The 57,671-nt window shown below is 68.1% G+C and carries 51 protein-coding genes (2 of these 51 running past the window's edge); 26 read left to right on the forward strand and 25 right to left on the reverse strand.

Annotation, left to right across the window (positions count from 1 at the left end):
• On the forward strand, positions 1–598 hold the 3' portion of the coding sequence (locus tag ABD768_RS28505; protein WP_343969782.1) for a TetR/AcrR family transcriptional regulator. It extends 38 nt beyond the left edge of the window; 598 of the gene's 636 nt are visible here — the last part of the coding sequence; its start codon lies off the left edge, out of view; its stop codon occupies positions 596–598.
• 307 nt (positions 599–905) lie between these two features.
• Here ABD768_RS28505 and ABD768_RS28510 read toward each other — a convergent pair whose 3' ends face one another.
• Both ABD768_RS28510 and ABD768_RS28515 read right to left on the reverse strand, forming a co-directional pair.
• Positions 906–1,652 carry an SDR family NAD(P)-dependent oxidoreductase gene (locus tag ABD768_RS28510; RefSeq protein WP_343969779.1) on the reverse strand — a complete coding sequence of 249 codons (747 nt, stop codon included), beginning with the start codon at positions 1,650–1,652 and terminating at the stop codon, positions 906–908.
• A 44-nt stretch (positions 1,653–1,696) separates the two neighbouring features.
• Positions 1,697–2,482 carry an SDR family oxidoreductase gene (locus ABD768_RS28515; protein WP_343969776.1) on the reverse strand — a complete coding sequence of 262 codons (786 nt, stop codon included), beginning with the start codon at positions 2,480–2,482 and terminating at the stop codon, positions 1,697–1,699.
• A gap of 145 nt (positions 2,483–2,627) precedes the next feature.
• Here ABD768_RS28515 and ABD768_RS28520 point away from each other — a divergent pair, with 145 nt between their 5' ends.
• The 5 genes from ABD768_RS28520 to ABD768_RS28540 are packed head-to-tail and all read left to right on the forward strand — an operon-like array spanning position 2,628 to position 8,463.
• Positions 2,628–3,521, forward strand: a complete 894-nt coding sequence (locus tag ABD768_RS28520; RefSeq protein ID WP_344845725.1) for a helix-turn-helix transcriptional regulator — start codon at positions 2,628–2,630, stop codon at positions 3,519–3,521.
• A 4-nt stretch (positions 3,522–3,525) separates the two neighbouring features.
• Entirely contained in the window at positions 3,526–4,818 is a 1,293-nt protein-coding gene (mshA, locus tag ABD768_RS28525; RefSeq protein WP_344845728.1) for a D-inositol-3-phosphate glycosyltransferase, read from the forward strand.
• Entirely contained in the window at positions 4,815–5,303 is a 489-nt protein-coding gene (locus tag ABD768_RS28530; protein ID WP_343969766.1) for a type III secretion system chaperone family protein, read from the forward strand. Before mshA ends, ABD768_RS28530 begins: the two co-directional genes overlap by 4 nt.
• A gap of 9 nt (positions 5,304–5,312) precedes the next feature.
• Positions 5,313–6,059: a phosphoglyceromutase gene (locus ABD768_RS28535; protein WP_343969764.1), complete on the forward strand. Its 747-nt coding sequence runs from the start codon at positions 5,313–5,315 to the stop codon at positions 6,057–6,059.
• Positions 6,060–6,078: 19 nt separating this feature from the next.
• Positions 6,079–8,463, forward strand: coding sequence for a tetratricopeptide repeat protein (locus ABD768_RS28540; protein WP_344845731.1), 2,385 nt, complete (start codon positions 6,079–6,081; stop codon positions 8,461–8,463).
• A 158-nt stretch (positions 8,464–8,621) separates the two neighbouring features.
• Here ABD768_RS28540 and phoU read toward each other — a convergent pair whose 3' ends face one another.
• Complete coding sequence (gene phoU, locus ABD768_RS28545; protein WP_343969760.1) at positions 8,622–9,329, reverse strand: phosphate signaling complex protein PhoU; 708 nt, start codon at positions 9,327–9,329, stop codon at positions 8,622–8,624.
• A 207-nt stretch (positions 9,330–9,536) separates the two neighbouring features.
• Here phoU and ABD768_RS28550 point away from each other — a divergent pair, with 207 nt between their 5' ends.
• From ABD768_RS28550 to ABD768_RS28560, 3 genes are all read left to right on the forward strand, one after another.
• Positions 9,537–10,754: a sensor histidine kinase gene (locus ABD768_RS28550; protein WP_343969757.1), complete on the forward strand. Its 1,218-nt coding sequence runs from the start codon at positions 9,537–9,539 to the stop codon at positions 10,752–10,754.
• Positions 10,751–11,428 (forward strand): winged helix-turn-helix domain-containing protein, encoded by a 678-nt coding sequence (locus ABD768_RS28555; RefSeq protein ID WP_343969754.1) that lies wholly within the window; start codon positions 10,751–10,753, stop codon positions 11,426–11,428. The genes ABD768_RS28550 and ABD768_RS28555 overlap by 4 nt, the downstream gene beginning before the upstream one ends.
• Before the next feature lie 542 nt (positions 11,429–11,970).
• Entirely contained in the window at positions 11,971–12,978 is a 1,008-nt protein-coding gene (locus ABD768_RS28560) for an iron-siderophore ABC transporter substrate-binding protein (protein ID WP_344845735.1), read from the forward strand.
• An 8-nt stretch (positions 12,979–12,986) separates the two neighbouring features.
• On the opposite strand, the gene ABD768_RS28565 is transcribed toward ABD768_RS28560, so the two are convergent.
• Positions 12,987–13,526, reverse strand: a complete 540-nt coding sequence (locus ABD768_RS28565; RefSeq protein ID WP_343969749.1) for a copper chaperone PCu(A)C domain-containing protein — start codon at positions 13,524–13,526, stop codon at positions 12,987–12,989.
• A 255-nt stretch (positions 13,527–13,781) separates the two neighbouring features.
• Between ABD768_RS28565 and ABD768_RS28570 the strand changes: the two genes are divergently transcribed.
• Genes ABD768_RS28570 through ispF form a run of 3 tightly spaced genes read left to right on the forward strand, consistent with a single transcriptional unit; the run spans position 13,782 to position 15,490 of the window.
• Positions 13,782–14,267, forward strand: coding sequence for a CarD family transcriptional regulator (locus ABD768_RS28570; protein ID WP_012918679.1), 486 nt, complete (start codon positions 13,782–13,784; stop codon positions 14,265–14,267).
• Between the two features lie 60 nt (positions 14,268–14,327).
• Entirely contained in the window at positions 14,328–15,023 is a 696-nt protein-coding gene (ispD, locus tag ABD768_RS28575; RefSeq protein ID WP_343969746.1) for a 2-C-methyl-D-erythritol 4-phosphate cytidylyltransferase, read from the forward strand.
• Positions 15,020–15,490 (forward strand): 2-C-methyl-D-erythritol 2,4-cyclodiphosphate synthase, encoded by a 471-nt coding sequence (gene ispF / locus ABD768_RS28580; RefSeq protein ID WP_343969742.1) that lies wholly within the window; start codon positions 15,020–15,022, stop codon positions 15,488–15,490. The genes ispD and ispF overlap by 4 nt, the downstream gene beginning before the upstream one ends.
• Here the strand turns inward: ispF and ABD768_RS28585 are convergent.
• Positions 15,484–16,449: a nitrilase family protein gene (locus ABD768_RS28585; RefSeq protein ID WP_344845738.1), complete on the reverse strand. Its 966-nt coding sequence runs from the start codon at positions 16,447–16,449 to the stop codon at positions 15,484–15,486. The genes ispF and ABD768_RS28585 overlap by 7 nt on opposite strands.
• A gap of 70 nt (positions 16,450–16,519) precedes the next feature.
• Here ABD768_RS28585 and ABD768_RS28590 point away from each other — a divergent pair, with 70 nt between their 5' ends.
• Complete coding sequence (locus ABD768_RS28590) at positions 16,520–17,389, forward strand: LysR family transcriptional regulator (RefSeq protein ID WP_343969736.1); 870 nt, start codon at positions 16,520–16,522, stop codon at positions 17,387–17,389.
• Between the two features lies 1 nt (position 17,390).
• Here ABD768_RS28590 and ABD768_RS28595 read toward each other — a convergent pair whose 3' ends face one another.
• A complete protein-coding gene (locus tag ABD768_RS28595) occupies positions 17,391–17,768 on the reverse strand; it encodes a hypothetical protein (protein WP_344845739.1) in 378 nt (125 codons plus the stop codon).
• A 118-nt stretch (positions 17,769–17,886) separates the two neighbouring features.
• Here ABD768_RS28595 and ABD768_RS28600 point away from each other — a divergent pair, with 118 nt between their 5' ends.
• On the forward strand, positions 17,887–18,549 hold the full coding sequence (locus ABD768_RS28600) for a response regulator transcription factor (RefSeq protein ID WP_344845740.1): 663 nt from the start codon (positions 17,887–17,889) through the stop codon (positions 18,547–18,549).
• 466 nt (positions 18,550–19,015) lie between these two features.
• Positions 19,016–19,789: a sensor histidine kinase gene (locus ABD768_RS43165; RefSeq protein ID WP_425558458.1), complete on the forward strand. Its 774-nt coding sequence runs from the start codon at positions 19,016–19,018 to the stop codon at positions 19,787–19,789.
• Here ABD768_RS43165 and ABD768_RS28610 read toward each other — a convergent pair.
• From ABD768_RS28610 to ABD768_RS28620, 3 genes are all read right to left on the reverse strand, one after another.
• Complete coding sequence (locus ABD768_RS28610; protein WP_343969724.1) at positions 19,752–21,098, reverse strand: M1 family metallopeptidase; 1,347 nt, start codon at positions 21,096–21,098, stop codon at positions 19,752–19,754. The two genes, ABD768_RS43165 and ABD768_RS28610, sit on opposite strands and share 38 nt — an antisense overlap.
• Positions 21,098–25,036 carry a Pls/PosA family non-ribosomal peptide synthetase gene (locus ABD768_RS28615; RefSeq protein WP_344845742.1) on the reverse strand — a complete coding sequence of 1,313 codons (3,939 nt, stop codon included), beginning with the start codon at positions 25,034–25,036 and terminating at the stop codon, positions 21,098–21,100. Before ABD768_RS28615 ends, ABD768_RS28610 begins: the two co-directional genes overlap by 1 nt.
• Before the next feature lie 107 nt (positions 25,037–25,143).
• The gene (locus tag ABD768_RS28620) at positions 25,144–26,220 is read right to left on the reverse strand and encodes a neutral zinc metallopeptidase (protein ID WP_343969718.1); all 1,077 of its coding nucleotides are present in this window, start codon (positions 26,218–26,220) and stop codon (positions 25,144–25,146) included.
• Positions 26,221–26,287: 67 nt separating this feature from the next.
• Between ABD768_RS28620 and ABD768_RS28625 the strand changes: the two genes are divergently transcribed.
• Entirely contained in the window at positions 26,288–27,973 is a 1,686-nt protein-coding gene (locus ABD768_RS28625) for a DUF2207 domain-containing protein (RefSeq protein ID WP_344845743.1), read from the forward strand.
• Positions 27,974–27,994: 21 nt separating this feature from the next.
• On the opposite strand, the gene ABD768_RS28630 is transcribed toward ABD768_RS28625, so the two are convergent.
• The 3 genes from ABD768_RS28630 to ABD768_RS28640 all read right to left on the reverse strand — a co-directional run bounded on the left by ABD768_RS28630 (position 27,995) and on the right by ABD768_RS28640 (position 31,770).
• Positions 27,995–29,392 (reverse strand): neutral zinc metallopeptidase, encoded by a 1,398-nt coding sequence (locus ABD768_RS28630; RefSeq protein WP_344845744.1) that lies wholly within the window; start codon positions 29,390–29,392, stop codon positions 27,995–27,997.
• 9 nt (positions 29,393–29,401) lie between these two features.
• Positions 29,402–30,274, reverse strand: a complete 873-nt coding sequence (locus tag ABD768_RS28635; protein ID WP_344845746.1) for a neutral zinc metallopeptidase — start codon at positions 30,272–30,274, stop codon at positions 29,402–29,404.
• 335 nt (positions 30,275–30,609) lie between these two features.
• Entirely contained in the window at positions 30,610–31,770 is a 1,161-nt protein-coding gene (locus tag ABD768_RS28640) for a neutral zinc metallopeptidase (protein WP_344845749.1), read from the reverse strand.
• Positions 31,771–31,892: 122 nt separating this feature from the next.
• Between ABD768_RS28640 and ABD768_RS28645 the strand changes: the two genes are divergently transcribed.
• A complete protein-coding gene (locus ABD768_RS28645; protein ID WP_344845751.1) occupies positions 31,893–33,566 on the forward strand; it encodes a DUF2207 domain-containing protein in 1,674 nt (557 codons plus the stop codon).
• 63 nt (positions 33,567–33,629) lie between these two features.
• Here ABD768_RS28645 and ABD768_RS28650 read toward each other — a convergent pair whose 3' ends face one another.
• The 3 genes from ABD768_RS28650 to ABD768_RS28660 form a co-directional block, all read right to left on the reverse strand.
• The gene (locus ABD768_RS28650; RefSeq protein ID WP_344845753.1) at positions 33,630–34,916 is read right to left on the reverse strand and encodes a C39 family peptidase; all 1,287 of its coding nucleotides are present in this window, start codon (positions 34,914–34,916) and stop codon (positions 33,630–33,632) included.
• Positions 34,917–35,005: 89 nt separating this feature from the next.
• The gene (locus ABD768_RS28655; protein WP_344845755.1) at positions 35,006–35,560 is read right to left on the reverse strand and encodes a GNAT family N-acetyltransferase; all 555 of its coding nucleotides are present in this window, start codon (positions 35,558–35,560) and stop codon (positions 35,006–35,008) included.
• 32 nt (positions 35,561–35,592) lie between these two features.
• Complete coding sequence (locus ABD768_RS28660; RefSeq protein ID WP_343969696.1) at positions 35,593–36,402, reverse strand: lysozyme; 810 nt, start codon at positions 36,400–36,402, stop codon at positions 35,593–35,595.
• A gap of 179 nt (positions 36,403–36,581) precedes the next feature.
• On the opposite strand from ABD768_RS28660, the gene cysS reads away from it, so the two are divergent.
• Positions 36,582–38,015 carry a cysteine--tRNA ligase gene (cysS, locus tag ABD768_RS28665; protein ID WP_344845757.1) on the forward strand — a complete coding sequence of 478 codons (1,434 nt, stop codon included), beginning with the start codon at positions 36,582–36,584 and terminating at the stop codon, positions 38,013–38,015.
• Between the two features lies 1 nt (position 38,016).
• Entirely contained in the window at positions 38,017–38,973 is a 957-nt protein-coding gene (gene rlmB, locus ABD768_RS28670) for a 23S rRNA (guanosine(2251)-2'-O)-methyltransferase RlmB (protein WP_343969690.1), read from the forward strand.
• A gap of 86 nt (positions 38,974–39,059) precedes the next feature.
• Here rlmB and ABD768_RS28675 read toward each other — a convergent pair whose 3' ends face one another.
• The 6 genes from ABD768_RS28675 to ABD768_RS28700 all read right to left on the reverse strand — a co-directional run bounded on the left by ABD768_RS28675 (position 39,060) and on the right by ABD768_RS28700 (position 45,467).
• Positions 39,060–39,998, reverse strand: a complete 939-nt coding sequence (locus ABD768_RS28675; protein WP_344845760.1) for a type IV toxin-antitoxin system AbiEi family antitoxin domain-containing protein — start codon at positions 39,996–39,998, stop codon at positions 39,060–39,062.
• 157 nt (positions 39,999–40,155) lie between these two features.
• Positions 40,156–41,022 (reverse strand): S1 family peptidase, encoded by an 867-nt coding sequence (locus ABD768_RS28680; protein WP_344845762.1) that lies wholly within the window; start codon positions 41,020–41,022, stop codon positions 40,156–40,158.
• A 217-nt stretch (positions 41,023–41,239) separates the two neighbouring features.
• On the reverse strand, positions 41,240–42,115 hold the full coding sequence (locus ABD768_RS28685; protein ID WP_343969678.1) for a S1 family peptidase: 876 nt from the start codon (positions 42,113–42,115) through the stop codon (positions 41,240–41,242).
• 117 nt (positions 42,116–42,232) lie between these two features.
• Positions 42,233–43,906, reverse strand: a complete 1,674-nt coding sequence (locus tag ABD768_RS28690; protein WP_344845764.1) for a DUF7800 domain-containing protein — start codon at positions 43,904–43,906, stop codon at positions 42,233–42,235.
• A gap of 27 nt (positions 43,907–43,933) precedes the next feature.
• Entirely contained in the window at positions 43,934–44,824 is an 891-nt protein-coding gene (locus ABD768_RS28695; protein ID WP_343969673.1) for a S1 family peptidase, read from the reverse strand.
• A gap of 58 nt (positions 44,825–44,882) precedes the next feature.
• On the reverse strand, positions 44,883–45,467 hold the full coding sequence (locus ABD768_RS28700) for a TetR/AcrR family transcriptional regulator (protein ID WP_344845766.1): 585 nt from the start codon (positions 45,465–45,467) through the stop codon (positions 44,883–44,885).
• A gap of 85 nt (positions 45,468–45,552) precedes the next feature.
• Here ABD768_RS28700 and ABD768_RS28705 point away from each other — a divergent pair, with 85 nt between their 5' ends.
• A complete protein-coding gene (locus tag ABD768_RS28705; RefSeq protein WP_344845769.1) occupies positions 45,553–46,704 on the forward strand; it encodes an acyl-CoA dehydrogenase family protein in 1,152 nt (383 codons plus the stop codon).
• Entirely contained in the window at positions 46,701–47,468 is a 768-nt protein-coding gene (locus ABD768_RS28710; protein WP_344845772.1) for an SDR family NAD(P)-dependent oxidoreductase, read from the forward strand. Before ABD768_RS28705 ends, ABD768_RS28710 begins: the two co-directional genes overlap by 4 nt.
• A gap of 111 nt (positions 47,469–47,579) precedes the next feature.
• On the opposite strand, the gene ABD768_RS28715 is transcribed toward ABD768_RS28710, so the two are convergent.
• From ABD768_RS28715 to ABD768_RS28725, 3 genes are read right to left on the reverse strand one after another with little or no spacing between them, the layout of a single operon-like run.
• On the reverse strand, positions 47,580–48,650 hold the full coding sequence (locus ABD768_RS28715; RefSeq protein ID WP_344845774.1) for a hypothetical protein: 1,071 nt from the start codon (positions 48,648–48,650) through the stop codon (positions 47,580–47,582).
• Positions 48,647–49,150, reverse strand: coding sequence for a SigE family RNA polymerase sigma factor (locus tag ABD768_RS28720; RefSeq protein ID WP_343969660.1), 504 nt, complete (start codon positions 49,148–49,150; stop codon positions 48,647–48,649). Before ABD768_RS28720 ends, ABD768_RS28715 begins: the two co-directional genes overlap by 4 nt.
• A 60-nt stretch (positions 49,151–49,210) precedes the next feature.
• Entirely contained in the window at positions 49,211–50,455 is a 1,245-nt protein-coding gene (locus ABD768_RS28725; protein WP_343969657.1) for a DUF4032 domain-containing protein, read from the reverse strand.
• 87 nt (positions 50,456–50,542) lie between these two features.
• Between ABD768_RS28725 and ABD768_RS28730 the strand changes: the two genes are divergently transcribed.
• The 5 genes from ABD768_RS28730 (at position 50,543) to ABD768_RS28750 (ending at position 56,595) form a co-directional block, all read left to right on the forward strand.
• Positions 50,543–51,547, forward strand: coding sequence for a LacI family DNA-binding transcriptional regulator (locus tag ABD768_RS28730; protein WP_343969654.1), 1,005 nt, complete (start codon positions 50,543–50,545; stop codon positions 51,545–51,547).
• A gap of 195 nt (positions 51,548–51,742) precedes the next feature.
• Entirely contained in the window at positions 51,743–53,125 is a 1,383-nt protein-coding gene (locus tag ABD768_RS28735) for an ABC transporter substrate-binding protein (RefSeq protein ID WP_344845779.1), read from the forward strand.
• Positions 53,125–54,054: a carbohydrate ABC transporter permease gene (locus ABD768_RS28740; RefSeq protein WP_343969648.1), complete on the forward strand. Its 930-nt coding sequence runs from the start codon at positions 53,125–53,127 to the stop codon at positions 54,052–54,054. Before ABD768_RS28735 ends, ABD768_RS28740 begins: the two co-directional genes overlap by 1 nt.
• The gene (locus ABD768_RS28745) at positions 54,051–55,022 is read left to right on the forward strand and encodes a carbohydrate ABC transporter permease (RefSeq protein WP_344845781.1); all 972 of its coding nucleotides are present in this window, start codon (positions 54,051–54,053) and stop codon (positions 55,020–55,022) included. The genes ABD768_RS28740 and ABD768_RS28745 overlap by 4 nt, the downstream gene beginning before the upstream one ends.
• A 28-nt stretch (positions 55,023–55,050) precedes the next feature.
• Complete coding sequence (locus ABD768_RS28750) at positions 55,051–56,595, forward strand: glycoside hydrolase family 13 protein (RefSeq protein ID WP_344845783.1); 1,545 nt, start codon at positions 55,051–55,053, stop codon at positions 56,593–56,595.
• Between the two features lie 66 nt (positions 56,596–56,661).
• On the opposite strand, the gene ABD768_RS28755 is transcribed toward ABD768_RS28750, so the two are convergent.
• Positions 56,662–57,671 carry the final stretch of a heavy metal translocating P-type ATPase gene (locus ABD768_RS28755; protein WP_344845785.1) on the reverse strand. It continues 1,225 nt past the right edge of the window, so the window shows 1,010 of its 2,235 coding nt (coding positions 1,226–2,235); its start codon lies beyond the right edge, outside the window; it ends in the stop codon at positions 56,662–56,664.

Consider the following 57,671-nt stretch of genomic DNA (forward strand, 5'->3'; position numbering starts at 1 on the left):
GAAGTCGCGCGAGCGCATCCTGAGCGCTGCCCTCGAGGTGTTCGCCGAGAAGGGCTACGAGGCGGCGTCGATCTCCGACGTCACGCAGCGTGCCGAGGTGTCACGGGGGCTGGTCACCTACTACTTCGCGACCAAGCAGGAACTCGCTGCCGAGTTGCTCGACCGCTGGCTGGACGGCATCGGCGCGATCCTCACCTTGCAGGGCACCGCGGACGAGAAGCTGGCCGGGATCATCGACGGGACGTTGATGGCGGCCGCGACGACGCTGGAGATCCAGCGGCTGGCGATCACGCTGATGATGCAGCCGTCCACGCACGAGGTCTTCGCCGAGGTGGAGGCGGCCAAGGCGGACCGGGTGGTGGAGATCGAGGACGCGATCCGGTCGATCTTCGCCGACCGCGGTGCCGAGGATCCCGCCGTCGAGGAGATGTTGCTCAGGGCAACATTGGAGGGGGTGACGGTGAAACTGGCGATCTACCCGCAGACCTTCCCGGTGGAAGCCGTCCGGCGCCGCTTGTACGAGTCGTACGCCCTACCGGCACCGGCGGCGCCACTGCCGATCGGCTCGCCGCCGGTCGACCGGCTACGAGCCAAGTAGCGCAAGGCTGGTGCTGGGTGCGGCGGCGTGGTTGCGGGGTTGGCGCAACAAGGACGTCTGTGGTTCGCAGCTGCGCGGATCCCGCGGAGGTGGGAGTCGATGGGGCACCTTGGCAAGGTGGGTCCTGCTTCGGGGTGACGATCGCAAGGTCGGCCGGTTCGCGGGGTGCTGTCGGCCGGACGGGTGGCTGGGATGGGGAAACGGGCCGGATTGGGCCCGGCCACGGGGCGGCTGGCGGCATTTCGTACCGCTGGTGTCAAGCTTCACGCCAGCCGCCCGGGAACCGGCCAGTGGCCGACCCGAGCGGTCACTGCACCCGGTGGACCTTGTGTTGGGCTGCTTGGGCTCGGGGGCGGACTGTGAGGCGGTCGATGTTGACGTGTTTGGGGCGGGTGGCGATGTAGGCGACGATGTCGGCGATGTCGTCGGCGACCAGCGGTTCGGCTACGCCGGCGTAGACGGCGTCGGCCTTGGCCTGGTCGCCCTCGAAGCGGGTCAGGGCGAAGCCTTCGCTCTTGACCATGCCCGGGGCGATCTCGCAGACGCGGACCGGCTGGTCCCACAGTTCCAGGCGGAGGGTGTCGACGACTGCCTTCGCCGCGTGCTTGGCCGCGACGTACCCGCCGCCGCCTTCGTAGGCGACCTGGCCGGCCGTGGAGCCCATCACGATGATCTGGCCCTCGGCGGCGATCAGGGCCGGGAGCAACGACTTGGTGACGGCGGCGACGCCGATCACGTTCACCTCGAACATCTGCCGCCAGGCTTCGAGGTCGGCCTCGGCGACCGGCTCGAAGCCGAAGGCGCCGCCCGCGTTGTTCAGCAGCAGGTCCACCCGGTCGCCGACCGCCGCGGCCAGCGCGGCGACGTCCTCGGCCTTGGTGACGTCACACTGCACCGCGCGGCCGTCGATCTCCTTGGCCAGCGCCTCGATCCGGTCCAGCCGGCGGGCGGCGCAGACCACCTCGAACCCCTCCCGGGCGAGATACCGGGCCGAGGCGGCCCCGATCCCACTGCTGGCTCCGGTGACGACGGCGACAGGACGGCTGGAAGTCATGTCCCCAGTCTTCCACCAGCGCGGATCGGGGCCGGAGCGGCGTCTCACGCCTGGCGGGTGGGCAGGACGACGAGGTGGCTCAGGTTGACCTCGCGGCGGCGGGACACGACGTACGCGACCAGGTCGGCGACGTCGGCCGAGGCGATCGGGCCGATCGCGTCAAACATTCCGGCCAGCCCCGCCTGGGCCTCCTCGGACAGGTGAGTACCCAGCTCCGACTCGGTCAGTCCGGGCTCGACGTTCGTCACGCGTACGTCGTACGGCGAGAGGTCGGCCCTGATCGCGTTCGAGAGTTGGGTCACAGCCGCCTTCGTCGCGCCGTAGACGCCGTAGCCGGGGAAGACGAGGTGCGAGCCGATCGACGAGATGTTGACCAGGTCGGCGGTACCGCCCTCGCCCGCCGCCTCGATCAGGCCGGGGGTGAAGGCGCCGATCAATCGCAGGGTGCCGGTCAGGTTGGTGTCGATCATCCGGGCCCAGTCGTCCGAGCGGGCCTGCTCGATGGGCGCGGAGAGCATCACGCCGGCCGAGTTGACGACGAGGTCGACCCGGCCGAGCCGCTCGCCGATCACCTCGACGCCCCGGTCGACCGAGTCCTGCTGCGTGACGTCCATCCCGACACCGAACGCCGAGCCGCCACCGGCCGTGATGCGTCCGGCCAGTTCGTCCAGCCGATCGGTACGCCGGGCCACCAACGCCACCGAAGCCCCGTCGGCCGCGAGCCGCTCGGCGATCGCAGCCCCGATGCCACTGGCCGCGCCGGTCACGACGGCGCTCCGGCCGGCCAGCGGAAGGGTGCTGGTGGACTGCTGAAGAACAGTGCTGGTCATTGCAAGCTCCTAGGGAAGAAGGTTGATGACCTCAGCCTCGCGATCCCGCCGGCCCTTACCCAGACGTCTGTCGAGCCTGGGTCCTGCCGAACCTGGTTCTGCCAGGACCAGGCTCGGCGGACCCGCGACGCGGATACTGGGGAGCATGGACCGCCGCGAGGAGCTGACCGAATTCCTGAAGTCGCGAAGGGCCCGGGTGCGTCCTGAGGACCTCGGCCTGAAGGTCTTCAACGGCCGGCGCCGCGTGCCCGGCCTCCGGCGTGAGGAGCTGGCCCAGGCGTCCGGGGTGAGCGCCGACTACTACGTCCGGCTGGAGCAGGGTCGCGCCGACAACGTCTCGCAGGAGATCCTCGACGCTGTCTCCGAGGTGCTCGGGCTGGACGATGCTGAGCGGGACCACCTTGCCCGGTTGGCGAAACCGGTACGCCGCAAGCGCCAGCGGCGGGCCGTTCAGCGGATCCGGCCGGCCCTGCAGCAGCTGTTGAACGCGATGGACGGCGTACCGGCGTTCGTGCTCGGTCACCGGATGGACGTGCTCGCCTGGAACCGGCTGGCCGCGGCCCTGGTCGGCGACTTCGCTGAGCTGCCCGCCAAGGACCGGAATATGCCGCGCAGGGTCTTCCTCGACGAGTCGTCCCGGGAGTTCTACCCGCAGTGGGACGCGGTCGCGGCGGAGAGCGTGGAGTACCTGCGGCTGTACGCAGGCCGCTATCCCGATGACCCGGAGCTGGCGGAGCTGGTCGGCGAGCTGTCGATCCACAGTGCCGAGTTCCGGGAGCTCTGGGCCCAGTACGGGGTCAAGGACAAGTGTTTCGGGGTCAAGGTGATGCACCACCAGCTGGTGGGTGAGCTGACCCTGCAGTACGAGACCTTCACCCTGCCTGATGACCCCGACCAGATGCTGGTGACGTACTCCGCCGTCCCTGGGTCCGATTCCGACCAGGCGTTGCGGCTGCTGGCCAGCTGGACCACGCCGGCGCCGGAGCTGCCCGATAGGGAGAAGTCCCGATTTCCTTCGAAGGCCCCGGAGTTACCCTGACGAGGTGACCCAACCTTCGGCAGACCGTCCTCTCCGGCGGGTCGCGATGATCAGCCTGCACACCTCACCGCTGGATCAGCCCGGGATCGGGGATGCCGGCGGGATGAACGTCTACGTCGTCGAGCTGTCCAAGCGGCTGGCCACGCTCGGGATCGAGGTCGACGTCTTCACCCGCGCGACCTCGTCGGCGCTGCCCGCGAAGGTCGAGCTGATGCCCGGCGTGACCGTGCGGAACGTGGCCGCGGGCCCCTACGAGGGCCTGTCGAAGAACGAGCTGCCCGCGCAGCTGTGCACGTTCGCCCGGGCCGTACTGCGGGCCGAGGCGATCCGCGAACCCGGGTACTACGACGTCATCCACTCGCACTACTGGCTCTCCGGCCAGGCCGGCCTGCTCGCCCGCGACCGCTGGGCCGTGCCGCTCGTCCACACCATGCACACGATGGCCAAGGTCAAGAACGCCAGCCTGGCCGAGGACGACGTACCGGAGCCGCCCGCCCGCCTCCTGGGCGAGGAGCAGGTCGTCGAGGCCGCGGACCGCCTGCTGGCCAACACCGGCGACGAGGCCCAGGAACTGATCAGCCTGTACGGCGCTCAGCCGGCGAAGGTCGGGGTGGTCAATCCCGGCGTCGACCTGGATGTGTTCAGCCCGGGCGACCAATTGGTGGCGCGCAAGGCGCTCGGGCTGCGGCCGGATGCGATCGTGCTCGCCTTCGTCGGCCGGATCCAGCCGTTGAAGGCGCCGGACATCCTGATCCGGGCCGCGGCCAGGATGCTCGAGAAGGACCCGGCCCTGCGGGACCGGCTGGTGGTCGCGATCATCGGCGGCCCGTCCGGCAACGGGATGGAGCACCCCGAATCGCACGCCCAGCTCGCCCGTGAGCTGGGCGTCTACGACGTGACCTGGTTCGTCAAGCCGATGGCCCGCGCGGCGCTTGCCGACTGGTACCGGGCGGCGTCGGTGGTCTGCGTACCGTCGTACTCGGAATCCTTCGGCCTGGTCGCCCTGGAGGCCCAGGCCTGCGGTACGCCGGTGGTCGCCGCGGCCGTCGGTGGGCTGACCACCGCCGTCGCGAACGGGGTGACCGGGCTGCTCGTGCCCGGGCACGACATCGGTGACTTCGCCGACGCGCTGCACCGGATCGCGACGAATCCGGGGCTGCGCGAGACGATGAGCCGCGCGGCGGTCAAGCATGCGAGTGGCTTCGGCTGGGAACTGACCGCCGAGAAGACGCTCGCGGCGTACCGGACGGCGCAGCAGACGATGGCGGCCGAGCTGGCCCAGGAGGTCGATCGATGAGGGTGTCCGCGGCGGATGTGATCCGTCAGGTGCTGGACGAGAACGAGCTCGACTACACCGAGGCCGAGCCAGGGGTGTTCGCCGCGGACCTGCCTGGCGAGCGCAAGCTGAAGACGACGGTGCAGCTGACGGTCGGCAGCCAGGCGGTCCAGGTGCACGCATTCGTCGCGCGGCGCCCGGACGAGAACCACGAGGCCGTCTACCGGTGGATGCTGGAGCGCAACCTCAAGATGTACGGCGTCGCCTTCGCGGTCGACCATCTCGGCGACATCCACCTCGACGGCCGGGTGCCGCTGCACGCGATCACCCCGGTCGAGGTGGACCGGTTGCTGGGAGCGGTACTGGAGTACGCCGACTCGTCCTTCAACACCATCCTCGAGCTGGGCTTCGGCTCGTCCATTCGCAAGGAATACGAATGGCGGGTCAAGCGTGGCGAATCGACCCGGAATCTGGACGCGTTCATGGGCTGGCTGGAGCCTCGCTAGTCTGTCCGTATGACTTACCGCCTGATCCTGCTGCGCCACGGCCACAGCGACTGGAACGCCAAGAACCTGTTCACCGGCTGGGTCGACGTCGACCTGAACGACCAGGGCGTGAAGGAGGCGCACCGTGGCGGCCAGCTGCTGCTGGAGCGCGGCCTGCTGCCCGACGTCCTGCACACCTCGGTCCTGCGTCGCGCCATCCGGACGGCGAACATCGCGCTGGAGGAGGCCGGCCGGCAGTGGATCGACGTCCGCCGCTCCTGGCGGCTGAACGAGCGCCACTACGGCGGCCTGCAGGGCAAGGACAAGAAGCAGACCCTGGAGGAGCTCGGCGAGGAGCAGTTCATGCTGTTCCGCCGCTCCTACGACACCCCGCCGCCGGCGATCGAGCGCGGTTCGGAGTTCGACCAGGCCGGCGACCCACGGTACGCCGGCCTGCCGTCCGAGTTGCTGCCGGCAACGGAGTGCCTGAAGGACGTCGTCGAGCGGATGCTGCCGTACTGGTACGACGCGGTCGTGCCGGACCTGCGGGCCGGCAAGACCGTCCTGGTCACCGCCCACGGCAACTCGCTGCGCGCCCTGGTCAAGCACCTCGACAACCTGGACGAGCAGACGATCGTCGGCCTGAACATCCCGACCGGCGTCCCGCTGTACTACGAGCTCGACGACGACTTCAACCCGCTCAAGCCCGGCGGCGAGTACCTCGACCCCGAGGCCGCCGCGGCCGCGATCGAAGCAGTCAAGAACCAGGGTCGCTAGCAGAAACGGTGTACCCGATGTGAACGACCGCGCGGAGTTCGGCGGGCTGTTGCGTCGATATCGGCGCGCTGCGAACCTGACGCAGGCGGCGTTGGCCGAGGCTGCCGGGCTCAGTGAGCAGGCGATTGGGCTGCTCGAGCGAGGTATACGACGGCGGCCCCATCGCGGAACTGTGCTGGCGCTGACCGGCGCTATGGGGCTCGATGCCCGGGCGACCGCGAACCTCCTGTCCGCCGCCGGCGGGCAGGAGGCCGGCGAGGCTCCGGCGCGGGTTGCGCCGGAGCGGGTGCCGCGGCAGCTTCCGCCCGACGTCGGCGACTTCGTGGGGCGCTCCGAGGAACTCAGCCTCCTCACCAATGCCCTGGGCGCCTCTGCACACCATGCCGGTACGACGGTGGTCGCACTGCATGGTCTGGCGGGCGTCGGGAAGACCACCCTCGCGGTCCACGCGGCACACCTCGCTGCGGACGACTTCCCCGGCGGCCAGCTCTACATCGACCTCCAGGGCTATGGCCCAGGCGCACCACTGACCGCATCGAGCGCCCTGCGCGTCCTCCTCTACAGCCTTGGCGTTCGGGAGCTGGCGGTTCCTGGCGACGTCGAGGCAGCGACCGCGCTCTACCGTTCGCTGCTGGCGGGGACCAGGACGCTGGTGGTACTCGACAACGGGTCCGATGTGGACGTACTGACTCACCTGTTGCCGGGAGACGCCCACTGCGCGGTGCTGGTGACTGGGCGCCGGGCGATGAATCTGCCGTCGGGGTGCACGAACATCGAGCTGGCGCCCCTCGATGACGCCGACAGCCTGACGATGCTGAGCTGCATCATCGGAGCCGAGCGGGTCGGGGCCGAAGCCGATGCGGCCCGCACGATCGTCAGTACTTCCCACGGCCTGCCGTTGATCGTCCGGCTGGTGGGCGCCCGGTTGGACCGCCGCCAGGACTGGGAGTTGGCGCAAGTCGCGCAGCAGCTGCGGAGTACCGGCCGCCGGATCGACCATCTCGGGGTGACCGCGGCAGTCCACTCGACCGTCGCCAGCTCCCTGGAACAACTACTGAGCTTTCCGGGCGGTGCCCAACGGCAGGCGGCGGTGGCGTTCGACTTCCTCGGGCTGGTCGATGCCCCTGAGCTCTCCGGAGAGGCGGTCGCCGCCCTGCTCGACCTGTCGGCGCAGTCGACCGAGGACGTGATGGCGCATCTGGTCGACCTCCACCTGGTGGGCTCGCCCAGGCCGGGGTGGTACCGGCTGCACGATCTGCTGCGCGCGGTCGCCAGGGAGCGAGCGAACAGCATCATCGACCCGGCGGCCCGCAAGGCGGCCGTCGACCGGATCCTGGCGTTGTATCTCGCCAGGGGCTGGGAGTGCCTCTCACTGACCCATCGCAAGAGCGACCGGCTCGACCGCGCCCGGCTACCGGTCGCGCAGGTTGCCGCGGAGTCGCTGACCGAACGGCTGGCCTGGTTCGACGCGGAGTTCGCCACCGTCCTCGCCCTGGCCGAGCAGCTCGCGGCGCTGGACGGTGAGTACGCGGAATCGCTGGTCGAGCTGGCCCTGGCGTTGTTCGGCTATCTCGAGATCCGGTCGCGGTGGCCGGAACTGCGCGACCTCACGGCGATCTGCCGGCCGAGCGCCGTCTCCGCCGAGGATCAGGCCTGGTTCGACTACCAGGCCGGCATCCCGGATTGGGAGCAAGGTCATTTCGAGGCCGCCCTGGTGCGATTCTCTTCGGCCATGAATGCTTTCCACCGGTTCCCCGACCCCAGAAGCGAGTCGAGAACCGCCTTCGCCGTGGCCCGCACGCTCGAGAAGCTGGGCCGCTTCGAGGAGGCGATCCCGTACGCCGAGCGCGCGCTGGCCACCGGGTTGCAAGCCGGGTACCGGTACGGGCAGGGGACCGGGCTGCTGGCCCTGGGTACGTTGCTGGTGCGCGTCGGACGTACCGAAGAGGCCGAGTCCCGCTTCGCCGCGGCCATCGAGCTGGCCACGGAGGACGGCGACACGAGGTCGATCGCCCGACGGCAAGGTCTGATCGGGGAGGCCTATGCGGCGGCGGGCGACCATCAGCGGGCCATCGACCGGTTCAAGGCATCTCTGGAACTCCACCGCGAGGCGCCGGATCCGAACGGGGTCGTCTTCGTGCATCGGCGACTGGGCACCAGCCTTCTGGCGTCTGGGGAAACCGAGACGGCTGCTGAGATTCTCGATGTCGCGCTCGAACTGGCCAAGGAAGGGTCGGATCGGACCGAGGAGGCCAAGATCCTTACCCAGTTGGGAGAACTGCAGCTGGTACTCGACCATCCGGACGCCGCCCGCGAGTACCTGGGGGCCGCCGCCTCCCTCTTCGAGGATCTCGGGATGCCGGAAGCTGTCGACGTCCGGTCGCGGCTCGCCTCGCTAGTCTGAGCGCATGCCCGATGTGAACTCCAACGAGTTCGGTGACCTGCTCCGTCGGCATCGTCGCGACGCCAAGCTCACCCAGGCCGCGATCCGGGCCTGGTTGGCCACCCTGGCAAAGCAGTAGCCCCTGGCAGCCAAGTGGTTGCCAGGGGCTACTTTTCGGGTCAGTTGCCGTTCGGGCTCGGGGTGGAGGCGCCGGCGCCGGAGCCGGCGGCCGTGCCACCGATCGCGACGGGGAGTTCGCCGGTCACCAGGTAGACGACCCGGCGGGCCATCGAGACCGCGTGGTCGGCGATGCGCTCGTAGTACCGGCCGAGCAGAGCGATGTCGACGGCCACCTCGACGCCGTGCGGCCAGGAGTCGTCCATCATCAGCCGGAACTGGTTGGTCCGCAGCTTGTCCATCTCGTCGTCGACCGTCTCGAGCTTGGTCGCCGCCTCGACGTCGCGGGTCTTGATCACGTCACCGGCGCCGTCGACCATCCGGCCGGCCACGCTGCCCATCTCCTCGATCACCGACTTCAGCTCGTCCGGGATGGCCGGCGCCGGGTAGCGCAACCGGGCGATCTTGGAGACGTGCGCGGCCAGGTCACCCATCCGCTCCAGGTCGGCGACCATCCGCAGCGCGGCGACCAGCATCCGCAGCTCGTTGGCGACCGGGGCCTGCCGGGCCATCAGCTCGAAGACCTTCTCCTCCACGCCTTCGCCGGCCGCGTCCAGCTGGATGTCGGCGGCAATCACTTCCTCGGCCTGCCGGATGTCGGCGGTGAGCAGCGCGGTGGTGGAGCGGCGTACGGCGGTCGACACCGTCCGGGTCATCCGTTCGAGCTCGGCGAGGATGTCGTCGAGCTGCTCGTGGTAGGTGTCGCGCATCGTGTCTGATCCGATCTGTGGTGTCCGGTACTGCGGTGGGCGGGATCCCGCGGGCACGGAACAGTTCCCGCCCACCGTGGAAGGTATGCCAGCCAGGTTGCCGGTCGGCGACGAGTGGTGAACGCCCGATGAACAGTTGAGACGCGTTCCGGTCATCGGGTGCTCATTCGGTCTTTCCCTCCTCGTTGCCCGCGTAGCATCGGTTCCGTGGACCCCACGCTGGCTGCGGTGCTGGGCGGCGTCATCGGCGCGGCCCTGGCTCTGCTTTCGCTCGGTGCGATGGTGCTGAGCGAGCGATCGCAGACCAAGGTTCCGGTCTCCCCGGACCCGATCGTGCCCAACGGCGTCGCCACCGTCTTGTCCGTCCTCCGCTCCTCCGCGGTCGTGATGGGCCCCGAGGACCAGGTGCTCCAGGCGAGCGCCCCGGCCCACGTACTCGGCATCGTACGAGGCGAGCGGCTCGTCGTGGACGACCTGCTGCACATGGTCCGGGCGGTCCGCCGCGACGGCGAGATCCGCCAGCAGGACCTGGAGATCGTCCGCGGCCGGCTCGGCGCCACGCAGTACGTGAGCGCCCGGGTGGCCCCGCTGGGCAGTCAACTGGTGCTGGTACTGGTCGAGGACCGGACCCGGGAACGCCGGCTGGACGCGATCCGACGCGACTTCACCGTCAACGTCAGCCACGAGCTGAAGACCCCGATCGGGGCGATCATCCTGCTCGCCGACGCGGTCGCCGAGGCCTCCGACGATCCCGAGGCCGTCCAGCGGTTCTCCGGCCGGATGCGGATCGAGGCCGCCCGGCTGAGCCGGCTGGTCAAGGAGATCATCGAGCTGTCCCGGCTGCAGGGCGACGACCCGCTGGAACACCCCACGCCGGTCGACATCAACGCCGTGATCGAAGCCGCGGTCGACCGCTGCCGGGTCGACGCCGAGGACCGCGACATCAACCTGGTGGTGAAGACCGACCCTGCCCTCGAGGTGATGGGCAGCGAGGACCAGCTGGCGATCGCGATCGGCAACCTGGTCGAGAACGCCGTCAACTACAGCCCCGACGGGACCCGGGTGGCGGTCGCCGCCCACCCGATCGGGGACCTGGTGGAGATCACCGTCAGCGACCAGGGCGTCGGTATCCCGAGCAGTGACCTGGAACGCATCTTCGAGCGGTTCTACCGGGTCGACCGGGCCCGCAGCCGCGAGACCGGTGGTACCGGACTCGGCCTGTCCATCGTCAAGCACATCGCCTCGATCCACGGCGGCGACGTGCGAGTCTGGAGCGTCGAGGGCCAGGGCTCCACCTTCACCGTCCGACTCCCGCTGCGGCTCGATCCCGCTACCGGGCAACCGACGGACCCCTCCATCCAGGAGGAGTTCGAGCTACCCCCGACGCCGACCCCGTCGGAGAAAACCAAGGAGGCAGCTTCGTGACCCGAGTGCTGGTCGTCGAAGACGAAGAGAGCTACAGCGACGCGTTGTCGTACGTTCTGCGCAAGGAAGGGTTCGAGGTCGCCGTGGCCGAGACCGGACCGGACGCGCTGGACGAGTACGACCGGGCCGGCGCCGACATCGTCCTGCTGGACCTGATGCTGCCCGGCCTGTCCGGCACCGAGGTCTGCCGCGCGCTCCGCAGCCGCGGCAACGTCCCGGTGATCATCGTGTCCGCCAAGGACACCGAGGTCGACAAGGTCGTCGGCCTCGAACTGGGCGCCGACGACTACGTCACCAAGCCCTACAGCCCCCGCGAACTGCTGGCCCGCATCCGCGCCGTCCTGCGCCGCGGCCAGGACGTCGAACTCCTCCCGGACACCCTGGAGGCAGGCCCGGTCCGGATGGACGTCGAACGCCACGTGGTGACGGTCGCCGGCACCGAGATCCGCCTTCCCCTCAAGGAGTTCGAACTCCTCGAGATGCTCCTGCGCAACACCGGCCGCGTCCTCACCCGCGGCCAGCTGATCGACCGCATCTGGGGCGCCGACTACGTAGGCGACACCAAAACCCTGGACGTCCACGTCAAACGCCTCCGCTCCAAACTGGAGAAAGACCCCTCCAACCCCTCCCACCTGGTGACAGTACGAGGCCTGGGCTACAAGTTCGAAGCGTGATCACGACGTAGGAGCCCCCCACGCACCCGCCCGTCGCGAGCTCGCCTGCCGACCTGGCTGGGGTCGACTTTGTGCTCCACCTGAGCAAATCAGCCTGGGGGGATCCGCTCAGACGAAGCACAAAGTCGGTGGTGGAGGTGTCTGCGCGCTCGGCACAGCGCATCTCGGGGATCGCAAGGCCATCGAGCGCATCATCGGCCGTCCCCTGGCCCAGAAATGGCCGCCACGTGCGCTGCCGGGGGGACCCGCGTCACCGTGATCCAGGATGAGAACTGGGCCGGTCCATGGCGACCGGTCTTCACCGGAACCATCGACGGCATGGCTGCCCCGGAACCTGTCGACCATCCGATGGCCCACGCCGGCGAACTGGCCTCCTGGCCCTGATGGATACGACATTGCAGCCCGGGCGATGTAGCTGCAGCTGACTGGCCGAGCCCAGCGGCTGCCGGCTGTTTGCGCGTGGGATATGCCAGGGGCATGGCGTAGTGCTGGGATTATTAGCTTAGGCTGTCCTAAGTTTCCGGCCTTAAGGAGAAGTGCTCATGTTTTGGTCCCGTTCCGGTGCGTTGGTGGTTGCTGCGCTTGTTGCCTCTACCGCGTTGGTGGCGTGTGGGAGTAATGACGACAAAGGGCAGGCGCCTGCCGCGGAGGCTTCGGCTGGGTTTCCGGTGACGTTGAAGAACACGTTCGGGGAGACGACGATCGCGAAGAAGCCGGAGCGGATCGTCACGCTCGGGTGGAATGCGCAGGATGTCGTGTACGCGCTCGGTGAGACGCCGGTCGGGATGCCCAAGGTCACCTACGGGCCGACGCCGGCGGGGACGACGGCCTGGGATGCGGACAAGTTCGACCCGGCCAAGACGACGCTGCTCGACACCACTGACAGCATCCCGTTCGAGAAGTTGGCGGCGCTGCGGCCGGACGTGATCTTGGCGCCGTACGAGGGTTTCGACAAGGCGACGTACACGAAGCTGTCGGAGATCGCGCCGACCGTCGCGTACCCGGGGGCGCCGTGGCAGACCACCTGGCAGGACCAGACGACCATCATCGGCAAGGCGCTCGGTAAGTCGGCCGAGGCGGACAAGCTGGTCGCCGGGATCTCGGAGCTGACCAAGAAGGCGGCCGCGGAGCACCCCGAGTTCAAGGGCAAGACGATCTCGATCCTGTCGTACGGCGCGGAGAACTATGCCTACATGCCGGGTGATCCGCGAGTGCAGATCATGAACGAGCTGGGCTTCGTCAACGCACCTGGGATCGAGAAACTGGAGCAGGCGAACAGCAAGAAGGAGTTCGCGCTCACCGTCAGCAAGGAGAAGCTCAACGACCTCGACGCGGATGTCGTCGTCGGCTACATCGACGGGCTGACGCCGGAGAAGTTCGCGGCCGACAAGGTCTACGCGTCACTGCCGGCGTACAAGAAGGGCGGTACGTACCTGATGACCGATCAGCAGGTCATCTCCGGCATGAGCGCGGTCAGCGTGCTGAGCGTGCCCTGGGTGCTCGACAAGATCCTTCCGGGTCTCGCCAAGGCAGCCCAGGCCAGCTCCTAGAGGCTGATTCAGCCGTGTGATTCGGCGTCCGGTCGCGGCGACGGGGAGTAGTGGTCCGTCGTCAGCACCGGGATGGACGCGGTGAGCGAGCCGGCCTCGGCGAAGGTGATCGTCACCTTCAGCATCTGGCCCGGCTTGCCGCCGGTGACGGTGACGGGCGTGCCGCCGGCCGGCGGGATCGTGTACGACTGGCCGGCCTTCAGGTCCGTCGCCTTGAGGCCGGTGAACGTCACGGACCCGGGCTGCTCGGTGCTGGTGTTCTGGGCGTCGGCGGGGGCCGAGGCGATGCTGACCAGCTTGTCGTCGGACTGGCCGGTGTTCACGAAGGCGCCGTGCAGTTCGCCCTTGCCGTCCTCGGAGGCGAGGATCAGCAGGTTACGGACGGCGATCGCGCCGGACTGCGCGTTGGTGCCCTCGGCGGCCTGGTACGGCTTGGAGGTCTGGGCGTCGAAGCTGGCGCCACATGCCGCGACCGTGACGCTCAGAGCGACGGTGGCTCCGGCCAGCGCGGTACGCCGAACGGCCTGCGAGGACAACGTGATGGGCACTGGTGTTCCCTCTCCTACAACCCGGGTGAATGCCTCGAAGCAAAAGCCTCCGGCGGAGCACAGCGTAGCGAGCGGAGTGGGTGAACCCGACGGCGACCACCCCTTTCGGTGATGTCCCGGGCAACCAATCGCGCGCGTGGTAGGCACGCCGGACAGCGTTTGTCAAGGCGGGAAATGGCCTCTGACCAGCGCAAACGCCCGAACCGGACCAGCGACCGCGTGGTAGGATAGGACTCGGAAAGGGGCACGTGACATATGACTTTCACAGTCGGCGAGACGGTTGTTTACCCCAACCATGGTGCGGCCGTCATCGAGGACATCGAGACCCGTCAGATCAAAGGTGAGGACAAGACCTATCTGGTCTTGAGGATCGTCGCTCAGAACGACCTGGTCGTCCGGGTCCCCGCGTGCAACCTCGATCTAGTCGGCGTGCGTGACGTCGTGGATCAGGCCGGCTTGGAGCGCGTCTTCGACGTGCTGCGGGCGCCGCACACGGAGGAGCCGACCAACTGGTCGCGACGTTACAAGGCGAACCTGGAGAAGCTGCACTCCGGTGACGTGATGAAGGTGGCAGAGGTCGTCCGCGACCTGTGGCGCCGTGAGCGTGACCGCGGTCTCTCCGCCGGTGAGAAGCGGATGCTGGCGAAGGCTCGCCAGATTCTGGTCTCCGAGCTGGCCCTGGCCGAACACACCAACGAGGACAAGGCGGAAGCCATCCTCGACGAGGTCCTCGCCTCCTGACCGAACCGGTCAGCAGTGGAGTCGGGATCACGTGACTGATCCGTCCGGCATGATGTGGTCGTGAGTACTGCGGCGATCATTCCGGCGGCCGGTCTCGGGCTCCGGCTCGGTGGTGAGGCACCAAAGGCATTGCGAGAGGTCGGTGGCGAATCGCTGCTGGTCCACGCCATTCGTGGACTGCGGGCAGCGACCGCCGCCGACCTCGCCTGCTTTGTGGTCGCCGTTCCTCCCGGTACGGAGGACGACGTCCGCAAACTGCTCGACCCGTACGCCGGCCCGGTGGCGCTGCTGATCGTTGCCGGTGGCGCCGAACGGACCGATTCGGTCCGGCTGGCCCTGGAGCTCGTACCTGAGCACGGCATCGACTGCGTGCTCGTCCACGACGCCGCCCGGCCGTTCGTACCGGCCGAGGTGATCGAGCGGGTCGTTGCCGCCGTCCGCGCGGGCGCCCCCGCGGTGATCCCGGTCGTACCGGTCACCGACACGATCAAACGCGTCGACGCTGCTGGTCTGGTGGTCGACACGCCCGACCGGTCGACGCTGGTCGCAGTACAGACTCCGCAGGGCTTCGAGCCCACATTGTTGCGTCGGGCCCATAACGGCGACACCGCCGGTGCGACCGACGACGCCATGCTGTGCGAGCGTCTCGGCGTAGCGGTGCAGACGGTCGAGGGCTCCCAGGACGCGTTCAAGGTGACCCGGCCGCGCGATCTGATCCTGGCCGAATCCATCCTGGCTGAAAGGCGTACCCCGTGAAGTTGCCGCGCGTCGGCACCGGCGTCGACGTCCACCCGATCGAGCCAGGCCGCCCGATGTGGTTGGCCGGCCTGCACTGGCCCGATGAGCCCGCCGGTCCGTCAGGCCACTCGGACGGCGATGTTGCCGCACACGCGGTGTGCGACGCACTCCTCGCCGCCGCCCGGCTCGGCGACCTCGGCTCCAACTTCGGTACGGCCGAACCGGAGTGGGCAGGTGCATCTGGTGCAGCGTTGCTGGGTGAGACCGCGCGCCGCGTTCGCGAGGCGGGGTTCGAGATCGGCAACGTCTCCGTGCAGGTGATCTGCAACCGGCCGCGCTTCGCCGCCCGCCGCCTGGAGGCCGAGAAGGTGCTCAGCGACATCTGTGGAGCCGAGGTCTCGGTAGCGGCCAAGACCACCGACGGTCTGGGGCTGACCGGCCGCGGGGAAGGCATCGCCGCCATCGCCACGGCCCTCGTCTACTGATCCACCGGCACCTCGGAGAATCGAGCCGCCCGGGCATCCAGTTCGTTGCCTTGTGGCCGGGTGAGGATGTCGTAGAGCTCAGGACGCCTGCCCCGGATCCATCGACGACCCGTGGACAGCGGCACCAGTTCGAGGTCCAGATCGGCCAGTACTACGGCCTCGGCCGGCGCCGGTGTTTCGGCGATGATCCGGCCGTACGGGTCGATCACCATCGCGTTGCCCGTGCGGAGTTCGTCGTCGTCGCGTCCGACCCCGTTGCTGAACAGCACGAACAACCCGTTGTCATGCGCCCGCGCCGGCAACCACCGCAGCAGCCAGCCCCGCCCGTCCGTCCCGTTGAACGCCTTCTCGACCGCCGCCGGATCGACCAGCCGGTTCTCCCAGACCTGTCGTGGGATCGGCTTCATCCCGTGCGGGCTGACCGAGTTCGTGCCGCCGGTCTGGTGCGGCGCCAGCAGGACGGTTGCGCCGAGCAACGCGGTGGCGCGGACGTTCTCGACCAGGTTGTTGTCCCAGCAGATCAGTACGCCCATCCGGATCTGCCAGGGCGTGTCGAAGACGGTGAACCGCGACCCGCTGGAGATCGCCTCGTGCTCGAACGCGTGCAGCTTCCGGTGCACGTGGATGGTTCCGTCCGGCAGGCAGACGGCGTACGAATTGAATAGCTCACCCTCGTCCACCTCGAGCCAGCCGACGCCGAGACCGGCGCCCAGCGCAACGGCGAGCTCCTGGATCCGGCTGACCGAAGGTCCGGAGACCGGCTCAGCAAGTTCGTGCAGGCGGTCGGCTGTGTGCCGTCGGAGGTGCCAGTAGCCGAGCAGGCACATCTCTGGGAAGACGACCAGGCGGGCGCCCTCGGAGACGGCTTGGCGGGCGAGGCGGGCGATGGTTTCGAGGTTGCGGTCCGGGCGGTCAGGGACGGCCTCGAACTGGACGACAGCGCTGCGGAAGGTGGTCACAGACCCCAGGAAAGCGTGAATATTCCATGCCGTCCAATGAACTCTGAGGCATATTCCATACCATGAAGTTATGGATCTCAAGCTGCTGCGGGCGTTCGTGACGGTGGCGCGGTGTGGGAACTTCGGTGCTGCGGCGGGTGAGTTGGCGACGAGTCAGCCGGCGTTGACGAAGCAGATCCAGCAGCTTGAGCGGCGGCTGGCGTCGACGCTGTTCGACCGTGGGCGGCATGGGGCGCGGCTGACGGCTGCTGGGGAGTTGCTGCTTCCGGATGCGCTGGAGGTGCTCGGCCGGGTTGAGGCGTTCGAGCGGCGGGCCGCGCAGGTCGCGCTCGGAGTCGAGGGAGCGCTGACGGTCGGCTTCGGGATGTCCGGCATCGAGCTGGCGCCCCGAGCGGTGGCGCTGTTCCGGAGCCGCTATCCGCGGGTGGAGGTGACTCTGGATGACATGTCTTCGGCCGTGCAGTACGAGCGCCTGCTGGCCGGCAGCCTCCAGGTCGGTCTGGTCCGGCTGCCGGTGCCGACCGGCCTCAAGCACCTCCGATTGCGCAAGGACCGGCTGGCGGTCGCCGTACCGGTCGCTGAACCAGTACCGGCCGGCCTGGGGACCTGGCTCGACGGGCGGCCGCTGGTACGCCTCACACCTGAGCGCGGCCCCGGCCTGACCGCCCAGATCACGGCCCTGTACGCCGTACTCGGCTGCCGGCCGCTAGTACTCCAAGAAGCCGCCGACCTGCAGACGGTGCTCGCCCTGGTCGCAGCAGGGGTGGGGCCGGCCGTAGTACCGGCCAGCAGTACCTCGATCGCTCCGGACAGTGTGCGCCTCATCCCGTTCCCGGGTGAAGCGGCGACCTGGTGGACGGGTGCTGCGTGGAATCCGGCGTTCCCCTCGCCACTTGTCTCCCACTTCCTCACCGCGGCCAGCCAGGTCGCCGACAGCTGACCTACTTGGCCGGTACCGCCTTGACGGCGGGGACGGCCTTGGTGACCTTGACCCCCTCCCGCGGAAGGAGCGTCACGGCCCCGCCCTTGACCACGCCGCCCTTGACCGGGACAGCCTTGAGCTCTGCCGGAGCGGCCTCGGTCCTACCGCCCTTCGTCGGGACCGCCTGCAGTTGTCCGGCCACCGCGACCGCCTTGCCGGGCTTCGGAGCAGACGTAACTGCCGCGCCTGTCACAGGTACCAGCTTGCCGGGGCTGGCCTTGGTGACCTGGGCCGGTGCGGGGGTAGGGACGGGCGACTTGGCGGCGAAGGCGGAGGCGGTGGTCGCGGTCAGCAACGTGACGGCCGCGATGCCGCCGATCAGGATCTTGCGCTTCATCTGTGTCGTTCTCCTCGTCATCGGGAAGTTGATTGACGTGGGCAACAGTCGCCGATCGTTCCTGAAGCCAAGCTGAAGCCTGAAGGCCTCTTCAGGACCGGTCGGCAATACTCGCTGTATGCGGCTGCTGATCGTGGAGGACGAGAGACGACTGGCCGACGCACTGGCCCGCGGGCTGACGGCCGAGGGGTTCGCCGTCGACGTCTGCTACGACGGCGCCGAGGGGTTGCACAGGGCAACCATCACGCCGTACGACCTGCTCCTGCTGGACGTCAACCTGCCCGGCGTCAACGGCTACAAGCTCGCCGCGGCCCTTCGCGAAGCCGGTAACGACGTCCCGATCCTGATGCTCACGGCCAAGGACGGCGAGTACGACGAAGCCGAGGGCCTCGACGCCGGCGCCGACGACTACCTGACCAAACCTTTCTCCTACCTCGTACTCCGAGCCCGCATCCGCGCACTCCTCCGCCGCCAAGGCCGCGGCGCCTCGCCGGTACTACGAGTCGGCGACCTCTCCATGGACCGTGGTGCCCGCCGCGTCATCAGGTCAGGCGACGAGATCGTCCTGACCACCAAGGAGTTCTCGGTGCTCGAGCAACTCGTCGTCCGCCCCGGCGACGTCGTCTCCAAGTCCGAGATCCTCGAACACGTCTGGGATCTGGCCTACGAAGGCGATCCGAACATCGTCGAGGTCTACATCAGCACACTGCGCCGCAAGCTGGGAGCACCCATGATCGAAACCGTGCGCGGAGCCGGCTACCGGCTGGTGGACCGTGCGTAGATTCTTCACCGGCGTACCGATCCGGGCGGCTCTCGGCGCGACCCTGGTGGTCGCGGTCGCGCTGGTCGCGACCGGCTTCGCCCTCCTCCATCTGCTCGAGAACGACCTTGCGGACAAGGCCGATGCGCAAGCCGCCGCCGAGGCGGATCGTACTGCGCAGGCGTTGAGGTCCGGGGTGGCCCTGGAGGAGGTCACCCATGCGGCCGCTCCGGTGCAGGTCGAGGACGAGCAAGGCAAAGTCGTTGCTGCCAGCAAAGGTTCGGAACTAATCCCAGTTGCGTCGGTAGGAGTCCAGCCGGTCGCCGACCCCAAGACGGCTGAGGTCACCGGGCCGGCTCCCGTCCCCGCGAAGCAGTACAGATGGGCAGCGAAGGCGCCCAGTGTGGTGGCTGGCAAGCCCGTCACGGTCTACGTCGCGGCTTCGTTGGAGACCGAGCGGAGTGCGGTCCGGACGGTTCGGCTCGGGATGATCGGCGGGTTGCCGATTCTCCTTGTTCTGGTGGGTTTCCTGACCTGGCTGGTCGCGCATCGCTCGCTGCGCCCGGTCGCCGAGGCGGTCGAGCGGCAACGCAGATTCGTCGCCGACGCCTCCCATGAACTCCGCAATCCGATCGCCTCGCTCCGCACCCAACTCGAGATCGCCGTCGAGCACCCACAGTTGCTGGACCTCGAAGGCATGGTCGACGACACTGTCCGCTTGCAGTCCCTCGCGGCAGACCTACTCCTGCTCGCAAGACTCGACGCGGAGCCGGAGACTCCGGCCGACACGCCGGTCGACCTCGTCGCGGTGGTCCGCGAGGCGGCGGGGGCCGGCGTGGAGGTGGCCGGTCCTGGCGTTGAGGTCGAGACGCCGCCAGAGCTGATGGTCGGTGGATCGGGGAAGCAGTTGGGGCGGGCGGTCGAGAACCTGGTGGCGAACGCCCGGCGTCATGCGGCCGGCGAGGTGCGGGTTGTGGTCCGGCGGGAGGGGTCGTCGGCTTTGGTGGAGGTGATTGACGATGGGCCGGGCGTACCGGCGTACGAGCGGGAGCGGATCTTCGAGCGCTTCGTCCGGCTCGACGACGCCCGCAGCCGCGACGAAGGCGGAGCCGGCCTCGGCCTCGCCATCGCCCGCGAGATCGCCCGCCATCACCGCGGCACGCTCACAGTCCACGACAACCCCACCGGCGGAGCGCTCTTCCGCCTGACGCTGCCCGCCAGAGTCAGCGGCGGCGGCGTGGGAGGGCGGGGAGCTCAGTAGCGTCGAGCCAGACGGCGAAGAGGGCTAGTACGTCGTTCTGGTCTTCGGTGAAGGTGCAGGCGAGGGCGATGAAGTCCTCCGTGGTGACCGAACCGTGCCGGTGGGTCCGCGTCCAGGTGCGTAGTAGCTCGAAGAACGCCTCGTCGCCCAGCTGCAGGCGCAGTACGTGCAGGGTGATCGCACCGCGCTTGTAGAGCCGGTCGTCGAACATGAGGTCCGGTCCCGGGTCGGAGAGCAGCAGGTCCTCGTCCAGCCCGCGCAACCGGCTATAGGCCTTGGAGACCTGCTGGGACGCCGTCAGCCCGCCGGACTCCTCCGACCACAGCCACTCGGCGTAGCAGGCGAACCCCTCGTTCAGCCAGATGTCCTGCCACCTGGACGGCGTCAGGCTGTTGCCGAACCACTGGTGGGCTAGCTCATGTGCCACCAGCCGCTCAGCGCCGCGGCGGCCGTCCACGTGGTTGCTGCCGAACACGGAGATGCCCTGCGCCTCCAGCGGGATCTCCAGCGGGTCATCCGTCACCACTACCGTGTAGCTGCCGAACGGGTACGGGCCGAACAGCTTGATGAACAGCCGCATCATGTCCTGCTGCCGTCCGAAGTCCGAGCGGAAGTCACGCATCTGCGACGAGGGCAGTACGCCACGCATGGTCACCGGAGACGTGGCCAGCTCCAGTACGTCGTACCGGCCGATCTGTACGGTCGCCAGGTACGTCGCCATCGGGGCAGCCTGGTCGAACACCCAGCTGGTCCGGCTGGCCTTGGTACGGCGCGAGACGAGCCGCCCGTTCGCCACCACGTGGTACGGCGAATCGGTGGTGATCGTGATCCGGTAGTGCGCCTTGTCGCTGGGGTGGTCGTTGCAGGGGAACCAGGTCGCCGCGCCGCTCGGCTGGCTCGCGACGATCACGCCCTCGGTCAACTCCTCCCAGCCGAGCTCACCCCAGGGGCTGTCGACTGGGGCCGGGTTGCCGGAGTACTGGACGTCTACGACGAACTCGGAGCCCTCGGAGAGCGCAGGGGACGGCCAGATGTGCAGCTTGCCGTTACGGTGCGCGTACCGGCCGGCACGGCGGCCGTTGACGAGCACTTTCGCCACCCGGAGCCCGGTGAGGTCGAAGCTCACCCGGGACAGCGCCTGGGTCGCCACGGCCGTGATGGTGGCTTTGCCGCTCAGGCGGTTGCTGTTGAGCCGGTAGTCGAGGTCCAGCTCGTACGACTCGACCTTGTAGCCACCGTTGCCGTGGGTCGGTACATAGGGGTCACCGGCGCTGTCCTCACCCGGTTGGCCCTTGTCACGGGCAACCATCAACCCTGCCAGGGCGCGATCGGATTGCCGGCCCAGCGGGACCCGGCCGGAACGCTCTCTCCGCGCATCACCAGAGACACCGGACCGATCGTAGCGCCTTCGCCGATCGATGCAGCGGGGAGGATGATGCCGTGCGGCCCAAGGGTTGACCCATCCCCGAAGGTTACGGTGCTCATGGACATCACGCGATCGTGAAACAGATGCGTCTGGAGTACACAGCCGCGGTTGACCGTGACGCCGTCGCCGAGTGTGATCAAGTCGGCCTCGGGCAACCAGTACGTCTCGCACCAGACGCCCTTGCCGATCTTGGCGCCGAGGGTACGCAGCCAGAGCGCCAGGACCGGCGTACCGGCGGCGGCGTTCGCGAACCACGGAGCGGCGACCATCTCCACGAAGGTGTCCACCACCTCGTTGCGCCAAACAAAACTGCTCCACAGCGGGTACTCGACCGCCCGCGTCCGGCCGACGATGACCCATTTCGAGACGGTCGCCATCGCGCCGGCCACGGCTCCCGCGACGAGCATCACGGCGCCGGACAGCAGGATCGTCGGCACCGGTCCGAGCCACAGGTCCAGGCCCTGCAGGGCGAACAGCACGCCGAGTGCGATCAGTACCGTGCACATCATCGGGACGAACCGGCACAGCTCGACGGCGGCGCGGGCGAACTTGAGGCGCAGTGGCGGGTTGAAGGTGCGGCTCTGGTCACCGTCGACGGCCTGCCGGCGCAGCTTCACCGGCGGGCTGCCGAGCCACGACGTACCGGCCTTGGACTTCTTCGGAGCCGCCGAGAGGACAGCGACCAGGCCGTTCTTCGGGACGGAGCGGCCGGGTGCGGTCATCCCCGAGTTGCCGAGGAAGGCCCGCTTGCCGACCTTGGCACCGGCCACGTGCAGCCAGCCGCCGCCCAGCTCGTACGACGCGATCATGGTGTCGTCGGCCAGGAACGCGCCCTCACCGACGGTGGTCATCTTGGGGAGCAGCAAGACCGTCGAGGCCTCGACGTCGCGGCCGATCTTGGCGCCGAGCGCGCGGAGCCACCAAGGTGTCAGCAGGCTTGCGTACAGGGGGAAGAGGAGGGTGCGGGCCGAATCGAGCAGTCGCTCGGTCGCCCACACCTGCCAGCCGATGCGGCTGCGGACCGGGTAGTGGCCGGGCTTGATGCCGATGCCGAGCAGTCTGACGATGACCACGGTCAGCAGAGCGAGAGTGATGAAGCCGAGGAGGGTCATCAAGGGGATCGCATACAGCGCGTGCAGTGCGGCGTCTCCGAGGGACGTGGTGCCGGTGACGGCGTTGCGGAGTACGAGAATCGCAACGACCGCCGCGCCGAGGGGCAGTAGCGACATGAAGGCGGATGCGGCGCCGTACGCGAGCACCCATAGCGGTGCGCGGGCCGGGCGCTCCTCCGGCCAGGGGTGCCTGGCCTTGCCGACCCTGCTCGCGGGGGAGCCAGACCAGCGCTCGGCTGCCGGGACCCTGCCCGAGACTGCCGAGCCTGCGGCGATCTCCGCGTTGCGGCCGATCTCTGCGCCCGGCAGGAGAGTACTGCGGGAGCCGACGACCGCCTCGGCGCCGACGGTGACCGTACCGACGTGCAGCCGGTCTCCGTCGATCCAGTAGCCGGATAGGTCGACCTCTGGTTCGATCGACGCGCCACGGCCCATCGTGAACATGCCGGTGACGGGTGGGAGGGTGTGGAGGTCCACGCCCTTGCCGATCTTCGCGCCCAGAGCCCTTGCGTAATAGGCGATCCAGGGCGCGCCGGCCAGGTTGGCGGCGCCTGCTGCGTCTGCCAGGTTCTCTGCTGCCCACAGGCGGACGTGTACGTTCCCGCCGCGCGGGTAGATGCCGGGCTTCAGTCCTCTGAGCAGGATGCGAGCGCCGACGACAGCGATGCCCATGCGGCCGGCAGGCGTGATCAGGATCAGCCAGCCCACCAGGATCCACCACCACGAGACAGTGCGCATCCACGGGTGCGGGCCGTCGGTCAGTGCCAGCAGGTTGTTAAGGGTGAAGAGCCAGACCAGCCAGCGGACGCCGACCACTGTCTGCAGGATCAGCGTCAGCGCGGTCTGGAGGAGCTGGGTGCCTGGTGGGGTCAGCCGGACCTCGCGGATCTCCACGGGAACGGTGGATGCCTTGAAGTCGTCGAGGCGGTCGGCGAGTGCGCCTAGTCGGGGGTACTCGTAGATGTCGCCGACAGTGACCTCGGCGTACTTCTCCCTGAGCTTCGAGACCAGCTGTGCCGCGGCAAGGCTGCCACCACCGTGCAGGAAGAAGTCGTTGTCGGCCCCGGTGACCGTTGCTCCCAGTACCTGCGTCCAGCGCTCCGCTAGCCAGCCTGCTGTCCCGTCGAGCTCAGCGGGTGGGCCGTCGGTGTCCATGCCGGGCAGTGGCCAGGGCAGTGCGTTGCGGTCGACCTTGCCGGAGGTCCTGGTCGGCAGAGTGTCCGTGATGGCCAGTAGCGGGACCAGGGCGGCTGGGAGGGCCTCCCTTAGTCGCTCGGTGGCAGCTTTCTGGTCAAAGGTCTCGGGGTCGTCCGGTACGACATATCCGACGAGTAGCTGGTTACCGGCTGCGCTGGCCCGTACTGCGGCTGCTGCGCCGCTGACTCCGGGTAGTGCCTGCAGGGCCGCGTCCACCTCGCCCAGCTCGATCCGGCGGCCACCGAGCTTGATCTGCTCGTCGGCCCGGCCCATGAACACCAGGCCCTCGGACTCGTTGCGGACCAGGTCGCCACTGCGGTACGCGCGATCCCAGCCGAGCGACGGCATCGGGGCGAACTTCTCCGCGTCCTTCGCCGGGTCGAGGTAGCGGGCCAGCCCGACCCCGCCGATGATCAGCTCGCCAGTACCGCCTTCTGCTACCTCGTTGCCTTCGCTGTCGACTACTGCGAGATCCCAGCCGTCCAGGGGGAGGCCGATGCGTACCGGGCCTTCGCCGGTCAGTTGGGCTCCACACGCGACGACGGTCGCTTCGGTGGGGCCGTAGGTGTTCCAGACCTCGCGGTCCGGGGTGGCGAGGCGCTCGGCCAGCTCGGGCGGGCAGGCCTCGCCACCGAAGATCAGTAGGCGCACGTTGTCGAGTGCATCCGACGGCCAGAGGGCGGCGAGCGTCGGGACGGTCGACACGATGGTGATGCCTTGCGCGACCAGCCAGGGGCCGAGGTCCATACCGCTGCGCACCAGCGAACGGGGTGCGGGGACGAGGCACGCGCCGTACCGCCAGGCGAGCCACATCTCCTCGCAGGAGGCGTCGAATGCGACGGACAGGCCGGCCAGCACGCGGTCCTCGGGGCCGATCGGTTCCTTCTGCAGGAACATCCGCGCCTCGGCGTCGACGAAGGCGGCTGCTGATCGGTGGGTGACGGCTACACCCTTGGGTACGCCGGTCGAGCCCGACGTGAAGATGATCCAGGCGTCGTCGTCCGGTGAGGGGCCGTCACCGCGGGAGGTTGGTCCCGCGGGCGCAGTACCGTCCGAGTCCATCCGGGCGGAGTACGGGAAGTCGTAGCCGCCGTCCGCTGCTTCCGCGGGGTCTGTGGTTGGCGCCGGTGCGGGCCTGGTCGAGGTGATCTCGAGGTCGTCGGTGACGATCGCTGCGACCTGCGCCTCTCCGAACACCAGCTCGGCGCGCTCCTCCGGGTCATCCGCGTCGACCGGCACGTACGCCGCGCCGGCCTGCAGACTCCCGAGAATCGCGACATACAGATCGTTGTGCCCCGACGAGATCCGCACGCCGACCCGGTCACCCGGCCCGATCCCGAGATCCGTCAACCGCCGGGCGAACTTGGTCACCTGCCCGAGCAGTTCGCGATAACTCAAACTCACACTGCCGTCATCCAGCGCCGGCTCATCCGGAAAACCCACAGCACTGGCCTGCAGCACATCAACCAGAGTCCGCTCGGGCGGAGCGCTGTCCCCCCGTCGCAAAGTCACGGCCGAAGAATACGCCGCCCAGTTGTCCACCCCACCAACGCAACACCAACATATGAACGCAATACAGCGCTCCCACACGTGTTGCTCGGCCGGCGGGGTGACTTGGTCTACCTGATTTGGGATTGGCTGGCGGCGTAGGTGTTGCAGGCTTTGGTTTCGCCTACGTTGAGGCCGTTGACGATCCAGTAGCCCTGGCTGGTGGCCAGGCCGTGGGTTCGTTCGTTTTCCGGGGTTTTGGGGGTTTCGCCGAAGCTGTTGCTGGCCTGGAACTCGAACTCCTTGAGGCGCGCGGTGAACGGGTACGACTTCTCGATCGCGCGGCTGAAGACGCCGGCGAAGCAGGAGGCCTGGAGTTCGTTGCGGCGGGAGCTTTCGAGTTTCTCGTCGGGGTGGTCGGCGAGGTAGGCCTGGCGGGCGTAGAAGAGGTCGGAGACGCTCTGGACGTGGTGGCCGTACTCGTGGGCGATCGTCATCAGGTAGGCGAGGTCCTCTTTCGGGCCGAACGCCTTGTTCATCTGCTGTACGTCGGTGTACATCACGTGGTTGCCGAAGCAGTAGAACGCCAGCACCCGCCCGGACAGCGGCGCGAAGTGGCCGCAGGGGCTGTCGACGGGCTGGTCGAAGACGACCAGGCCGGGGTCGGGCTCGTGCTTGCCCATCTTGGCGAAGGCGGGACGCCAGGCGTCGTTCAGGCACTTGAAGAGCTTCTCGTAGTAGACCTTCTGCGCGGCCAGGCTGCCGTCGCCGAGGTCCTCGGCCTTGCAGTCCAGCTCGCCGAGCCCACCGACCTTGTAGATGGGCGCGTTCAGCAGGTACTCCTCAGCAGACCCCTTGGGCGCGTTGCTCTTGGCAGTCGGTACCACCGAAGGCCCACTGCTGATCTGCGGACCACCACCGCCGGCAGCCGAGCTGTTGCCGCCGGTGAGCAGTACGCCGACCACGCTCAGCGCGATCCCCAGGAACGCGACACTGAAGAACCCGATCAGCACCAGCCGGATAGCGCTACCCCGCCGCCGCGGCGGCTGGAACCCGTTGAACTGCCCAGGCCCAGGCCCGTAGTACGGCTGCCCGTACGGAGGCTGCCCATACTGCTGCGGGTACTGCGCAACCGGCGGCGGCAGTACGCCCGGAGGCGGTCCCACCCGGTCCTGGGGGCGGCCGCCGTACCCGTACGGGGTGCTCACGTGTCGTTCCCCTTCAGCTCGATGTGGGAGTTCGCTGGTCGAACCGGCACGAGACTACTCTCGACCCATGTCACTGAAGAGCCGCCTCTTGCCGGCCGCCCTGCTCGTGTCTCTGACAGTGCCCATGGTTGCTCTCGGCACGTTGCCCGCGCACGCCGCGGACGACCAGATCACCGGGTACGCCGCGGAGGCGTCACTGACCGGCGACGGCGTCCTCAAGGTCAAGGAGACGGTCGATCTGACCGCAGGCGGCGACACCTTCGCCCGCACCCTGACCACCCGGGTCCGTGCCAACGCGACCGAGGACCGCACCTACGAGCTGCGCAACGTCTCGGCCACCGTGAACGGCCAGCCCGCGCAGGGCTTCGAGGACAAGAGCGTCGACGACGGCCGCCGGATCAGCGTCAAGGTGTCCGGTCAGGCCGAAGTCGTCTACAGCTACGAGGTCGGCAACGTGGTCGCCGACTCGATCGAGGGCCGCGAGGTGAGCTGGCCGATCGTCCAGGGCTTCGGCACCAGCATCCCGAAGGCCACCATCTCGGTCAGCGTCCCGTTCGCGAGCTGGGTGACCTGCATCGCCGGCCGGGTCGGCTCGAGCATGCCCTGTACTTCCTCCCAGCTGGCCGAGTCGGCCGCACTGGAGATCGAGCAGAACGGCGTACCGGCGGGTGGCCACCTGACCTTCCTCACCGGCCTGAGCGACCAGGCGACGGTGAAGCCCAACGCGGAGTTCAAGACCCGGTGGAGTCTGGGCAACGCGTTCACGCTCGACAAGTCGACGATCGGCCTGAGCGTGCTGCTCCTCGGCCTCGGCGTACTGGGTGCGGCGGCACTGTGGTTCCTGCGCGGCCGTGACGCGGGCAAGGTCGGCCCTGGTGCGCCAGAGCGGCCGGTGCTCGACGGGGCAGACGGACCGCAGTTCGCGGCGCCGGACGGGATCCGGCCGGGCCAGGTCGGCACTGTGGTGGACGAGACGGCCGACGTCGTCGACATCACCGCGACGCTGCTGGACCTTGCCGTGCGCAACTACTTGACGATCGTGGAGCTGCCACGCGAGACGCACTTCGGCAAGCTGGACTGGGAGCTGCGCCGGCTCAATGCGGGCGGCCCGGAGCTGCTGCCGTACGAGAAGGCCTTGCTGGACGCGGTGTTCGCCGAAGGGGAGACCGTCCAGGTGTCCGCGCTCGGACACGGACTGCGGTCGCGGCTCAACCTGGTCCGCGAGCAGCTGTACGCCGATGTCGTCACGCAGGGCTGGTTCGCGAGCCGGCCGGACGCCGTGCGCAACCGGTGGACCACAGCTGGACTAGTCCTGTTGGGTGCCGGGGTGGTGCTGACCATCGTGCTCGCCATCGCCACGAAGTACGGGCTGGTCGGCTTCGCGGTGATGCTGGCCGGGCTGGCGCTGACACTGGTCGGTCAAGTCGCTCCGGCGCGCACTGCTCGCGGTGCCGCGGTACTGGGCCGAGTTGCCGGGCTGCAGCAGTACCTGACCAACGAGACGTCCGCGGACCTGCCGCAGAGCCACCGGCTGGAGTTCGCCTCGCGCTGCCTGCCGTACGCCGCTGTGCTCGGCCTGACCGAGAAGTGGGCGCTGGAGATCGCAGCGACCGACGATGACGACGACCCGGACGCCGGCATCGGGTGGTACTCCGGTCCGGAGAACTGGCACTTGTCCGACATCGGTGAGTCGCTGTCGAACTTTGTCACCGCGTTCGGCGGCCACCTGTCGACGGCACGCCGGCTCTTCTGAGCCGGCGCACCGCCGCGGTGATCAGTTGGTGAGTGCTGTCTTCGCTGTGAAGGTGTTGCACCTGGACGGTCCCTTGGTGTTGAAGCCAAGGAGCGACCAGTAGTTGTTGTTCAGCTTGGCGCCGTGGTCGCGGATGCGCGGCCGGGAGAACTCGTCGCCGGTGTTGGCGACCAGTACCTTCCAGGTGTTGAGCAACGGACCGCGGAGCGGGATGTAGGCGCCTGCCGCACCCAGGTACGCCGAGCCGAAGCAGGAGGCCTGCAACTCGCGGCGGCGGCTCTCGGCGAGCTGTGCGGCCGGGCTGGACGCGTTGACCTGGCGGGAGAGCGAGGCCGCGTAGATGCCGGCCAGCTTCTGCACGTGGTGGCCGTACTCGTGGGCGATCGTGGTCATCATCCACACGCGACCGGAGATCGGGTTGCGCTTGTAGTAGTTCAGCCCGACGGCGTACGGCATGTAGATGGTCTCGTTGGTGCCGCAGTAGAAGGCGCGGGTGCCCTTCTCCGCGCCGCAGACGGTCTTCATCGGGCCGACGAAGACGACCAGCTTCGGCGCGCGGTACGGCAGGCTCGCCTTCTTCATCGCCAGCCACCAGGTGCGGTTCATGCACGGCACGATCAGGTTGTAGTACGCCTTGGCGCCGGCGAACGTGTTCGGGAGCACCTTCGGCTCGAGGCACTGCGTGGGAGTAAGCGCGCCGACCTTGCTGTATAGCCGGCTGGTGGTGACGATCTCGTCGACCGTGGGCGGTCCGCCCGGGGTGGCCGAGGCGCTGGTGCTCGGCGTGGCGGACGGGGTCGCCGAGGGCGTCTCCGAAGGCGCCGCCGTCGGGGTGTCCACCGCGGCGGGTGTGTTGTCGTCGCCGGTGTTCCGGAGCGCGAGCGTGACGCCTGAGCCCACAATGAGCACGGCGAGCACGACAAGACCGATCAGCAACCCTTTGGAGGCACGGCGAGGCTTCCGCCGGCGGCCCGGGCCCGGCGGTTGCGGGATCGGAATCGGCGGGTACTGCCAAGTCTGCGGCTGCTGCACCGGCTGCCCAAACCCCTGCAACCCCTCAGGCGGCACACCGCCCGGCGGCGGTCCAGCGTGCCGCGCACGAGGCTGCTGCCCTTGGCCGGGGGTGGGCTGGCTGGGGCCCGTGGGGCGGCGGGGTGGGGTGGCGCCTGGTTGGGAGTAGGGCGGGAGGTTCCAGGTGAGGTTGTTCTGGCGTGAGCCGGGTGGGCCCACCAATGGGGTCGGCTCGCCGGGTGGGGCGGGCTGGAGGTACTCCTTCTGCTTCTCGGTGGACTCGGTCCACCACAGGGGCGACTGGCCATCCCTGCGGGCAGGCCCCTTGGCCGGTTCGGTGGGCTGTTCGCCCTCCGGATCCGGCTCGTTCGGGTTCCGCCCAGGGGGTGGAGTCCAGTTGTCCGACATCGATACTCCTCACGAAACCTTGCCGGCCGTAGCCGTGAACGTGTTGCAGCTGACGCTGTCCAGCGTGGTGAAGCCGCGCCCGGTCCAGTACTGGTGACTGGCCCGCGCGCCGTGGTCCCGCGGCCCGCCGCGGAAGTTCTCGTCCCCGGTCTGCCCTTGGACGTACTTCTGGTAGATCGTCAGGTCCAGACCGGTGATCCCGTAACTGCTCTGGTTCGCTCCGGCGAAGACCGCACTCAGACAGGATGCCTGGAGTTCGAGTCGCCGGCTCAGTTCCAGCCGCGCGTCCTGGTCCGGAGCGTCGTACTGGAGCTGCCGGGCGGCCGTCAGGATGCCGGTGAGCTGCTGCACGTGGTGCGCGTACTCGTGCCCGGCCGTGTAGGTCGCCCACATCCGCGTGAACGCCCGGTTGGCGGCGTCCGGCGAGCGGCTCCAGAGCTTGATGTCGTCGGTGTACTTCAGGTAGAGCGTCTCACTCGTCCCGCAGTAGAACGACACCGTCGACCCGGCCGCGCACGGCGTCTGGGTCACACCGGTCCAGAAGACCAGCCGCGGCGCCGCGAACGTGTCTTTGGCGGCCTGGACCTTCGGCGCCCACGCCTTGCTCAGGCAGGCGACGACGTTCGAGTAGTACAGCTTGACGTTGGCCTGCTTGCTCAACGGGACCGGCGGCTCCTGGCAGCCGACCGTCTTCTGCGGCCCGGTCGCGTAGAGCGCATCGGCGGTCACGGTTCTGGTTGCAGCCTGTGACTGCGGAGTACCGGCGGTGCTGTCGTCCGGCGTACCGAGCGGCGCCGCGCGGCCGGCACCAGGCTCCGGGGCCGCAGCAGACGAGTCGCTCTCGCGGAGTGCGAGAGCGACCGTCACCACGAGTACCGCCACTCCACCGAGCATGAGCATGCTGAGGAGCAGCCCGGTCTGGCGTCTCCGCGGCTGTGGCCCCCCATGCCGGAAGTGCTGGTCGCCGCCGAGGTCGGGTCCCATCCGACCGGCGGCTGTGCTTCGCCGAATGCTGCACTGCGGTAAAGCGGTATCGAGCCGTCAGGCAGGGCAGCCGGCGGCGCGTGCGGCCCTGGTGGCTCGCTCCATTCCTGGTCAGACACGCTCGTTCCTCATCCCCCCGGGACACACAGGGCGTGATCCGGGGGACCAGGCTAACCATCAAGACCGCTATCCGTCTCCATATCGGTACAGCGGAGTTCTCCTATGACTCTCAGTTATGACACCTTCGCGCCGGAGGCCGTGTACGTGTTGCAGGCGGCCGGGCTGCGGCTGTTGTAGCCCTTGAGCGCCCAGTACTTGTGGTTGGCCGTGCTGCCGTGGTCGTGCCGCCGGTCGATGGTGTCCCCGATCAGCCACTTCCACTGCCGCATCGACTCACCAGTGAGGGGGTAGCTGCGCTTGTTGGCCGAGATGAAGATGTCGCTGAAGCAGGACGCCTGCAGCTCGAGCCGGCGGCTGCCCTGCAGCTCAGCGGCCTGGTTCGGCGCTTCGTAGCGCAGGTTCCAGCTGGCCTGGAAGATGCCGGTCAGGGTCTGCACGTGGTGGCCGTACTCGTGGGCGAACTGGTGCAGCATCCACATCCGGGCCCAGACCCGGTTGTAGACCGACGGGTCCTGGTTGTAGTCGCCGATGTCCTCGGACAGGTTCATGTAGATGGTCTGGTTGGTCGGGCAGTAGAACGGCGGCCCGGTGTCGGACATGCTGCCGCAGGGCGACTCGACCGTGCCGGAGAACGACAGGACCGTCGGCGGCCGGAACTTGGCCCCGGCCTTCACGACCAGGGCGGGCCAGGCGCGGTTGAGGCATCTGGCCAGGTTCGCGTAGTTGGCCCGGGCGCCGGCAACGGTCGACGGGCGGGCCTTGGACTCCTTGCAGTTGACCGAGCCCATCGTGCCGGCCTTGTAGAGCTTGTTGCGGGCAACGATGTCCAGGTCGCTCGGCTCCGGCTTGGGCTTCACCCGGGGCGCGGTCGGCCGCGGCGCCGGCGGCTTCACCGGCGGCTTGACCACCGGTGGCTTGGCAGTCACAACAGGCCGCGTCGGCTTCACGCTGGGCGGCTGCGCCGACGGTGCCTCGGTCGGCTCGGCCGTCGGGCTGTAGGTCGTCGTCGGGTACGGAATACCGGTATAGGAAGGATCGTGGTGCTTCAGAGCGCCAGACAGGGCAGCGATCCCAGCAGTGCCGAGTACTGCGATGCCCAGGATGATCAGCAGCGCCTTGCCCGCCCCGCCCTTCTTCTTGGGCGGCAAGCTGGTCTGGGGTCCCCACCCGTACTGCTGCTGCGGCGGCCACTGCCCGTACGCCGGCGGGGGTGGCGGCTGCTGGGGGTACGGCGGCTGCGGTGGGTACTGCCCAGAGGGCGGCTGGTAGGACACGAAGGCTGACGCTATCGGAGCCCTGGCTCAGACCCGGTATGGTGCGGTCTGCAACCAGTGCAGTTCCGCCCCGGCCGGCCGGCCGCAAGGCTCTGACCCTCTCGATACGGTGTGATTGGGCGATGCGTAGACGTCTGCTCGGGGTACCTCTGTGTGCCCTCGGTTTCCTGGCTCTGACCGGCGTACCAGCCGGCGCGACGACTACCGCCGACCCGGTCGTCACCAGCTTCAACAGCACCATCAGGGTCGAGCGCGACGGCACGCTGAAGGTCGTCGAGGTCTGGAAGCTGAGCAACGTGACCGGGACCTTCACCCGGTTCGTGGTCACTCGTGAGCACCTCGCCGACGACGTCGACCACGTGCAGAAGATCGAGGACCTGCAGGTCAAGTCCGGTGGCGCGGAGAAGAACAAGGAACTCACCACCACCGGCGACATCAGCTCGATCGCGGTCGCCGACCTGTCCGGCGGCGACACCGAGCTCGAGTTCGACTACACCGTCAAGGGCGCGGTCGCGGAGACGCTGAACGGCACCGAGGTGCAGTTCTCGCCGCTGACCGGGCTGGCGATGACCGTGCAGGACGCGAACATCGTCTACAGCACGCCCGAGGTCAGCCACGTCTCCTGCTTCGCCGGCGCGATCGACAGCAACTTCCCGTGCACGCTGGCGCAGATCGGCGAGACGTCCGGCCCGACCTTCAAGCAGACCGGGCTGCCGCCGGGCAACACGATCCGGATGACGGTCGGCTTCCCCAAGGGCCAGATCGCGGCCAACTCGATCGTGGAGTACCGCAAGACCTTCAAGCGGGCGTTCTCGACCGACACGGCCCAGCTGATCACCGCGCTCGCGGTCCTGCTGCTCGGCGCGCTCGCGTTGCTGCTGCTGTACCGGTTGCGCGGCCGGGATCAGGTGGACCCGCGCCGCGTTGTACCGGCGTCGTTGTTCAGCCTCGGCCAGGACACCCGGATCGACTTCACCCCGCCGGCCGATCTGCGGCCCGGCGAGGTCGGCACCCTGATCGACGAGCGGATCGACCCGGTCGACGTCACCGCGACCATCATCGACCTCGCCGTCCGTGGGCACCTCACGATCACCGAGCTGGAGCACGAGAGCGAGTTCTCCCGGCCGGACTGGGAACTGCGCCGGGTCAAGAACGCGCCGGCCGAGGAACTGCAGCGGTACGAGAACGTCCTGGTCCGCGCGATCTTCGGCGACAACGACTCGGTGCTCGTCTCCGAGCTCGGCCGCCAGGTCCGCGCGAACCTCGGCCAGGTCCAGGACGCCCTGTACGACGGGGTCGTGAAGCGCGGCTGGTTCACCGAGCGCCCGGACCGGACCCGCTCGCTGTGGGCCACCATCGGCATCGTCACGACCGCGATCGGGGTCGTGCTGACCGTCATCCTCGCCCTCACCTCGACGTGGGGCCTGGTCGGCATCGCCATCACCGCGGTCGGTGTCGGCCTGCTCGTCATCGGCCGTCACATGCCGGCGAAGGCACCTGCCGCCGGTCGCGTCCTCGGCCAGGTCGCGGCCATCCGTGGCGAGCTGCTGGAGATGGACGTCAGCGAGCTGCCGACCGACCAGCACGCCGAGCTCTGCTCCCGCGCCCTCCCGTACGCCGTCGTCCTGGGCGGCTCGGAGCGCTGGATCGACGCCCTGGTCGCGACGGACTCGGACGAGGACGAAGACGAGGGCTTCCACTGGTACCGCGGGCCGCGGGGCTGGCACCTGCAGTACCTGCCCGACTCGCTCCGCAACCTCACCACGAACCTCACCGGGGCGCTCTTCACCCGCTGAGCAATACAACGGAACCGCCCGTACGCCGCCCCCGGCATACGGGCGGTTCCTGTCTGTGGGGTGTTACCAGTTGGCCTGGTGGGTCTTCGGTGGCAGTCGCTTGGCCGCCGGGTGGATCACGTAGACGATCCCGCCCGAGTGCGGGATCCAAGCGTTCTCGAAGGCTGCCCGGTTGTAAACAGTCCGGACCTCGTCGTTGCTCTTGATCAGGTGCGACGCCGGGTCGTTGACCACCACGTCGCCGTTCTTCGCGAAGCCGACGATGACCATCAGGTGGCCGTTGGTGCCGTAGCCGGCGCCGGGCAGTTCGTCCTTCTCGAAGGAGAGCGACGCGACCAGTGGGATGCCGGCCTTGATGAACTGCTCGGCCTCGGTCAGCGAGCGCAGCCGGGTGACGAAGGCGTCGAGCCCGCGCGTCCCGGCGTACGCCGTGTTGAAGGGCCAGTTGCCGGCACCGTCGTACTTGTAGTCGAAGACCGACCTGGCCGAGTGATCGACCTGTGGATCGGGATCGGTCGGGTCCACCCAGGCTGTCTCGGCCTTGGTCGGTCCACGCCGGTAGTAGTCGAGCACCATCGCAGTGGACGTCGCAGAGCACCAGGCCTCGCCACCGTTGTCCCACTGCGGGTAGTGGCCGATGTGTGTCTCTTGCGAGTACGTCGGTACGTCGAGTACGCGACCCCAGGCGCCACCACCCCGGCTGACGGGGACTGTCTCGTCGGCGGGCAGTCGGGAGGCCATGGCGCCTACCGACTGGAGTACGGGGACTTTCGTAGTACCGGCTAGGCGGTAGAGGGTGACCTTGAGGCGCCAGCGGTCCAGGGAGCGGCCTGCGCCGGCTACGAAGGTGTCGACCGAGACTGTGCCGGTGGTGTCCTTCTGGCCGCTCACCGAGGTGCGGTGGATGTCCCCGGCGGCAGTGTCGTCGCCGCGGTTCCAGCGGCCGAGCACGTACCACTTAGTAGTGGTGCCCTCGTCGGAGCGGCCCGACATGGCGACCTCGAGCCAGGTCCCGGCTGGGGTGGTCGCGTTCCAGGAGGCGACGAGCTCGGTCAGGCCGTAGTCGGTCCGCACTTCGGGGGAGACCCAGGTGGCCTGCTCGTAGGCCTTGGCGGTGCCGTCGCCGAACGGATCGACGTACGACGTGGTGCCGGTGGCGGAAGCGAAGCGCAGGGAGCCGTTGACGACGGTGGTCCCAGCGCGGGTGCCTTGGAGGAAGTCGGCGGACGACGTCCACGTGCGGTAGGTGATCTCACGCTGATGGGGCGGTGCGGCCAGGCTCGGTCCAGCGGTCAGACTGAGCGTGACCACGCCGGTGATCAGCGCGGCAAGGGGGCGGGCGGCGGTCATGTTTCCGACGGTAGACCCGCGCACGCCCGCTGTCGCGGTGAACGCGTGCCGCGATGTGTCGCTATTCGGTTATTTTATTACCTGCCCGCTCAGCGGGCCTGCCACTCGTCCGCGAGCAGCGCGTAGACCAGCTCGTCGGTCCACTCGCCCTTGAGGAACTCGTTGCGCACGAAATGCGCCTCCAGCCGCATCCCGAGCCGCTCGAGCAGCTTGGCCGAGCCGGTGTTGCGGTGGTCGAGGCGGCCGATGATCCGGTGCCAGCCGAGCTCCTCGAAGCCGAGCCGGAGCAACTCGACCGACGCCTCGCGGGCATACCCCTGGCCGTGGAAGCCGGGCTGGAAGACGAAGCCGAGCTCACCGGTCCGCTGCTCGGCCTGGTGGACGAACAGCGTCACCTCGCCGACGTGCTGGCCGGTCTCCCGCAGGATCACCGCGACGGTGAGCGCTTGTCCGTCGGTGTCCATCGGTACGTCGGCCAGCCGGCCGGCGAGGGATTGCCGGACCTGCTCGGGCGTCTTCGGGTCGTACAGCAGGAACCTGGTGACATCCGGGCTGGACTGCAGCTTCAGCAGGTCGTCGTAGTCGGTCTCGAGGTAGCGGCGAAGCGTCAGGCGGTCGGTCTCGATCGGCAGTTCATAGGTCACCGGTCGAGACTATGAAACCGCTGCAACTCGATTTAGCCGTTGGCGAGCGCTACCAGCCGGGACTGGTCGCCGTTGAAGTGGTCCTGGTCGAGCGGGGACGAGGTCCACTGCCAGAAGGTGTAGTACGGCCAGCCGCCCGGCAGGGTGCCGGGGGAGCTGTTGTACCGGGCTACCCAGAGCGGGTTGGTGGAGCTGAAGGCGGTGCTGTTGCCCGTGCACTGGGTCCACCAGTCCAGGTTGGTGTAGATGACCGCGTCGCGACCGGTACGGGACTTGTAGGTGTTGAGGAAGTCGCGGATCCAATTGACCATCGAGGCCTGGCTCAGTCCGTAGCAAGTGGCGCCGTACGGGTTGTACTCGATGTCGAGCGCACCCGGCAGGGTCCGGCCGTCGCGCGACCAGGCGCCGCCACGGTCGACGAAGTAGTTGGCCTGGTTGGCTCCGCTGGAGTCGTTCGGGGTGGCGAAGTGGTAGGCGCCGCGGATCATCCCTACGTTGTAGGACCCGTTGTACTGCTGCGCGAAGTACGGGTTGGAGTAGTAGTTGCCTTCGGTGGCCTTGCTGTAGGCGAACCGCTTGCCCTGGTTCCACCAGCTGGCCCAGTCGACGTTGCCCTGGTGGCTGGAGACGTCGATGCCTTCCACTACTGCCGCGGGCGCGGCCTGGGTGGATCGGCTGGCTGTAGTGGGTGCGAGCCAGCCCATGTAGGCGTCACCGGCTTTGGTGATGCCGTGCTGGCGGGCAGTGGGTGTCGGCTGGTGAGCAGCGGGTTGGGCGGCGGCGCCAAGCGGGGCCAAGAGCAGGCCGAGGGTGGCGGCGGCACCCGTGAGGACGGATTTCACGAGGAACCTCCACGGAGAGCGATGAGGGCGGAACAGAGCGCTCACTGAGCGACGCTACGCCGCTGCTCGGCGGAAAGTAACTAGTTCGGAGAATCAGTTGTGGCTATTTGACGACGATCGAAGGGACAGCCTGTGGAGAATTGTCAAGAGCACTGCCTGATCACCGTTACCCTTGATCGGTGACACTTCGCTTGTATGACACCGCGACAGCAGCAGTGAGGGATTTCGAGCCGGTCCAGCCGGGCAAGGTCGGGATCTACCACTGTGGGCTGACGGTGCAGGGTGCCCCGCACGTCGGGCACATCTACAAGGAGATCGTGTTCGACGTGCTCCGGCGCTGGCTGGAGCGCTCCGGCTACGACGTCACCGTGATCGCGAACGTCACCGACATCGACGACAAGATCCTGGCCAAGTCGGCCGAGCGGAACGTGCCCTGGTGGGCGCACGCCTACGAGTTCGAGCGCGAACTGCACTGGGCGTACGACGTACTGGGCTGCCGTCCGCCGACCTACGAGCCGCGGGCCACCGGGCACATCCCGGAGATGGTCGTGATGATCGAGGAGCTGATCGCACGCGGGCACGCGTACGCCGCGACCGACGGCTCCGGCGACGTGTACTTCGACGTGAAGTCCTGGCCGTCGTACGGCGAACTGTCGCACCAGCGGATCGACGACATGGACCCGGCCGAGGACGCCGACCCGCGCGGCAAGCGCGACGTCCGCGACTTCGCGCTCTGGAAGGGCTACACCGAGGGCACCCCGCGCACCGCCTCGTGGCCGACCCCGTGGGGCGACGGCCGGCCGGGCTGGCACCTGGAGTGCTCCGCGATGGCCGGCAAGTACCTCGGCACCGAGTTCGACATCCACGGCGGTGGCCTCGACCTGCGCTTCCCGCACCACGAGAACGAGCTGGCCCAGTCCAAGGCGGTCGGGCAGAAGTTCGCCCGCTTCTGGATGCACAGCGCGCTCGTCACCGCGGCCGGCGAGAAGATGTCCAAGTCGCTCGGCAACGGCGCGATCGTGCGCAACGTGGTCGAGCAGGTGCGGCCGATCGAGCTGCGCTACTACCTGGTCAGCTCGCACTACCGCTCGGTGGTCGAGTTCTCGATGGCCGCGCTCGAGGAGTCCGCGACGAGCTTCCAGCGGATCGAGGGGTACATCGATCGCGCGACCGAAGTGACCGGTGGGGTCTCACCGGCCGCCGAGGTGCCGCAGGCGTTCGCCGACGCGATGGACGACGACCTCGGGACACCGGCCGCCGTTGCGGTGCTGCACAACACGGTGCGGGACGGCAACAAGCTGGTCGCCGACGGCGATTCTCCTGCCCTGCAAGAGAATCTGGCCTCGGTGCGAGCCATGCTCGGCGTGCTGGGCCTGGACCCGCTGGCCGAGCCGTGGGCCTCGCGGGCCGTCGGCGGCGAGGAGCTCACCGAGGTGGTGGACGGCTTGGTGAAGGCGCTGCTGGAGCAGCGGCAGGCCGCCCGCGAACGTAAGGACTATGCCGCGTCGGACGACATCCGCGACGGGCTCAAGGCGCTGGGCGTCATCGTCGAGGACACCCCACAGGGTGCCCGCTGGACGATCGCGCAGCCCGAATCAACCGAAGGAAACTGAAGTGCCAGGCAGTAGTCAACGCAAGGGTGCGATCCGCAAGAAGCGCGGCAACCCGACCGCCGGATCGGGCGGCCGGGTCCGGCAGGGTCTCGAAGGCAGAGGCCCGACGCCGAAGGCGGTCGACCGCACCAAGCACCCAGCGCACAAGCGGGCGAAGGCCAAGGAGCGCGCCGAGAAGCGCACCAGCGGCCGGCGTACCGACCGCAAGGACACCGAGGCGACCGTCGAGTGGGTCTACGGCCGCAACCCGGTGGTCGAGGCGCTCCGCGCGGGCGTCCCGATCAACGCGTTGTACGTTGCCGAGGGCACCGAACGTGACGCCAGGCTGCGGGAGGCTTTGCTGATCGCGACCGAGCACGGCATCTCGCTGCTCGAAGTACCGCGGATCGAGATGGACCGGCTGACCAGCCACGGCGCCCACCAGGGCCTCGCGGTCCAGATCCCGCCGTACGAGTACGCCCACCCGGACGACCTGCTGTCCCGGGCGTACGACGCCGGCCAGGTCCCGCTGATCGTCGCCCTCGACGGCGTGACGGACCCCCGCAACCTGGGCGCCATCACCCGTTCCGCGGCAGCTTTCGGCGCGCACGGCGTACTGGTCCCCGAGCGTCGCACAGCCTCGATGACCGCCTCCGCATGGAAAACCTCCGCCGGCGCCGCAGCCCGCATCCCGGTCGCCCGGGCCACCAACCTCAACCGAGCCCTCAAGTCCTACAAGGACGCAGGCCTGTTGATCATCGGCCTGGACATGGGCGGCGAGGTAGAGCTCCCCGACCTGGTAGCCGCCACCGAGCCGATCGTCCTGGTAGTCGGCTCCGAAGGCAAAGGCCTGGCCCGCCTGGTCCGCGAAAACTGCGACCTCATCGTCTCCATCCCGATGACGTCCGCCACCGAATCCCTCAACGCCGGCATAGCCACCGGCGTAGCCCTCTACGAAATCTCCCGCCGCCGCGGCTGATCCACCACTCGCCATCCATGGCGACGTCGAACACCAAACGGCGACCTTGAACAAGAAATAACGTGTTCAAGGTCGCCGTTTGGTGTTCAAGCTGACAACGCCTGTACGCCGAGCAGGCGGCGGAGACGCGTGGCGGTCGCCCGGGGGTGGTCGAGGTCGGCCCAGCTGATGCGGGCGAAGGTGTAGCCCTCTTCACGGAGACGGTCTTCGCGCCACTTCTCGGCGACCAATGCCTTGGAGCTCTCGTACTTCAGGGCACCGTCGAACTCGACGATGAGGTGGTCGAGCAGCAGGAAATCGACTCGTGCGAGCAGCCGTCCGGCTGAATCGTGGATCTCCACCTGGGCTCTGGGGGTGGGCAGACCTTCGTTGGCCATCAGGACCCGGAGCCGGGACTCGCCCACCGACTCGCTCGTTCCATCGGCGAAGGCGACCGCGGCACGGGCAGCCGGCGATCCGGGCGAGTGCTCGAGGTGGTCCACCATCCTGGTCAACTGTTCGGACGTCACCAATCCGGCCCGCAACGCGGCATCCGCCAGCACCACACCGACCTCGTACGAAGAAGTACAGGCCGTCTCGACGATCGCCCTGGCCGGCGCGGTGACACGCAAACCGGCGATCTCGCTGACCTCATCTGTCGCGAGCACCGTCCGATGGACCTGAATCGAACGGTCGGATCGGGCCCGCCCCGCGGTCCTCGTCACGTGGACCTTGCTGTGGTCCAGCCCCCAGCTCGGGAGCCCATGGAACAAAGTGGCCGACTGGTGGCTGATCACCACCCCGCCATTCAGCCGCCCCACCACAGCTCGCGCCATCAGAGTGTGCAACCGCTCGGTACGAGCCCAAGGCGACTCATCCTCGGGCCAGTCGCCGGGTTCGTAGTACACATCCCGGCACAGCCGTCTCCACCGCCCGTGCTTGAGCCGAAGCCGGACCTCACTGTCGGTGTACGCCGCCTCCAGCGCGTCGGCCCGGCTGAACCACCCACCCCGCTCACGCACCACCCGCTGCAATTTCCTGTTCACACCACAGAAGATGCCGCCATCCCCACCGCATCCGACCTTGACTTTCCCCTTGTGGATAACCGCATCTAGCGACCTTGAACACCAAGCGGCGACCTTGAACATGAAATAGCTTGTTCAAGGTCGCCGTTTGGTGTTCAAGCACTCCAGGGGAGGAAGGTCAGTAGACGTTGACGTTGTAGGTGGAGAGGGCTTCGGGGACTGGTTGGAAGTAGGTGGTGCCGCCGGAGGTGCAGTTGCCGGAGCCGCCGGAGGTCAGGCCTAGGGCGGTGGTGCCGGAGAAGAGGGCGCCGCCGGAGTCGCCGCCTTCGGCGCAGACGTTGGTTTGGATCAGGCCGGTGACGGTGCCTTCGGCGTAGTTGACGGTGGCGTTGACGCCGGTGACGGTGCCGGTGTGGACCTGGGTGGTGCTGCCGCTGCGGGTGACCGACTGGCCGACCGTGGCGTCGCCGGCTGAGGTGATCTCCTGGAAGGAGCCGTTATAGAGGTCGACGTTGCCGGGCGGTTCCGGCGTACCGGCCGGGTACTTCACCAGGGCGTAGTCGTTGCCGGGGAAGCTTGAGCCCTGGGTGTCGCCGACCGTCTGGGTGTGGGCGCCGTCGGCGTACCAGGTGGCCGCGATGTTGCCGCAGTGGCCGGCGGTCAGGAAGTAGTACGAGCTGCCGTCGGTGACGTTGAAGCCGAGCGAGCAGCGGTACTGGCCGCCGTAGATGGCGTCGCCGCCGCTGAGGAACTTGCTGAGCTTGCCGGGCAGCTTCTCGACCTTGACCTTGCCGCCGAACTGCTTGGTGACGCCGGTCAGCGCCGCCAGCTTCGATCCGGTGACAGTGTCGTCGTACGAGACGGTGACGACACCCGTCTTGGCGTCAGTCACCCAGGCGGTACCCGGGATCGACGCGTCACGCGTCAGAGTCGCGCTGATCGCCGCCGGACCGGGTGGCGCGGCGGTGGCCGAGGTGGCCAGCAGAGAGGTGGTGGCGACGAGGCCGGCGGTTGCCAGCACTGCCGCAGTACGGGATATGCGCATAGTCAGTCTCCTCACGATGAGGACGCATTCGGGGGCGGACGCGTCCTAGACCTAACCGCTGCAAGACTTACCACCGCATATCTGTCCGTACCCGGATAACTCCAGAAGGTGAGGGACATCCCTCATCTGGCCGAGCCGATGTTATGTGCGTGCCTAACGCGGGAGTTATGGCAAACGCCCCCTGCCGCACGCGGCAGGGGGCGCTTGGAACCGACGATCAGTAGACGCTCACGCCATAACGGCTGAGGGCCTCGGTGACGGGCTGGAAGTACGTGGTGCCGCCGGAGGAGCAGTTGCCGCTGCCGCCGGAGGTCAGGCCCAGTGCAACGGTGCCGGCGAACAGTGCGCCACCGGAGTCGCCACCCTCGGCGCAGACGGTGGTGCGGATCAGGCCGGTGACGGTGCCCTCGGCGTAGTTCACCGTGGCGTTGACGGCGGTGACCGAACCACTGTGTACGCCGGTGGTGCTACCGCTGCGCTTGACGGCCTGGCCGACCGTCGCATTCCCGGCGGAGGTGATGTCCTGGGTCGTCCCGTTGTAGAGGTCGACGTTGCCAGGGTGGTTGGTGTACGAGGTGGAGTACTTGACGATCGCGTAGTCGTTGCCCGGGAAGCTCGACCCGTAGGTCGTGCCCAGCAGCGTCGTCTTGGCGGAGTTCGCGTACCAGGAGGACGCGATGTTGCCGCAGTGGCCGGCGGTCAGGAAGTAGTACGTGCTGCCGCTACGGACGTTGAAGCCCAGGGAGCAGCGGTATTGGCCGCCGTAGATGGCGTCACCGCCACTGATGTACTTGGTCAGCTTGCCTGGCAGCTTCTCCAGGGTGATCCGGCTACCGAACTGCTTGGTGACACCGGTCAGTGCCGCGAACTTCGAGCCGGTGACGGTGGGGTCGTACGAGACGATGATCCGGCCGTCCGGCTGGGTGCTCCAGGCGGTGCCCGGGATGGATGCGTCCTTGCTCAAGGTCGCGGTGATGGCGCTTGCCGACAACGTCGAGACGGGGGCGGGTGCGGCCGAAGCCTGGGTGGCGAGCAGTCCTGCTGCTGCCAGACCTACGGAACCGAGTACTGCGGTGATACGGGCGAACTTCACGGTCAGCCTCCTCGTGGGGTGAGGACGCGCTCGGGGCGGGAGCGTCCTTGATCCAACCGTGATCTGTTCTACCCGAAACTGTCACAAAGTACCCGGCCCAACCCGGAGCGTAAGGGTTTACCTCCGCCGCGCCCCTTGCATACCCTCAGGGGCCGCGTGGTAACGCAGTGTGCTCGTCAGTGACTGCCGGCCGTCCACCAGCCGCGCGTGATCCACGTCGACAGCAGCGTCGTCGCCGTCCACGGTCACCGTCATCACGCCGTTTTCGAACCACGGCCCGTACGCCGTACGCCAGCTCGCCGCGACGTCGCGCACCCCGGCCGATCGCGACAGCCTGTGCAGGATGCGGGTCATCCCGCGGCTGTCCAGCAGCTTGTTGGCCAGCCTGATATGCCAACCGACGGGGTTGCGGAACGGCGACATGGTGAGCTGGCGGATCGCCGTACCGGGGTGTTCGACGTCCGTCAGCGACGCCTCGGCCAGGTAGCTGCAGTGCACGTCACCGGACAGCATCAGGATCGAGCTGGGCGGGTTCTCCGACTGGACCAGCTCACCGAGCAGATCGGTCAGATCGTCGAACGAGTTGCGGAACGACGCCCAGTGCTCCAGATCCATGCCCTGCCGGATCTTCTCGCCGAGCCGCGAACCGAGCCGACCCCAGGCCCCCGACGAGATCGCCTCGTCCCAGCCCTCCAGATGATGCAGCCCGGGCGCCAGCAAGAACGGCAGCGTCGAGGCGAGCAACAGATGGTTGATCGGCTGCGTCGCGCCGATCGTGTGCCGCCGCACCCATTCCCACTCGTGCGCGTCGACCATCGCCCGCCCGCCCGGCTGTAGTTGCCGTGAGCAACGAGAATCGACGGCCAGCAGCCGGACCCCGCGAGAGCGCGCGCCGAAGTCGCGGTAGAAACTCCAGCGGGTCGACGCCGGGTCCTCGTCCGCCTCCCAGGCGAAGGCGTCGAGGTAGGAGCTGCGTTCGTCCTCGTCGTCCAGCCCGCGCATCGCGGCGTACGTCGGATCCTTCTCGAGCTGCTCCGGCGACAGGTTGCCGAGGTGCTGGTAGACCCAGTACGACGCGTACGCCCCGACCACCCGATCGTGCCACCACGGCTGCGCGGTGACCCAGCGGCGCCAGGTCAGCGAGGTGTTCCAGTCGTCGCGCAGATCGTGGTCGTCGAGCAGCATGCATAGCGGCACGGTCGAGAACAGCCACCGGACGGCCGGGTGCAGCCAGGCGTCGTCGTACAGCCAGGTGTACTCCTCGAAGTTGCCGATCTCGTCGGCCACCTCGGACCCCTGCCGGCCACCGTGCGCCGCCCGCAACTTCGCCAGTACGGCGTCCGACGGGTCGTCGGCATAGACCTGATCGCCCAGCAGCAGCACCGCGTCGGGCCACTCGGCCTCACCCGACGACATCCGCCCGGCCAGCGCCACCAGAGCGTCCGGCCCGAAATCCTTGAATCCCTGCTCGTCGAACGGCGCCGACCGCCGGCACGACCCGAAGGTCAGCCGGAAGGTGCCGTCGGCCCGCGGTGTGCGGATCACGCTCGGCCCGTAGGGACTCTCCTCCAGCGGCCACGCCTTCACGCCGTCCAGGTGCACCTCGTACGGCGTAGCGCTGGCCGGCTGCAGCCCTTCGATCAGCACCAGTGCGTAGTGATGGCCGTGCACCGACCAGGTCTGGGCCCGGTGCCCCAGTACCTCGACCTCGCCCGCCGCGGTGGTCTCCACCCAGACGGTTGCGCGTGTCTCGTCGACGTACCGGAGCAGCGGACCCAGCTTCAGTTGCATTCAAACGACGCTACCGCGCTTGCCAAGCTAGTAGATGGTCACGCCGTACGCGTTCATCGCCTCGATGACCGGCTGGAAGTACGTGACGCCGCCGGAGCTGCAGTCACCGGTACCACCCGAGGTGAGCCCATAGGCGTACGTGCGGTAGAACAGCGGGCCGCCGGAGTCGCCGGGCTCGGCGCAGACGTTGGTGCGGATCAGGTTGCCCACCGCGCCCTCGTCATAGATCACCGTGGCGTTCAGGCCGGTGACCTTGCCGCCGTGCAGGCCGCTGGTGATGCCCGAGCGGTAGACCGTCTGGCCGAGGCCAGGGTTGGCAGCCCGGACGATGTCCTGGGAGCGGCCGTTGTAGAGGCTCACGCTGCCACCGGGCTTGAGGCCGGCCCTGTAGGCGATCACGGCATAGTCGTTGCCCGGGAAGCTGGGCCGGTAGACCGAACCGACCAGGTTGCGGTGGGCCTCGTCGCTGTACCAGGTCGCGGCGTCCTTGCCGCAGTGGCCGGCGGTGAGCAGGAAGTACTTGCCACCGCGCTGGACGTTGAAGCCGGCCGAGCAGGTCCAGTCGCCGCTGTAGATCCCACCGCCGCCGTTGACGTACTTGGTCAGCTTGCCGGGGAGCTTCTCCATCACGACCTGGTCGCCGAACTGCTTGGTGACCTTGGTCAGCGAGTTGTACTTGGTGCCGATCACGGTCGAGTCGTAGGAGACGACGACCTTGCCGTCCGGCCTGGTCATCCAGGCAGTGCCAGGGACGGCGGCGTCCTTGGTCAGGGCGGCGGAGATGGCGGCGGCGGTACGCGGTCCGGGCGGCGTCTGCTGTGGGGCGGCAGAGGCAGCGTTGGCGGCTGGGATGGCGGTCAGGGCGAGCGCACCAGTGGCCAGCGTCGCCACCGCGCGGCGGAGGGAAAGCGATGTCATGGGAGACACCTTTCCACCGCGACCGGTTCAGCCGGGGGAGTTGGCAGCAAGCTGTCGTTCACTCGTGACGCAACGAGTGCAGGACGAACGAGGAGAGCTCGCGGTACGCCTCGGCGTCGCTCAGCCCGGTACGCCGGGCGATGTCGCCGCGCTGGATCGCCTGCATCGTGTGCGCGATCATCTCGGCCGCGAAGCCGATGTCGACCTGCCGGAAGGCCCGGCTCTCGATCCCTTCCTCGATCAGCGTCCGGACCCGGTCGGCCGCGATCCGGGTGTTGCGCTCGTAGACCGACCGGGCCGGCGCGAACGTCGCGACGTCGTCCAGGAAGGTCCGGCTGGCCGGCCGCAGCGCGTCGGCGACGGCGTTCAGGTACGCCGCGATCCGGCGGTCCGGCCGGGTCTGCTTGGCCACCGCGGACTCGACCTCGGCGGTGGCATTCTTGAAGTAGTGCTTGACCACCTCGACGGCGAGCTGCTCCTTGCTCGGCGCCAGCGCGTACAGGGTCGTCTTGCTGCACCGCAGCTCGGCGGCCAGGTCGTCCAGGGTGAACCGGCTGAAGCCCTGGGTGAGGAACAGGGACAGGAGCCGGTCGAGCAGTTCGGACTGCCTGCGGGTACGACGCCCGGGGACGACTGTTGTCATATCGAGACAGCATAGAACGATACGGAACTTTGGTCTTCAGTATCGATAGGAGTATCATTTCGGTAGCCACTGAGAGGGGTGCGTGATGGCTGTCGATCGCTTGCTCCCGACCGAGGAGGCCGGTGAGCTGCTGGGGCTGGTGCGGGACCTGTGTGAGCACGAGCTCGCGCCGTACGCCGCGAAGGCCGAGGAGACCGAGACCTTCCCGCGGGAGGCGTTCCGCACGCTCGGCAAGGCGGGCCTGCTGGGCCTGCCCTACCCGGAGCAGTACGGCGGCGCCGAGCAGCCGTACGAGGTCTATCTCCAGATGCTCGAGGAGATCGCCGCGGCCTGGATGTCGGTCGGTGTCGGCCTGTCTGTGCACACGATGACCAGCTATGCGATCGCCACCTTCGGTACTGCGGATCAGCGCGAGCTCCTCCTGCCCGACATGGTCGGTGGCGAGCTGCTCGGCGCCTACGCGCTCTCCGAGCCGCAGGCCGGGTCCGACATCAGCGGGATGACAACGAAGGCAATCCGCGACGGCGACCACTACGTGCTGAGCGGCACCAAGTCGTGGATCACGCACGGCTCGCACGCCGACTTCTACACCACCTTCGCGCGGACGTCGGCGGACCCGAAGCACGGGATCTCCGCCTTCCACGTGCCCGCGTCGGCCGAGGGGCTCAGCTTCGGCGCCCCGGAGCGCAAGATGGGCCTGACCGGATCCACCACCACGCTGGTCAACTACGACGGCGTCCGGGTGCCGGTCGCCAACCTGATCGGCAACGAGGGCGACGGGATGCGGATCGCGCTCTCGGCTCTCGACTCCGGCCGGCTCGGCATCGCCGCCTGCGCGGTCGGCCTGGCGCAGGCTGCGCTCGACCTCGCCGCGTCGTACGCGCTGGGCCGCGAGCAGTTCGGTCATCCGATCTCTGACTTCCAGGGCATGCAGTTCCTGCTGGCCGACATGGCCGCGGCGACCGAGTCGGCGCGTTCGACGTACCTGCAAGCCGCTCGCCGGCGCGACCTCGGCCGGCCGTTCACCCAGCAGGCGGCGATCGCCAAACTGGTCTGCACCGACGCCGCGATGAAGGTGACCACCGACGCGGTCCAGGTGCTCGGTGGCTACGGTTACACCCGCGAGTTCCCGGCCGAGCGCTACATGCGCGAGGCCAAGGTCACTCAGATCTTCGAAGGCACCAACCAGATTCAGCGCCTCGTAATCAGCCGCGATCTCCTCAGGAGTGTTCGATGAAGCTTGCCGCGTCCGATGTCGTTCTCGTCACCGGCGGTGGCTCCGGGCTCGGAGAGGCGACCGTACGCCGGTACGCCGCGACCGGGTCCGGCGTGGTGATCTGCGACCTGCCGTCCTCGGCGGGCAAGGCGATCGCCGACGAACTGGGCGACCGCGTCGTCTTCGTCCCCACCGACGTCACCGACGAGGCCGCCGTCACCGCCGCCCTCGACGCGGCCGCTGCGCTCGGCCCCCTGCGCCTCGTCGTCACCTGCGCCGGCATCGCCACCCCCGGCCGGGTCGTCGGCCGCAAGGGACCGTTGCCGTTGGCAACCTTCAAGCAGGTGATCGAGGTCAATGTCATCGGCACCTTCAACGTGCTCCGCCTCGCCGCCGAGCGCATCATGGCGCTGGACCCCGACGAAGACGGCGACCGCGGCGTCGTGGTGATGACCGCTTCGATCGCTGCCTATGACGGCCAGATCGGCCAGGCGGCGTACGCCTCCAGCAAGGGCGCCATCGTCTCTCTCACCCTCACCGCCGCGCGCGATCTGGCCGACAAGGGCATCCGGGTGGTCACCATCGCCCCCGGCACCATGGAGACCCCCATGCTCGCCGGCCTCCCCGAAGAAGCCCGCAAGGTCCTCGAACAGCAGGTCCCACACCCGGCCCGCCTCGGCCGCCCGTCCGAGTACGCCGCCCTCGTCGACCACATCGTCAGCAACCAGCTCCTCAACGGCGAGGTCATCCGCCTGGATGGCGCCCTCCGGATGCCCCCGCGCTAACTGCCCTGTTGACAGCCGCTGACAGTTCTGGCCGACGACCTGACAGCCTTCGTCAACTACGACCGCCGCCTGCTCGCCGCCGCCGAAGACCTGGGCCTACCGGTCGCCGCGCTAGCGGGCCGGTGGGGTGGAGCCGGCCGGGATCTGGATGACGTTTGTGGGCTGTTCTGGGTTGTGGACGCCGGTGAAGAGCAGGTCGGTGAAGGCGATGGAGAACACGCGGGAGTCGGAGCCGACCCTCGTGTAGTACTGGTTGGTGCAGTTCTGTTCCTGGAAGAGCATCGACCAGTTGCCGTCGGGGCCGTGCAGGGTCAAGCGCACCGTTTTCAAGCCTTGTGGTAGGCAGAGCAGCGTGCTGGGAACGCGGATCTTGGGCGCGGTCTGGAGTTCTCTGGTGATCTGCTGGGCCAGGCTGGTCGCCTGCTTGCCCTCGAGGCTCGAGCCTGCGATCAGGGATGACTGCTTGCCGCGGTAGATGCCCCAGTAGTCGCAGATGTCGACCGAGGTGATCTTGCCCAGGACCAACGACTCGGTTGAATCGTCTTCTTGGGGGAGATAGCCGTTCTGCTCGCAGCCATAGCCGTCCGGTGCGTTGATGAGTGGGGCGGCGGAGTCGAGGATGCGCTGCCGGAGCGCATCGTTCTGGGTGAGCACGCTGACGCGGACGCCGCCGACCTCACGGGTCTCCTCGGTCCAGCCGGCGTCGTACTTCTTGATGCCCGGCTTCTGGACGTCGTCGAACCATACGTACTCGTGCCGTTCCTTCAGTGGCATGACCGCTACTGCGCAACCGGACCACTTGGGGGTGACCCAAGGTGCAAGTCGGCCGATCGTCGGCGCCGTCGCGGATCCGCAGGGGGCCGGGCTCGACGCGTAATGCGTCCAGCTCGCGGGCACCTGGACCTGGACCGTCTTGTACGACTCCCAGCGGAAGCCCTTCGCCGCCGAGCCTCCGTCGGTGTTTCCGGCGGGGCCGGCGTCGTGGTTCAGGGACTGGGTTGCGGTGATGGTGGTGGCGACGACGGCGGCGGCCAGTACGGCGGCGCCGATGGTGCGGCCGGTGCGGCGGCGGCGTAGGCGGGTGTGGACGGTCGTCAGCAGGTTGTGGTCGTCCGGCGCCTCGGCGGCGTGACGGTCGAGGGATTCGGTCAGCAGCGTCTCGGTGGGGTCTTCGGTCGTCACTGGGTGACCTCCTCGGTCGTGCCCAGGGTCGTTCGGAGCGACGCCAGGGCGCGGTGGATCTGGGAGCGGACCGTGGCCGGAGTGCAGTCGAGGATCTTGGCGATCTCGCTGTCCGGCAGGCCTTCGTAGTACCGGAGGACGACGGCGGCGCGCTGCTTGGTCGGCAGGGAAGCGCACAGTGTCCAGACCGCGTCCTGCTCGGCATGCGGGACCGCATGGTCCTGAGTGGTCGTGTCGAGTGGCTCGGCGACCGGCGTCTCGCGGCGGAAGAACTTGCGCCAGCGTGAGATGTCGGCGTTGATGACCGCCCGGCGAAGGTAGGCCTCCGGATCACCGAGCCTGCCGATCTTCGCCCAGCGCGGGTAGGCCGCGACCAGGGCGTCCTGGACCGCCTCCTCAGCGCGCGAATGATCGCGCGTCATCAGGTACCCGAACCGCAGCAACGCGGCCCCGCGCAACTGGACCCACTCGTCGAAATCCGGCGATCCCCCGTCGGCCATCTCCCACCTCCTACCCCGTACCACGCCGGCGACAGCTCAGACGTTGCACGGCGGCGGAGGTCAGTCCAGATCGGGATCCAGCGTCGCGCCAGGCAGCGGCGCCGGAGGCAAGGTCAGCTTCTCGTCGGGCTTGGCGGCCAGGACGTCGTCGACGTACGAGCGGGCCGCCTCCATCGTGTCCACCTCGTGGCCGGCCTGCTCGGACAGGAACCAGCGGTGCTCCAGCACCTCGTGGAACACCTCGGCCGGCTCCAGCTTGCGCTTCAGGTTCCGCGGTACCGACCGCACGACCGGCTCGAACACCTCGGTCAGCCACTCGTGCGCGACGATCTCCTCGTCCTCACCCTGCTGGTCGGTCGCGGCCGAGTACGAGTCGAGGTCGTTCAGCAGCCGGCGCGCCTGGTTCTCCTCGACGTCCAGCCCGGTGAGCCGAAGCAGCCGGCGCGAGTGGTGGCCGGCGTCCACGACCTTCGGCTGGATCCGGACCTGGCTGCCGTCCCAGTCGGTGATGATGTCGATCTCGGCGACGTCGAAGCCGAGCTCGTTCAGCCGCCGGATCCGCGAGTCGAGCCGGTGCATCTCGTCGGTGCGGAACTCCTCCGGCGCGGTCAGCTCCTTCCAGAGCGCCTCGTACCGGGCGGTGATCGAGTGGATCGTCTCCAGCGGATCGATGGACTCGTCGAGCAGCCCACCCTCCTCCAGGTCGGACAGCTCGCCGAACAGGTTGATCTCGGCCGTGTAGAGGTCGTGCGCGCGCTGCCCGTCGGAGATCTCCTGGTGCAGCTCGCCGGTCTCCGCGTCCACCAGGTACGCCGCGAAGGCACCGGCATCACGCCGGAACAGGGTGTTCGACAGCGAACAGTCGCCCCAGAAGAAGCCCAGCAGATGCAGCCGGACGATCAGCGCGACCAGCGCGTCGATCAGCCGGTTGACCGTGTCCGGCCGCAGCGTGCTGGAGAACAGCGCCCGGTACGGCAGCGAGAACTGCAGATGCTTGGTGACCAGGATCGAGTCGAGCGGCTCGCCGTTCTTGTCCAGCCGGTCGGTGATCACGCCGACGGGCTCGACCGAGGGCGAGTCCAGCCGCTCGAGGTCGCGCAGCAGCCGGTACTCGTGCATCGCGAGGTGTTCCATCACCTCTTTGATCGCGTAGACCGTGCCGCTGACCCGGACGAACCGGACGACGTGGCGCGAGATACCGCGGGGGAGCGCGACCAGCTGGTCCTCCGGCCAGTCCTCCAGCGGGATGTCCCAGGGGAGCGAGAGCAGGCCGGTGTCCGGGCGAGTGGCTACGAAGCGAGGCACGCAGACCAGTGTGGCAGTTCCTGACGGATCGGGTAACGAACGCAAGTGACCGCAAGAATTTGCGGAATGTGGCGTAGTGTTTGCGCTATGACGCGACGACTTGCTGAGGTGGCGAAGAAGGTCGGGGTCAGCGAGGCCACGGTGAGCCGGGTGCTGAACGGCAAACCCGGGGTGTCCGAGGCGACCCGCGAGGCGGTGCTGACCGCGCTGGACGTGCTGGGCTACGAGCGGCCGACCCAGCTCCGGGGGGACCGCGCCCGCCTGGTCGGCCTGGTGCTGCCGGAGTTGCAGAACCCGATCTTCCCGGCCTTCGCCGAGGTGGTCGGCGGGGCGCTGGCGCAGCAGGGGTTCACGTCGTTGCTGTGCACAAGGACAGTCGGCGGTGTCTCCGAGGCCGACTATGTCGACCTGCTCCTGCAGCAGCAGGTCTCGGGCGTCGTCTTCGCCGGTGGTTTCTACGCCCAGGCTGACGCGCCGCACGCGCACTACGAGCTGATCCAGGAGCGCCGGCTGCCGACCGTGCTGGTCAACGCGGCCGTCGACCACCTCGGCTTCCCGCAGGTGTCATCGGATGACGTGGTGGCCGCGGAGATGGCGATCGGGCACCTGCGCGCGCTCGGCCACCAGAAGATCGGGATGGTGCTCGGCCCGCGCGACCACATCCCGTCGCGGCGCAAGCTGGACGCTTTCCTGAAGTCTCCGGAGGCCGACCCGGAGCTGGTCGAGCACACGATGTTCTCGCTCGAGGGTGGTCACGCGGCCGCGACCCGGCTGGTGAAGCAGGGCGTCACCGGGATCGTCTGCGCGAGCGACATCCTGGCGCTCGGCGCGATCCGGGCCGTCCGCCGGGCCGGTTTGTCCGTACCTGACGACGTCTCGGTGATCGGGTACGACGACTCCGCGATGATGAACTGCACCGACCCGCCATTGACGACGGTCCGGCAGCCGATCGACGCGATGGGCCGGGCCGCGGTCGACATGCTGGTGGCGCTGATCGAGCGGGCCGCCGTACCGGCCGACGAACTGCTGTTCGAGCCCGAGCTGGTGGTCCGCGCGTCGACCGCCCGGCTGAGGACGACCGCCAAGGTCTGACAACGACAGACACCCCAACGGGGGTCTTGAGCAGAATTCCTGCTCGAGGCCCCCGTTTTGCGTTGTTCCGGTCAGGAGTCACGTTTTTGCAACTTGCGATCGAACTATTGCGCGCATCTAGTCGCGTTGCCTACGGTACGGACCACATCCGAGGGGCGGGACGGAAAGCGCCCTCGCCAGTAGAAGGGCACATCGATGAGGACAACGAGCCACCGCAAGGCGCTCAGCCTGTTGCTCGTGGCAGGGCTCGGCCTAGCCGCCGCGTCCTGTGGATCCGGGGACGACAACAAGCCGGCGGCCCAGGGGTCGGGCGACGCCAATGCTCCCGTGACCATCACCGTGGGCTGCCAGCCGCCGAAGAGCAATCCGAAGGAACGCGCCGGGTGGGACGAGGACGTCGCGGCCTTCCAGAAGCTGCACCCGAACATCACCATCCAGAGCAAGGACGCGTTCCCCTGCATCAACCCGGACACCTTCCAGGCGAAGCTGGCCGGCGGCACCCAGGAGGACGTGTTCTACGTCTACTACACCGACGTCCAGAAGATCATCAAGGCCAAGCAGGCCGCCGACATCAGCCAGTACGTCGGTGACGTGAAGGAGCTCAAGGACATCCGCCCCGACGTCCAGAGCGTCTTCAAGGACGGCGACAAGACCTACGGCCTGCCGCGTAACAACTACAACATGGGCCTGGTCTACAACCGCAAGCTCTTCACCCAGGCCGGGCTCAACCCGGACTCGCCGCCGAAGACCTGGGCCGAGGTGCAGGAGGCGGCCAAGAAGATCGCCGGCCTCGGCGCGGGCTACACGGGCTTTGGTGAGTACAGCGCGGGCAACACCGGCGGTTGGCACTTCGCCGCCTCGCTGTACGCCCGTGGCGGCTCGATGGTGAGCGACGACGGCAAGACCGCCGCGTTCAACAGCGACGAGGGCAGGGCCGTGCTGGAGAACCTGAAGAAGATGCGCTGGGACGACAACAGCATGGGCACCAAGCAGCTCCTGCAGTGGGAAGACCTGATGCGGATGATGGGCTCGGGCAAGCTCGGCATGATGATCGGCGCGCCGGACGTGGTCCAGTCGGTCAACAACGACTTCCAGGGCAAGTTCGACGACTACGGCGTGACGGCGGTACCGGAGTCCGACGGTCACTCGTCGCTGAGCGGTGGCGACGGGTACATGTTCAACCCGAAGGCCTCGCCGGACAAGATCAAGGCCGGCCTGCTGTGGCTGCAGTTCCACGAGCTGACGCCGGGCCAGGGCCAGTTCAACTACGAGCGGGCCAAGGCGCAGGGCCGCCCGGTCGGCCTGCCGATCCCGGACCTGTACGGCAACACCGCGCCGGGCAAGGAAATCGTTGCCCTTCGCAAGCAGTTCGCCACCGTGCCGGTCGACCACTTCACCCCGTACGTCGACGCGCAGGCCAACATCACCAACAAGCTCGAGCCGCCGAAGGCGCAGGAGCTGTACGCCGTACTCGATGTCGCGATGTCCGCGGTGCTGACGCGTAAGGACGCCGACATCAGCAAGCTGCTCTCGGACGCCGAGGGCAAGGCCAACAAGATTCTCGCCAAGAACACCTGATGGCAGTTCTGACCGCGAAGCCGCCGGTGCGCCGTTCCCTTCCCCAGGGAGCGGCGCGCCGCGCGGTGGGCAGGAACCTCACGGCGTACGGGTTCCTCTGCGGGGCACTGATCTGTTTCGCCTTCTTCTCCTGGTACCCGATGATCCGCGAGGTCATCCTCAGCTTCCAGGAGAACAACTTCGTCGATCCCGCCAAATGGGTCGGCTTCGACAACTTCCGGACCGTGATCGAGGACCCGGCCTTCCGGTCCGCGTGGCTGAACACGGCCGCCTTCAGCGGTCTCGCGCTGATCGTCGGCTACGCGATCCCGTTCGTGCTTGCGGTGGTGCTGAACGAACTGAAGCACGCCAGGGCGTACCTGCGGTTCGTCGTCTACCTGCCGGTGATGCTGCCGCCCGCGGTCGGGGTGCTGCTGTTCAAGTGGTTCTACGATCCGGGCGCGGGCCTGTTCAACCAGATCCTCGACGTCTTCGGCATCCCGCCGCTGAGCTGGCTCGACTCGTCCAGCACCGCGCTGATCTCGCTCGTCCTGGTCTCGACCTGGATGAACCTCGGGACCGGCACGCTGATCTACCTGGCCGCGCTGCAGAGCATCCCCGGTGAGCTGTACGAATCCGCGGAGCTCGACGGCGCCGGGCTGTTCAAGCGGGTCTGGCACGTGACGATCCCGCAGACCAAACTCATCCTGCTGGTGATGCTGCTGCTCCAGGTGGTGGCGACCATGCAGGTCTTCATCGAGCCCTACCTGCTGACCGGCGGCGGTCCCGAGAACGCGACCGTGACAGTGGCCTACCTGATGTACCAGTACGCCTTCAACTTCGGCGACTTCGGTGGCGGCGGTGCGCTCGGCCTGATGCTGATGGTGGTCCTGATGGTCTTCTCGACGATCTATCTGCGCGTCTCGCGCGACAACGAGGGTGCCCGATGACGACGACGCTGCAACCCCGACAGGTGCTGGAGGCAACGACACCGGCGCCGGCGCCCCGGCGTACCAGGAAGAAGAAGGACAAGGGTCGCGGGTACGAGACCAGGAGCCTGGTGTCGCCGCTGGCGCTGCGATCCTTGCGCGGCAAGGCGACGTACTGGACTGTGCTGGTCGTGGTGGTGATCGGCTTCACGCTCGCCTTCGTCTTCCCGCTCTACTGGATGGTGACCGGCGCGCTGAAGTCACCGGAGGAGATCGCCCAGATCCCGCCGAGCTTCTTCCCGAAGCACTTCGACTTCGGCGTCTACGCCGACGCCTGGAACCAGCTCCAGCTCGGCGTCTTCCTGAAGAACACCGCCCTGTACGCCGGTGGCGCGTGGCTGTTCACCTTGGCGGTCGATGTGACCGCGGCGTACGCGTTGTCGAAGCTGCGGCCGTTCTTCGGCAAGCTGATCCTGGCGCTGATGCTGGCCACCTTGATGATCCCGCCGATGGTGCTGCTGCTGCCGACGTACCTGGTCGCCAAGGACGTTCCGCTGTTCCACGTCAGCCTGCTCAACACGCCGTGGGCGATCTGGTTGCCGGCGGCGGCGAACGGGTTCTTCATCTTCCTGCTCAAGCGGTTCTTCGACTCGATCCCGCGCGAGCTGCTGGAGGCGGCCGAGATCGACGGTGCCTCGCCGATGCGGATCCTGTGGTCGATCGTGCTGCCGGTGTCGCGGCCGATCCTCGGCGTGGTCTCGATCCTGTCGGTGGTGACGGTCTGGAAGGACTTCGTCTGGCCGCTGCTGGTCCTGCCGGAGACCGACAAGATGTCGATCAGCGTCGGGATCGCGTCGCTGTCGGCGCAGATGCCGCAGAACGTGCTGATCGCGTCCCTGGTGATCGCGTCACTGCCGACGATCGGAGTCTTCTTCGTGTTCCAGCGCAGCATCATGGCGGGTCTCACCGCCGGAAGCCTCAAAGGCTGATCCCCTCCCAACCCCCTAAGGAGAAGCAATGTCGGACACATGGTGGCGCGGAGCTGCGATCTACCAGGTCTATCTGCGCAGCTTTGCCGACGGCAACGGTGACGGGATCGGCGATCTCGCGGGGCTGCGGGCCAAGCTGCCGTACCTGGCGGAGCTCGGTGTCGACGCGATCTGGCTGAACCCGTGGTACCCGTCGCCGATGGCCGACGGTGGCTACGACGTCGCCGACTACCGCGCGATCGACCCGAGCTTCGGCACCCTGGCCGAGGCCGAGGCGTACATCGACGAGGCACACGCGCTGGGGATCCGGACCATCATCGACATCGTGCCGAACCACGGCTCGGACCAGCAGGACTGGTTCGTCCAGGCGCTGGCGGCCGGGCCCGGCTCGGTGGAGCGGGAGCGGTTCCTGTTTCGCGACGGGCGGGCCGGTGGGCTGCCACCGAACGACTGGCAGTCGATCTTCAACGGGCCGGCCTGGACCCAGGTCGCGGACGGGCAGTGGTACCTGCATCTGTTCGCACCCGAGCAGCCGGACTTCAACTGGCGCAATCGCGAGGTGGTGGAGGAGTTCCACGCGATCCTGCGGTTCTGGCTGGACCGCGGGGTGGACGGGATCCGGATCGACAGCGCGGCGGTGCTCTTCAAGGACCTGGACAGCGTCGAGGAGTCGTACACCGATCACGACGAGGTGCATGACGTGTACCGCGGCTGGCGGCAGATCACCGACGAGTACGAGGGCCGCTTCCTGGTCGGCGAGATGTGGATGCCGGACCAGGAACGCTTCGCCCTGTACCTGCGCCCCGACGAGATGCAGACCGCCTTCAACTTCGACTTCCTCTCCCGCCCCTGGGATGCAGCCGAGCTGCGCGCCTCGATCGACCTGACTCTCACGACTCACGTCCCGATCGGAGCCCCGCCCACCTGGGTCCTCTCCAACCACGACGTCACCCGCCCGGTCACGAAGTACGGCCGCCCCGACACGTCCTTCTCCCACCAGGACCGCAAGCACGGCATGGAAACCGACCCGGTCCTGGGCGAACGCCGAGCCCGAGCCGCCGCGCTCCTGGCGATGGCCCTCCCTGGCAGCCTCTACGTCTACCAAGGCGAGGAACTAGGCCTCCCGGAGGTCGAGGACCTCCCCGACCACCTCCTCCAAGACCCCCTCTGGGAGCGCTCGAACGGCACCGACCGCGGCCGAGACGGCTGCCGAGTCCCCATCCCGTGGTCCGGCAAAGAACCCCCCTTCGGCTTCGGCGCCGGCACCCCCTGGCTCCCCCAACCTGCCGACTGGAAAAACCTCACAGTCGAGTCCCAGCAGGCAGACCAGAACTCGATGCTCGCCCTCTACCGCAACGGCCTGAAAATCCGCCGCACAACCCTAGGCGACGGCACCCTAACCTGGCTCGACTCAGCCCCAGGCGTCCTAGCCTTCACCCGCGAGTCCCTGACCTGCGTCGTCAACCTCACCGCGGACGCCATCGAGCTGCCCGCGCACACCGAACTACTCCTCACCAGCAACCCACTGGAAGAAGGCAAACTCCCCTCAGACACAACAGCCTGGCTCCGCTGATCTCAGCGTGCCCCTCCCGCCCCGGCAGCCATCTGGGCCACAGACCAGATGGCCGCCGGGGTTTCTTCAACTGGCGGGAGTCAGCGGCTGGAAGCGGCGTAGGCGGAGGCTGTTGGTTACTACGAAGACTGAGCTGAAGGCCATGGCGGCGCCTGCGAGCATTGGGTTGAGGAGGCCGGCTGCTGCCAGGGGGAGGCCGGCTACGTTGTAGGCGAAGGCCCAGAAGAGGTTGCCCTTGATGGTTCTGAGGGTGGTGCGGGACAATCGGATGGCGTCGGCGGCTGAGCGGAGGTCGCCTCGGACCAGGGTCAGGTCGCTCGCTTCGATGGCTACGTCGGTGCCGGTGCCCATGCTCAACCCGAGATCGGCTTGGGCCAGGGCGGCGGCGTCGTTCACTCCGTCTCCGACCATTGCGACGACGCGGCCTTCGGACTGAAGGTGCTTGACGGCGTCGACCTTGCCGGCGGGAAGGACCTCGGCGATGACCTCGTCGATGCCTACCTCGGCGGCCACCTTCTGGGCTACTGCCTCGTTGTCGCCGGTCAGCAAGACCGGGCGCAAACCGAGTGCCTTCAGTTGGCGGATCGCTTCGGCCGAGCTGGGCTTCACGGTATCGGCGACAACCAACACCGCCCGTGCTTTCCCATCCCACCCAACAGCAACCGCAGTACTGCCCTCGGCCTCAGCGTGCTCCTTGGCGTGGGCGAGCGACGCCGGCAGGTGCTGACTCCACTCCTCCAGTAGCCGGGTCCGCCCGACCAGCACCGCGTGACCGTCGACGATCCCTTGTACGCCGAGCCCCTCCACATTCCCGAAATCCTCGACAGCAGCGAGTTTCCCCACCTCATCGGCAGCCCCGCGAGCGATCGCCTGCGCAATCGGATGCTCACTCGAATGCTCGAGCGCCCCCGCCAACCGCAGTACCTCCGCCCGCTCCTCGCCATCCGCGAGCAGCACATCGACCAGCGCCATCCGCCCGGTCGTCACGGTCCCCGTCTTGTCCAGTACGACGGTGTCGACCCGATGCGTCGACTCCAGCACCTCAGGACCCTTGATCAGGATCCCCAGCTGAGCCC

The organism is Kribbella ginsengisoli, from assembly GCF_039537185.1.
In the GTDB taxonomy this organism is placed as follows: Bacteria; Actinomycetota; Actinomycetes; order Propionibacteriales; family Kribbellaceae; genus Kribbella; species Kribbella koreensis.

Coding starts and splice junctions, on each gene's coding strand:
- ABD768_RS28510 (WP_343969779.1), bottom strand. CDS start 1,652: ATGACTTCCAGCCGTCCTGTCGCCGTCGTCACCGGAGCCAGCAGTGGG.
- ABD768_RS28515 (WP_343969776.1), bottom strand. CDS start 2,482: ATGACCAGCACTGTTCTTCAGCAGTCCACCAGCACCCTTCCGCTGGCC.
- ABD768_RS28520 (WP_344845725.1), top strand. CDS start 2,628: ATGGACCGCCGCGAGGAGCTGACCGAATTCCTGAAGTCGCGAAGGGCC.
- ABD768_RS28530 (WP_343969766.1), top strand. CDS start 4,815: ATGAGGGTGTCCGCGGCGGATGTGATCCGTCAGGTGCTGGACGAGAAC.
- ABD768_RS28535 (WP_343969764.1), top strand. CDS start 5,313: ATGACTTACCGCCTGATCCTGCTGCGCCACGGCCACAGCGACTGGAAC.
- phoU (WP_343969760.1), bottom strand. CDS start 9,329: ATGCGCGACACCTACCACGAGCAGCTCGACGACATCCTCGCCGAGCTC.
- ABD768_RS28560 (WP_344845735.1), top strand. CDS start 11,971: ATGTTTTGGTCCCGTTCCGGTGCGTTGGTGGTTGCTGCGCTTGTTGCC.
- ABD768_RS28570 (WP_012918679.1), top strand. CDS start 13,782: ATGACTTTCACAGTCGGCGAGACGGTTGTTTACCCCAACCATGGTGCG.
- ABD768_RS28590 (WP_343969736.1), top strand. CDS start 16,520: ATGGATCTCAAGCTGCTGCGGGCGTTCGTGACGGTGGCGCGGTGTGGG.
- ABD768_RS28595 (WP_344845739.1), bottom strand. CDS start 17,768: ATGAAGCGCAAGATCCTGATCGGCGGCATCGCGGCCGTCACGTTGCTG.
- ABD768_RS28600 (WP_344845740.1), top strand. CDS start 17,887: ATGCGGCTGCTGATCGTGGAGGACGAGAGACGACTGGCCGACGCACTG.
- ABD768_RS43165 (WP_425558458.1), top strand. CDS start 19,016: ATGATCGGCGGGTTGCCGATTCTCCTTGTTCTGGTGGGTTTCCTGACC.
- ABD768_RS28610 (WP_343969724.1), bottom strand. CDS start 21,098: ATGGTTGCCCGTGACAAGGGCCAACCGGGTGAGGACAGCGCCGGTGAC.
- ABD768_RS28625 (WP_344845743.1), top strand. CDS start 26,288: ATGTCACTGAAGAGCCGCCTCTTGCCGGCCGCCCTGCTCGTGTCTCTG.
- ABD768_RS28630 (WP_344845744.1), bottom strand. CDS start 29,392: ATGTCGGACAACTGGACTCCACCCCCTGGGCGGAACCCGAACGAGCCG.
- ABD768_RS28645 (WP_344845751.1), top strand. CDS start 31,893: ATGCGTAGACGTCTGCTCGGGGTACCTCTGTGTGCCCTCGGTTTCCTG.
- ABD768_RS28650 (WP_344845753.1), bottom strand. CDS start 34,916: ATGACCGCCGCCCGCCCCCTTGCCGCGCTGATCACCGGCGTGGTCACG.
- ABD768_RS28680 (WP_344845762.1), bottom strand. CDS start 41,022: ATGCGCATATCCCGTACTGCGGCAGTGCTGGCAACCGCCGGCCTCGTC.
- ABD768_RS28690 (WP_344845764.1), bottom strand. CDS start 43,906: ATGCAACTGAAGCTGGGTCCGCTGCTCCGGTACGTCGACGAGACACGC.
- ABD768_RS28695 (WP_343969673.1), bottom strand. CDS start 44,824: ATGACATCGCTTTCCCTCCGCCGCGCGGTGGCGACGCTGGCCACTGGT.
- ABD768_RS28700 (WP_344845766.1), bottom strand. CDS start 45,467: ATGACAACAGTCGTCCCCGGGCGTCGTACCCGCAGGCAGTCCGAACTG.
- ABD768_RS28705 (WP_344845769.1), top strand. CDS start 45,553: ATGGCTGTCGATCGCTTGCTCCCGACCGAGGAGGCCGGTGAGCTGCTG.
- ABD768_RS28710 (WP_344845772.1), top strand. CDS start 46,701: ATGAAGCTTGCCGCGTCCGATGTCGTTCTCGTCACCGGCGGTGGCTCC.
- ABD768_RS28720 (WP_343969660.1), bottom strand. CDS start 49,150: ATGGCCGACGGGGGATCGCCGGATTTCGACGAGTGGGTCCAGTTGCGC.
- ABD768_RS28730 (WP_343969654.1), top strand. CDS start 50,543: ATGACGCGACGACTTGCTGAGGTGGCGAAGAAGGTCGGGGTCAGCGAG.
- ABD768_RS28735 (WP_344845779.1), top strand. CDS start 51,743: ATGAGGACAACGAGCCACCGCAAGGCGCTCAGCCTGTTGCTCGTGGCA.
- ABD768_RS28740 (WP_343969648.1), top strand. CDS start 53,125: ATGGCAGTTCTGACCGCGAAGCCGCCGGTGCGCCGTTCCCTTCCCCAG.
- ABD768_RS28745 (WP_344845781.1), top strand. CDS start 54,051: ATGACGACGACGCTGCAACCCCGACAGGTGCTGGAGGCAACGACACCG.
- ABD768_RS28750 (WP_344845783.1), top strand. CDS start 55,051: ATGTCGGACACATGGTGGCGCGGAGCTGCGATCTACCAGGTCTATCTG.